The organism is Nonomuraea sp. NPDC050153 (assembly GCF_044460125.1).
GTDB lineage: Bacteria > Actinomycetota > Actinomycetes > Streptosporangiales > Streptosporangiaceae > Nonomuraea.
Genome location: NZ_JBITJQ010000003.1, coordinates 461,982 through 518,286 on the forward strand (window position 1 = coordinate 461,982; position 56,305 = coordinate 518,286).

The 56,305-nt window shown below is 70.9% G+C and carries 53 protein-coding genes, 1 tRNA gene and 1 pseudogene; 34 read left to right on the forward strand and 21 right to left on the reverse strand.

The genetic code is table 11. The annotated features are described in order from the left end of the window. Positions 1–132: 132 nt before the first annotated feature. The 9 genes from ACIBQ1_RS10655 to ACIBQ1_RS10695 all read left to right on the forward strand — a co-directional run bounded on the left by ACIBQ1_RS10655 (position 133) and on the right by ACIBQ1_RS10695 (position 8,914). On the forward strand, positions 133–750 hold the full coding sequence (locus tag ACIBQ1_RS10655) for a 50S ribosomal protein L25/general stress protein Ctc (RefSeq protein WP_397276309.1): 618 nt from the start codon (positions 133–135) through the stop codon (positions 748–750). Positions 751–814: 64 nt separating this feature from the next. Then, positions 815–1,399: an aminoacyl-tRNA hydrolase gene (pth, locus tag ACIBQ1_RS10660; protein WP_397276310.1), complete on the forward strand. Its 585-nt coding sequence runs from the start codon at positions 815–817 to the stop codon at positions 1,397–1,399. Positions 1,400–1,507: 108 nt separating this feature from the next. Then, positions 1,508–2,947, forward strand: a complete 1,440-nt coding sequence (locus ACIBQ1_RS10665) for a sugar transferase (RefSeq protein WP_397276312.1) — start codon at positions 1,508–1,510, stop codon at positions 2,945–2,947. Beyond that, complete coding sequence (locus tag ACIBQ1_RS10670; protein ID WP_397276313.1) at positions 2,947–3,786, forward strand: 3'(2'),5'-bisphosphate nucleotidase CysQ; 840 nt, start codon at positions 2,947–2,949, stop codon at positions 3,784–3,786. The genes ACIBQ1_RS10665 and ACIBQ1_RS10670 overlap by 1 nt, the downstream gene beginning before the upstream one ends. A 19-nt stretch (positions 3,787–3,805) precedes the next feature. After that, positions 3,806–4,720, forward strand: coding sequence for a sulfate adenylyltransferase subunit CysD (gene cysD, locus ACIBQ1_RS10675; RefSeq protein WP_397276315.1), 915 nt, complete (start codon positions 3,806–3,808; stop codon positions 4,718–4,720). 67 nt (positions 4,721–4,787) lie between these two features. Further along, the gene (gene cysN, locus ACIBQ1_RS10680) at positions 4,788–6,050 is read left to right on the forward strand and encodes a sulfate adenylyltransferase subunit CysN (protein ID WP_397276316.1); all 1,263 of its coding nucleotides are present in this window, start codon (positions 4,788–4,790) and stop codon (positions 6,048–6,050) included. 88 nt (positions 6,051–6,138) lie between these two features. Continuing rightward, positions 6,139–7,035 carry a sulfotransferase gene (locus tag ACIBQ1_RS10685; protein ID WP_397276318.1) on the forward strand — a complete coding sequence of 299 codons (897 nt, stop codon included), beginning with the start codon at positions 6,139–6,141 and terminating at the stop codon, positions 7,033–7,035. Beyond that, positions 7,032–7,937 carry a glycosyltransferase family 2 protein gene (locus ACIBQ1_RS10690; protein ID WP_397276320.1) on the forward strand — a complete coding sequence of 302 codons (906 nt, stop codon included), beginning with the start codon at positions 7,032–7,034 and terminating at the stop codon, positions 7,935–7,937. The genes ACIBQ1_RS10685 and ACIBQ1_RS10690 overlap by 4 nt, the downstream gene beginning before the upstream one ends. Then, positions 7,934–8,914 carry a WecB/TagA/CpsF family glycosyltransferase gene (locus ACIBQ1_RS10695; RefSeq protein WP_397276321.1) on the forward strand — a complete coding sequence of 327 codons (981 nt, stop codon included), beginning with the start codon at positions 7,934–7,936 and terminating at the stop codon, positions 8,912–8,914. Before ACIBQ1_RS10690 ends, ACIBQ1_RS10695 begins: the two co-directional genes overlap by 4 nt. On the opposite strand, the gene ACIBQ1_RS10700 is transcribed toward ACIBQ1_RS10695, so the two are convergent. The 6 genes from ACIBQ1_RS10700 to ACIBQ1_RS10725 are packed head-to-tail and all read right to left on the reverse strand — an operon-like array spanning position 8,904 to position 15,465. After that, entirely contained in the window at positions 8,904–9,857 is a 954-nt protein-coding gene (locus ACIBQ1_RS10700) for a sulfotransferase (protein WP_397276323.1), read from the reverse strand. The genes ACIBQ1_RS10695 and ACIBQ1_RS10700 overlap by 11 nt on opposite strands. Then, complete coding sequence (locus tag ACIBQ1_RS10705) at positions 9,854–11,110, reverse strand: lipopolysaccharide biosynthesis protein (RefSeq protein WP_397276325.1); 1,257 nt, start codon at positions 11,108–11,110, stop codon at positions 9,854–9,856. Before ACIBQ1_RS10705 ends, ACIBQ1_RS10700 begins: the two co-directional genes overlap by 4 nt. Beyond that, on the reverse strand, positions 11,107–11,952 hold the full coding sequence (locus ACIBQ1_RS10710) for a sulfotransferase domain-containing protein (RefSeq protein WP_397276752.1): 846 nt from the start codon (positions 11,950–11,952) through the stop codon (positions 11,107–11,109). The genes ACIBQ1_RS10705 and ACIBQ1_RS10710 overlap by 4 nt, the downstream gene beginning before the upstream one ends. A gap of 5 nt (positions 11,953–11,957) precedes the next feature. Continuing rightward, positions 11,958–12,857 (reverse strand): hypothetical protein, encoded by a 900-nt coding sequence (locus ACIBQ1_RS10715; RefSeq protein WP_397276326.1) that lies wholly within the window; start codon positions 12,855–12,857, stop codon positions 11,958–11,960. Continuing rightward, positions 12,854–14,197, reverse strand: coding sequence for a hypothetical protein (locus tag ACIBQ1_RS10720; RefSeq protein WP_397276328.1), 1,344 nt, complete (start codon positions 14,195–14,197; stop codon positions 12,854–12,856). Before ACIBQ1_RS10720 ends, ACIBQ1_RS10715 begins: the two co-directional genes overlap by 4 nt. Next, a complete protein-coding gene (locus ACIBQ1_RS10725) occupies positions 14,194–15,465 on the reverse strand; it encodes a Wzz/FepE/Etk N-terminal domain-containing protein (protein ID WP_397276330.1) in 1,272 nt (423 codons plus the stop codon). The genes ACIBQ1_RS10720 and ACIBQ1_RS10725 overlap by 4 nt, the downstream gene beginning before the upstream one ends. Positions 15,466–15,759: 294 nt before the next feature. Between ACIBQ1_RS10725 and ACIBQ1_RS10730 the strand changes: the two genes are divergently transcribed. Continuing rightward, on the forward strand, positions 15,760–16,797 hold the full coding sequence (locus ACIBQ1_RS10730; RefSeq protein WP_397276332.1) for a glycoside hydrolase family 26 protein: 1,038 nt from the start codon (positions 15,760–15,762) through the stop codon (positions 16,795–16,797). Here the strand turns inward: ACIBQ1_RS10730 and ACIBQ1_RS10735 are convergent. From ACIBQ1_RS10735 to ACIBQ1_RS10745, 3 genes are all read right to left on the reverse strand, one after another. Continuing rightward, on the reverse strand, positions 16,742–17,617 hold the full coding sequence (locus tag ACIBQ1_RS10735) for a sulfite exporter TauE/SafE family protein (protein ID WP_397276333.1): 876 nt from the start codon (positions 17,615–17,617) through the stop codon (positions 16,742–16,744). The genes ACIBQ1_RS10730 and ACIBQ1_RS10735 overlap by 56 nt on opposite strands. Next, complete coding sequence (gene cysC / locus ACIBQ1_RS10740; RefSeq protein ID WP_397276335.1) at positions 17,614–18,828, reverse strand: adenylyl-sulfate kinase; 1,215 nt, start codon at positions 18,826–18,828, stop codon at positions 17,614–17,616. The genes ACIBQ1_RS10735 and cysC overlap by 4 nt, the downstream gene beginning before the upstream one ends. A 70-nt stretch (positions 18,829–18,898) precedes the next feature. Beyond that, complete coding sequence (locus ACIBQ1_RS10745) at positions 18,899–19,618, reverse strand: class I SAM-dependent methyltransferase (RefSeq protein WP_397276337.1); 720 nt, start codon at positions 19,616–19,618, stop codon at positions 18,899–18,901. 170 nt (positions 19,619–19,788) lie between these two features. On the opposite strand from ACIBQ1_RS10745, the gene ACIBQ1_RS10750 reads away from it, so the two are divergent. From ACIBQ1_RS10750 to ACIBQ1_RS10840, 19 genes are all read left to right on the forward strand, one after another. After that, entirely contained in the window at positions 19,789–20,043 is a 255-nt protein-coding gene (locus tag ACIBQ1_RS10750; protein WP_397276338.1) for a signal peptidase I, read from the forward strand. A 132-nt stretch (positions 20,044–20,175) separates the two neighbouring features. Next, positions 20,176–23,664 (forward strand): transcription-repair coupling factor, encoded by a 3,489-nt coding sequence (gene mfd, locus ACIBQ1_RS10755; RefSeq protein WP_397276339.1) that lies wholly within the window; start codon positions 20,176–20,178, stop codon positions 23,662–23,664. Positions 23,665–23,693: 29 nt separating this feature from the next. Next, positions 23,694–24,293, forward strand: coding sequence for a SurA N-terminal domain-containing protein (locus tag ACIBQ1_RS10760; protein WP_397276341.1), 600 nt, complete (start codon positions 23,694–23,696; stop codon positions 24,291–24,293). Positions 24,294–24,296: 3 nt separating this feature from the next. Continuing rightward, positions 24,297–25,235 (forward strand): MazG family protein, encoded by a 939-nt coding sequence (locus ACIBQ1_RS10765; protein WP_397276343.1) that lies wholly within the window; start codon positions 24,297–24,299, stop codon positions 25,233–25,235. Positions 25,236–25,326: 91 nt separating this feature from the next. Further along, a complete protein-coding gene (gene eno, locus ACIBQ1_RS10770) occupies positions 25,327–26,604 on the forward strand; it encodes a phosphopyruvate hydratase (protein ID WP_355369395.1) in 1,278 nt (425 codons plus the stop codon). A 57-nt stretch (positions 26,605–26,661) separates the two neighbouring features. After that, complete coding sequence (locus ACIBQ1_RS10775) at positions 26,662–27,090, forward strand: septum formation initiator family protein (protein WP_397276344.1); 429 nt, start codon at positions 26,662–26,664, stop codon at positions 27,088–27,090. Between the two features lie 82 nt (positions 27,091–27,172). Next, positions 27,173–27,637, forward strand: coding sequence for a DUF501 domain-containing protein (locus tag ACIBQ1_RS10780; protein ID WP_397276753.1), 465 nt, complete (start codon positions 27,173–27,175; stop codon positions 27,635–27,637). Further along, entirely contained in the window at positions 27,628–28,575 is a 948-nt protein-coding gene (locus ACIBQ1_RS10785) for an exopolyphosphatase (protein ID WP_397276346.1), read from the forward strand. The genes ACIBQ1_RS10780 and ACIBQ1_RS10785 overlap by 10 nt, the downstream gene beginning before the upstream one ends. Positions 28,576–28,748: 173 nt before the next feature. Beyond that, the gene (locus ACIBQ1_RS10790) at positions 28,749–29,852 is read left to right on the forward strand and encodes a hypothetical protein (RefSeq protein ID WP_397276348.1); all 1,104 of its coding nucleotides are present in this window, start codon (positions 28,749–28,751) and stop codon (positions 29,850–29,852) included. Positions 29,853–29,965: 113 nt separating this feature from the next. Further along, the gene (locus ACIBQ1_RS10795) at positions 29,966–30,292 is read left to right on the forward strand and encodes a PadR family transcriptional regulator (RefSeq protein ID WP_355197401.1); all 327 of its coding nucleotides are present in this window, start codon (positions 29,966–29,968) and stop codon (positions 30,290–30,292) included. Continuing rightward, positions 30,289–31,164 carry a hypothetical protein gene (locus tag ACIBQ1_RS10800; RefSeq protein WP_397276350.1) on the forward strand — a complete coding sequence of 292 codons (876 nt, stop codon included), beginning with the start codon at positions 30,289–30,291 and terminating at the stop codon, positions 31,162–31,164. Before ACIBQ1_RS10795 ends, ACIBQ1_RS10800 begins: the two co-directional genes overlap by 4 nt. A gap of 18 nt (positions 31,165–31,182) precedes the next feature. Continuing rightward, complete coding sequence (locus ACIBQ1_RS10805; RefSeq protein WP_397276352.1) at positions 31,183–31,977, forward strand: uracil-DNA glycosylase; 795 nt, start codon at positions 31,183–31,185, stop codon at positions 31,975–31,977. A 95-nt stretch (positions 31,978–32,072) separates the two neighbouring features. Then, complete coding sequence (locus tag ACIBQ1_RS10810) at positions 32,073–33,389, forward strand: NAD(P)/FAD-dependent oxidoreductase (RefSeq protein WP_397276353.1); 1,317 nt, start codon at positions 32,073–32,075, stop codon at positions 33,387–33,389. Between the two features lie 80 nt (positions 33,390–33,469). Continuing rightward, positions 33,470–33,982, forward strand: coding sequence for a glycine cleavage system protein R (locus ACIBQ1_RS10815; RefSeq protein WP_397276354.1), 513 nt, complete (start codon positions 33,470–33,472; stop codon positions 33,980–33,982). Between the two features lie 26 nt (positions 33,983–34,008). After that, positions 34,009–34,554, forward strand: coding sequence for a peptide deformylase (locus ACIBQ1_RS10820; RefSeq protein WP_397276356.1), 546 nt, complete (start codon positions 34,009–34,011; stop codon positions 34,552–34,554). Positions 34,555–34,603: 49 nt separating this feature from the next. Beyond that, positions 34,604–34,676 (forward strand) — tRNA-Leu (locus tag ACIBQ1_RS10825). A 529-nt stretch (positions 34,677–35,205) separates the two neighbouring features. Next, entirely contained in the window at positions 35,206–35,997 is a 792-nt protein-coding gene (locus ACIBQ1_RS10830) for a Bax inhibitor-1/YccA family protein (RefSeq protein WP_397276358.1), read from the forward strand. A 168-nt stretch (positions 35,998–36,165) separates the two neighbouring features. Next, positions 36,166–36,399: a DUF4287 domain-containing protein gene (locus ACIBQ1_RS10835; protein ID WP_349448394.1), complete on the forward strand. Its 234-nt coding sequence runs from the start codon at positions 36,166–36,168 to the stop codon at positions 36,397–36,399. A gap of 53 nt (positions 36,400–36,452) precedes the next feature. Beyond that, complete coding sequence (locus ACIBQ1_RS10840; protein ID WP_397276359.1) at positions 36,453–36,860, forward strand: PPOX class F420-dependent oxidoreductase; 408 nt, start codon at positions 36,453–36,455, stop codon at positions 36,858–36,860. Between the two features lie 42 nt (positions 36,861–36,902). Here ACIBQ1_RS10840 and ACIBQ1_RS10845 read toward each other — a convergent pair whose 3' ends face one another. The 4 genes from ACIBQ1_RS10845 to ACIBQ1_RS10860 all read right to left on the reverse strand — a co-directional run bounded on the left by ACIBQ1_RS10845 (position 36,903) and on the right by ACIBQ1_RS10860 (position 41,402). After that, positions 36,903–37,463, reverse strand: coding sequence for a hypothetical protein (locus ACIBQ1_RS10845; RefSeq protein ID WP_397276360.1), 561 nt, complete (start codon positions 37,461–37,463; stop codon positions 36,903–36,905). 228 nt (positions 37,464–37,691) lie between these two features. Next, positions 37,692–38,909, reverse strand: coding sequence for an acetyl-CoA C-acetyltransferase (locus ACIBQ1_RS10850; protein ID WP_397276361.1), 1,218 nt, complete (start codon positions 38,907–38,909; stop codon positions 37,692–37,694). A gap of 45 nt (positions 38,910–38,954) precedes the next feature. Beyond that, a complete protein-coding gene (locus tag ACIBQ1_RS10855) occupies positions 38,955–40,313 on the reverse strand; it encodes a PQQ-binding-like beta-propeller repeat protein (protein ID WP_397276362.1) in 1,359 nt (452 codons plus the stop codon). Between the two features lie 87 nt (positions 40,314–40,400). After that, positions 40,401–41,402, reverse strand: coding sequence for an SGNH/GDSL hydrolase family protein (locus ACIBQ1_RS10860; RefSeq protein ID WP_397276363.1), 1,002 nt, complete (start codon positions 41,400–41,402; stop codon positions 40,401–40,403). Between the two features lie 146 nt (positions 41,403–41,548). On the opposite strand from ACIBQ1_RS10860, the gene ACIBQ1_RS10865 reads away from it, so the two are divergent. Continuing rightward, a complete protein-coding gene (locus tag ACIBQ1_RS10865; protein WP_397276364.1) occupies positions 41,549–42,919 on the forward strand; it encodes a cystathionine beta-synthase in 1,371 nt (456 codons plus the stop codon). On the opposite strand, the gene ACIBQ1_RS10870 is transcribed toward ACIBQ1_RS10865, so the two are convergent. Continuing rightward, on the reverse strand, positions 42,916–43,773 hold the full coding sequence (locus ACIBQ1_RS10870; protein WP_397276365.1) for an NAD(P)-dependent oxidoreductase: 858 nt from the start codon (positions 43,771–43,773) through the stop codon (positions 42,916–42,918). The genes ACIBQ1_RS10865 and ACIBQ1_RS10870 overlap by 4 nt on opposite strands. A gap of 64 nt (positions 43,774–43,837) precedes the next feature. Between ACIBQ1_RS10870 and ACIBQ1_RS10875 the strand changes: the two genes are divergently transcribed. Beyond that, positions 43,838–47,008 carry a BTAD domain-containing putative transcriptional regulator gene (locus ACIBQ1_RS10875; protein ID WP_397276367.1) on the forward strand — a complete coding sequence of 1,057 codons (3,171 nt, stop codon included), beginning with the start codon at positions 43,838–43,840 and terminating at the stop codon, positions 47,006–47,008. On the opposite strand, the pseudogene ACIBQ1_RS10880 reads toward ACIBQ1_RS10875, so the two are convergent. Then, a pseudogene (locus ACIBQ1_RS10880) lies at positions 46,931–48,037 on the reverse strand (sensor histidine kinase); the annotation flags it as partial. The gene ACIBQ1_RS10875 and the pseudogene ACIBQ1_RS10880 overlap by 78 nt on opposite strands. Positions 48,038–48,144: 107 nt before the next feature. Here ACIBQ1_RS10880 and ACIBQ1_RS10885 point away from each other — a divergent pair. Both ACIBQ1_RS10885 and ACIBQ1_RS10890 read left to right on the forward strand, forming a co-directional pair. Continuing rightward, positions 48,145–48,333: a hypothetical protein gene (locus ACIBQ1_RS10885; RefSeq protein WP_397276369.1), complete on the forward strand. Its 189-nt coding sequence runs from the start codon at positions 48,145–48,147 to the stop codon at positions 48,331–48,333. Between the two features lie 123 nt (positions 48,334–48,456). Continuing rightward, on the forward strand, positions 48,457–49,596 hold the full coding sequence (locus tag ACIBQ1_RS10890; protein WP_397276371.1) for a cystathionine gamma-synthase: 1,140 nt from the start codon (positions 48,457–48,459) through the stop codon (positions 49,594–49,596). Positions 49,597–49,614: 18 nt separating this feature from the next. Here ACIBQ1_RS10890 and ACIBQ1_RS10895 read toward each other — a convergent pair whose 3' ends face one another. Next, the gene (locus tag ACIBQ1_RS10895) at positions 49,615–50,046 is read right to left on the reverse strand and encodes a hypothetical protein (RefSeq protein ID WP_397276373.1); all 432 of its coding nucleotides are present in this window, start codon (positions 50,044–50,046) and stop codon (positions 49,615–49,617) included. Positions 50,047–50,056: 10 nt separating this feature from the next. After that, positions 50,057–50,182 carry a hypothetical protein gene (locus ACIBQ1_RS10900; protein ID WP_397276375.1) on the reverse strand — a complete coding sequence of 42 codons (126 nt, stop codon included), beginning with the start codon at positions 50,180–50,182 and terminating at the stop codon, positions 50,057–50,059. Positions 50,183–50,320: 138 nt separating this feature from the next. Here ACIBQ1_RS10900 and ACIBQ1_RS10905 point away from each other — a divergent pair, with 138 nt between their 5' ends. Continuing rightward, entirely contained in the window at positions 50,321–50,734 is a 414-nt protein-coding gene (locus tag ACIBQ1_RS10905) for a DUF6292 family protein (protein WP_397276377.1), read from the forward strand. Positions 50,735–51,350: 616 nt separating this feature from the next. On the opposite strand, the gene ACIBQ1_RS10910 is transcribed toward ACIBQ1_RS10905, so the two are convergent. From ACIBQ1_RS10910 to ACIBQ1_RS10925, 4 genes are all read right to left on the reverse strand, one after another. Continuing rightward, the gene (locus ACIBQ1_RS10910) at positions 51,351–51,824 is read right to left on the reverse strand and encodes a GNAT family N-acetyltransferase (RefSeq protein WP_397276378.1); all 474 of its coding nucleotides are present in this window, start codon (positions 51,822–51,824) and stop codon (positions 51,351–51,353) included. A 91-nt stretch (positions 51,825–51,915) separates the two neighbouring features. Beyond that, a complete protein-coding gene (locus tag ACIBQ1_RS10915) occupies positions 51,916–53,898 on the reverse strand; it encodes a VWA domain-containing protein (protein ID WP_397276754.1) in 1,983 nt (660 codons plus the stop codon). 30 nt (positions 53,899–53,928) lie between these two features. Next, positions 53,929–54,657, reverse strand: a complete 729-nt coding sequence (locus ACIBQ1_RS10920) for a hypothetical protein (RefSeq protein WP_397276380.1) — start codon at positions 54,655–54,657, stop codon at positions 53,929–53,931. A gap of 94 nt (positions 54,658–54,751) precedes the next feature. Then, positions 54,752–56,143, reverse strand: a complete 1,392-nt coding sequence (locus ACIBQ1_RS10925; protein ID WP_397276381.1) for a sigma 54-interacting transcriptional regulator — start codon at positions 56,141–56,143, stop codon at positions 54,752–54,754. Between the last annotated feature and the right edge of the window lie 162 nt (positions 56,144–56,305).

Below are 56,305 nucleotides of genomic sequence, written 5' to 3' on the forward strand. Positions count from 1 at the left end.
CCGTCACAGCTTTCGAGCGGAGCCCGGCAGGCAGCACTGTAGACTGGCACGGTTGCGCTCGTAACGCCTTCCGCTAGGGCGGATGAGGGGGAGCGCCGACACCCACCGACCCAAGCATCCCTAGGAGATGTCGTGTCCGAAGTACGTATCGCCGCCGAGCCGCGCACCACGTTCGGCAAGGGCGCCGCCCGCAAGATCCGCCGCGCCGACAAGGTGCCCGCCGTTCTCTACGGGCACGGCATCGACCCCAAGCACCTGACCCTGCCCGGCCACGAGGTGCTGCTCGCGCTCCGCACGCCCAACGTGCTGATCCACCTCAAGGGTGAGGGCGTCGACGAGCTGGCCCTGCCCAAGGGCGTGCAGCGCGACCCGATCAAGGGCTTCGTCGAGCACGTCGACCTGCTGCTGGTCAAGCGCGGCGAGAAGGTCACGGTCGAGATCCCCGTCACCACGGTCGGCGACGTCCACACCGACGGCCTGCTCGACCTGCAGCTCGTCGCCGTCGCCGTCGAGGCCGAGGCCACCCACATCCCGACCGGCGTCGAGGTCGACGTCGAGGGCCTGGAGGTCGGCAACTCCGTCACCGCCGGGCAGCTCGCGCTGCCGCGGGGCGCCACGCTGGCCGCCGACCCCGAGGTCGTCGTGCTCCAGGTGATCGCCAAGCCGGTCGAGGCGCCGGCCGCCGAGGGCGCGGCCGCCGAGGGCGCGGCCGCCGAGGGCGAGACCGCAGAGGCCCCCGCCGCCGAGTAACGGGTCCGATTCGTGAACGGGGCGGCCGGACTCGAGCCGTCCCGTTCCGCTGTTAGGGGTGCAGATGGATCGCTGGCTGATCGCCGGTCTGGGCAATCCTGGGCCCGAATACGCGGGTAACAGGCACAACGCGGGCTTCATGGTGCTCGATGAGCTCGCCGCCAGGGCAGGCGGGCGGTTCAAGGCGCACAAGAGCAGGGCGGAAGTGTGCGAGACCAGCACGGCCATCCTGGCCAAGCCCCTCACCTACATGAACCTCTCCGGCGGGCCCGTCAGGGCGCTCTCCGACTTCTACAAGATCGGCCCGGAGCGGCTGATCGTCGTCCACGACGAGCTCGACGTGCCGTACGGCGCGCTCAGGGCCAAGCTCGGCGGCGGCGACAACGGCCACAACGGCCTCAAGTCGATCACCAAGGTCCTCGCCACCCGCGACTACCTGCGGGTTCGCTTCGGCATCGGGCGCCCGCCCGGGCGCATGGACGCCGCCTCCTTCGTGCTGCGGGACTTCGCCACCATGGAGCGCAAGGACCTGCCCTTCCTGGTGGACCGGGCGGCAGACGTCGTCGAGTCGCTGATGGCGCGTGGCCTGGAAGCCACCCAGAACGACTTCCATCGGGCTGACCTGAACATTTCCGGCCCACCACGCTGATCGCCACATAGGTTCGTTCGCCGGTTCCCTGCCGTTCTCACCGCTACGATCAGTGACTGTCCGTTCAGGAATGGTCACCTGGAGGCGCGCGTGCGCGGTGAGGGTCACATGGCCATCGTCGGACCTGGCCATGTGGCCTCCTGGCGAGTCAGCCCGCGCACACCCGTCTGGGTCCGCTCCTATCGGTTCCGCGCGGTGCTGGGCGACCTCTGCGGGGCCTGGGTGGGGTCCGGGGTGGCCTTTTACGTGCGCTTCGGCGAGCTCACGCCGTACGTGCTGCCGTACCTGCTGGTCAGCCTGGCCCTGCCGGTGGTGTGGACGTTCGCGGTGGCGCTCAACCGCGCGTACGAGCCGCGCATGCTCGGCGTCGGCTCCGAGGAGTTCCGCCGGGTCGTGCAGTCGGGCCTCGCGCTGACCGCGGGCACCGCCATCGGCTCCTACGTGACCAAGACCGACGTCGCCAGGGGCTACGTCGTGCTCGCGCTGCCGCTGGTCACGCTGCTCACCCTGCTCCTCAGATACGCCCTGCGCCGCTCCCTGAACCGGCGCCGGGCAGCGGGGCAGTGCATGCGCAGGGTGGTCGCCGTCGGGCACGAGGCGTCCGTCGAGGAGCTGGTACGGCTGTTCAGGAAGGAGCGCCACCACGGCATGGACGTCGTGGCCGCCTGCCTGCCGGGCGGCACGCCGGGCGACTCCGTGGGCGAGGTGCCCGTGGCCGGCGACCTCAGCGACGTGCCGATCGTGGTCGACCAGTTCCGCGCCGACACCGTGGCCGTCCTGGCCTGTCCCGAGATGGACGGGCAGGCGCTGCGGCGGCTGGCCTGGCGGCTGGAACGCACCCACACCGAGCTGGTGGTCGCCCCGGCCCTGATGGACGTGGCGGGCCCGCGCACCATGATCAGACCGGCCGCCGGGCTGCCGCTCCTGCACGTGGAGCACCCCGAGCTGGGCGGGGCCAGGAAACTGGTCAAGAACATCTTCGACCGGCTGGTGGCCGTCGCGCTGCTGGTGCTGCTCGCGCCCCTGATGGTGGGGCTGGCGGTGGCCGTGCGCGCGTCGAGCCCCGGTCCCGCGCTGTTCAGGCAGACCAGGGTCGGCAGGGACGGGAAGCTGTTCACGATCCTGAAGTTCCGCACCATGCGGCGCGGCTCCGAGCAGCAGAAGATCACTCTGGTCAGCGACCGCGACAGCGTGCTCTTCAAGATCCGGAACGATCCCCGGGTCACGCCGCTCGGCACGCGGATGCGCCGCCACTCGCTGGACGAGCTGCCGCAGCTCATCAACGTCCTGCTCGGCCACATGTCGCTGGTCGGCCCCCGGCCGCCGCTGCCGGAGGAGGTGGCGCGCTACGGCGATGACGTGCGCAGACGGCTCCTCGTACGCCCCGGGCTGACGGGCCTGTGGCAGGTCAGTGGTAGATCTGACCTATCGTGGGAGGAATCCGTACGCCTCGACCTGCGTTACGTGGAGAACTGGTCCCTCATGCTCGACCTCCAGATCCTGTGGAAAACTTGGTCGGCCGTCGCCCGTGGGCAAGGAGCTTATTGATGACGATTCGCGACGACCACTCACTAGCGGCCGATCTGGCGACCGAGGCGGGTGAGCGGTTGCTGGGCATTCGCGAGCGCGTCGGGTTCGACGATTCCTCCGCCCTTCGCGCGGAGGGCGACCGGGCCTCCCACGTCTTCCTCATGGAGGCGCTGGCCAGGCTCCGCCCCAGCGACAGCGTGCTGTCGGAGGAGGCCACCCGCGAGGAGCGACTCGACCCGCGCCGGCTCAGTGCGTCCCGGGTGTGGATCGTGGACCCGCTCGATGGCACCCGGGAGTTCTCGGAGCGGCGAGCCGGCCTCGGAGGCGGCAGCTCGCGTAACCAAGACGGGGCCGAAGGGAGCGCGACCACAGGCGCACCGGAGGGCCGGTCCGACTGGGCCGTGCACGTGGCGCTGTGGGAGGGCGGCAGGCTGACCGCGGGCGCCGTGGCGCTGCCCGCCCAGGGCCGCACGCTGACCACCGCCGAGCCGCCCAAGCCGCCCTCCTTCGACGGGGGGCGCTTCCGCATCGCGGTGAGCCGCACGCGCCCGCCGGAGTTCGTGCAGAAGCTGGCCTACCTCCTCGGAGCCGACCTGGTCCCCATCGGGTCCGCCGGGGCGAAGATCTCGGCGGTGCTCACCGGCGAGGTCGAGGCGTACGTACACGCCGGTGGCCAGTACGAGTGGGACTCCGCCGCGCCGGTCGCGGTCGCCCAGGCCGCCGGGGTCCACGCGAGCCGGATCGACGGCTCCGAGCTGACCTACAACCAAGCCGACCCGTCACTACCCGATATCCTGGTTTCCCTACCTGAGCTAGCGACATCGCTGCTCAACGGGATTCGGGACCTGCACCGCTAAACCGCCGGAGGAAGCTCCCATGCTCCAGCGCGACTACACGACGTCGCAGCTTGACGTACTCGAAGCCGAGGCCATCCACATCATGCGCGAGGTGGCCGCCGAGTTCGAGCGTCCCTGTCTGCTCTTCTCCGGGGGCAAGGACTCGATCGTCATGCTCCGCATCGCGGAGAAGGCGTTCTGGCCCGCGGCCATCCCGTTCCCCCTCATGCACGTCGACACCGGCCACAACTTCGACGAGGTCATCGAGTTCCGCGACCGCCGCTCCGCCGAGCTGCACGCGCGGCTGATCGTGGCCAGCGTGCAGGACTCCATCGACGCCGGACGCGTGGTCGAGGAGACCGGGCGGCGCGCCTCGCGCAACCGCCTGCAGACCACCACGCTGCTCGACGGGATCGAGGAGCACGAGTTCGACGCGGTCTTCGGCGGCGCGCGCCGCGACGAGGAGAAGGCCCGCGCCAAGGAGCGCGTCTTCTCCTTCCGCGACGACTTCGGCCAGTGGGACCCGAAGAACCAGCGCCCCGAGCTGTGGAACCTCTACAACTCGCGCATCCGCAAGGGCGAGCACATCCGCGTCTTCCCGCTGTCGAACTGGACCGAGCTCGACGTCTGGGACTACATCAGGCGCGAGGGCATCGAGATCCCCTCCATCTACTTCGCCCACACCCGCAAGGTGTTCGAGCGCGACGGCATGCTGCTGCCCGACTCCGACGTCGTCCAGCGGGGTGAGGACGAGCCGCTGTTCGAGGCCGTGGTGCGCTACCGCACGGTGGGCGACATGACCTGCACGGGCGCCGTGCAGTCCACGGCCGCCACGGTCGAGGAGATCATCGAGGAGATCGCGGCCACCCGGATCACCGAGCGCGGGGCCACCAGGGCCGACGACCGCGCGTCCGAGGCCGCGATGGAGGATCGTAAGAGGGAGGGCTACTTCTAATGCTGACCGTCCGTAGCAGTTACGGTCCTTGGAGGATCGGCTGTGTCTATTTCAAGGGCTACTTCTAATGGACATCCTTCGCTTTGCCACAGCGGGAAGCGTCGACGACGGCAAGTCCACCCTCATCGGACGGTTGCTCTTCGACTCCAAGGCGATCTTCGAGGACCAGCTTGAGGCGGTCGAGCGCACCTCGCGCGACCGGGGCACCGAATACACCGATCTGTCGCTGCTGACCGACGGCCTGCGGGCCGAGCGGGAGCAGGGCATCACGATCGACGTGGCGTACCGGTACTTCGCGACGCCCAGGCGGAAGTTCATCATCGCCGACACACCCGGCCACATCCAGTACACCCGGAACATGGTCACCGGCGCCTCCACGGCCGACCTGGCGATCATCCTCATCGACGCGCGCAAGGGCGTGCTGGAGCAGTCTCGGCGGCACGCGTTCCTGACCTCGCTGCTGCGGGTGCCCCACCTGGTGCTGGCCGTCAACAAGATGGACCTGGTGGACTACTCGCAGGAGCGGTTCGAGGAGATCAAGGACGAGTTCACGGCGTTCGCGTCCAAGCTGAACGTCGCCGACCTCACCTTCATCCCGATCTCCGCGCTCAACGGCGACAACGTGGTCTCGCGCTCCGAGAACATGCCGTGGTACCTCGGCACGTCGCTGCTGCACCACCTGGAGAACGTCCACATCGCCTCCGACCGCAACCTGGTCGACGTGCGCTTCCCCGTCCAGTACGTGATCCGCCCGCAGCGGGCCACCGAGCAGGCCTTCCACGACTACCGCGGCTACGCGGGCCAGGTGGCGGGCGGCGTGCTGAAGCCCGGCGACGAGGTGGTGCACCTGCCGTCGGGGCTCACGACCCGCATCGCCTCGATCGACACCTTCGACGGTCCGGTCGAGGAGGCGTTCCCGCCCATGTCGGTGACGCTGCGCTTCGAGGACGACCTCGACGTCTCGCGCGGCGACATGATCGCCCGGCCGAACAACCAGCCGCAGGTGGCGCAGGAGCTGGAGGCGATGGTCTGCTGGATGGCCGACGGGCTCAAGCTGACGCCGCGTTCCAAGCTGACGATCAAGCACACCACCCGTACGGCCCGTGCCATGGTGCGCGACCTGCACTACCGGCTCGACGTCAACACCCTGCACCGTGACGAGGAGGCGACCTCGCTCGGCCTCAACGAGATCGGGCGGGTGTCGCTGCGGATCACGCAGCCGCTGTTCGTGGACGACTACGCGCGTAACAGGCTCACCGGCGGCTTCATCCTCGTGGACGAGGCCACCAACGGCACCGTCGGCGCCGGCATGGTCATCGACGCACGTTAGGTAGATCTTTCAGGGGTTCACCGAACCCCTGATTACTCTCCGCGATAGGGTCTTCGCGTTCCGTGTTCACGACGCGAAAGCCTCCTCCGTGACCGACCGCGAAAGCACCACCCGGGTCATCTACCTGGGAGGACTCGGGCGCAGTGGTACCACACTGCTCGAGCGGCTCCTGGGCGAGCTGCCCGGGGTGGTCGCGCTCGGTGAGGTCGTGCACCTCTGGGAGCGGGGCGTGCTCGCGGGAGAGCTCTGCGGGTGCGGGGTGGCCTTTCCCGACTGTCCCTTCTGGCGGCAGGTGGGGGAGCGGGCGTTCGGCGGATGGAGCCCGGCGCTGGCGGGCAAGATCCTGACGTTGCGGCGCCGGGTCGACCGCACCCGCCGGATCGCCCGGATCGCGCATGCCGACCTGGCCGAGTACGTGCGGGCCTACCGGCTCGTGTACGAGGCCGCGGGCGCGCCGGTCGTGATCGACTCCAGCAAGCACGCGTCGCTGGCCTGCTGCCTGGTCTCCGGCGGCGTGGACGTACGGATCGTCCACGTGGTCAGGGACCCGCGAGCCGTCGCCCACTCCTGGGCCAGGACGGTGCCGCGCCCCGAGGACGGGCGGCCCATGACCCGGTGGCGGCCCGCCCACACGGCCGTCCACTGGACGGCCCAGAACGCCGCCCTCGAACTCTTGCCGGGGCGCGGGGCCCGCGTCACCAGGGTCCGTTACGAGGACCTCCTCGCCGCGCCGGGGCCCACGCTCACCTCCCTCGCGCTCGGGCTCGGCCTCGCGGAGCCCGACCTGCCGTTCCTGGAGGGCCGCACGGCCTGGCTCGGGCCCTCCCACACCGCCTCCGGCAATCCGATGCGCTTCCACGTGGGGCGAATCGAGCTGCGCCGGGACGACTCGTGGGTGACGGGCCTGCGTGACGGCGACCGCCGGGTGGTGAACGCCCTCACGTGGCCGCTCAGGGCCCGCTACGGCTATCAGGGGACCGCATGACCCCCTCGGTGGGCCCCTCGGTGGGCCCCTCGGTGGGCGTGGTGATCCCGACGCGGGGCGACCGCCCGGCGCAGCTGCGCGAGGCCGTGGAGTCGGCGCTGGCCCAGCGCCACCCGGGGCGTCTGTCCGTGGTGGTGGTCGCCGACGGCGCCGCGCCTGGGGACATCGAGGTGCCGGGCCCCGTCCGGGTCCTGCCGAACACGCTGACCCCGGGCCTCCCCGGCGCCCGCAACACCGGCATCGCGGCCTGCGACACCGACCTCGTCGCGTTCTGCGACGACGACGACGTGTGGCTGCCCGGCAAGCTCGCCGCCCAGACGCGGGCGCTCGGCGAGCGCGGCGGCGAGTTCGCGAGCTGCGGCATCGAGGTGGAGTACGGGCACCGCCGCGTGCCCCGGCTCGCCGGGTGCGACACGGTGACGGCGGACGACCTGGTTCGCTCGCGCATGGTGATGGTGCACTCGTCGACGTTCCTGTTCGAGCGCGGCGCGCTGCGGGTGGACGAGAGCGCCCCCGGCGGCCAGAACGAGGACTGGGACCTGGCCCTGCGCGCCGCCGCCCGCCGGCCGATCACGCACGTGGACCGCCCGCTCGTCCGGGTGCGATGGGGCGGATCCCACTATGTCGCCCGATGGGCGGACCGCATTGCCGGGCTCGACTGGATGCTCGCCCGGCACCCCGAACTGGCCGTGGACCCGCGCGGCGCGGCACGGGTCTACGGCCAGCTGGCCTTCGGCCACGCGGCGCTCGGCCACCGCCGCGAGGCCGCCCGCTGGGCCCTGCGCGCCATGGGGACCCGCGTCGGGGAGCCACGCGCCCCGATCGCCCTGGCGGTGGCGGCCGGACTCATCTCCGCGCCGGCGGTTCTTTCCGCCCTTCACCGTAGGGGGCACGGCATTTGACTCGTTCCAGGACCACCACACCGCAGGTCCCGCTCCAACGCCTGCCCGAGGGCACGCGACCGGACACCACCCCGCCGCACGACCCGCCACCGCTCGACGCTTCCCCGGACACGCCGGCGAACGCCCCGTCCGGGCGGGCGCCGGCCCCTGAGGGACGTGCGGGGGAGCGGGGGGCGGCCGGCGCTGAGGAGGCGCGGGCGGCGGCGTCTCGCCGGGGGTGGGATCGGGTGTGGGTGGGTGGGATCGCGGTGGACGCGCTCACCGAGGACGAGGTGGTCCGGTGGGTGGAGGCCGAGCTGGAGGCCGGCAGGGGCGGGCGGATCGTCACCCCGAACGTCGACATCTGCCGCGCCGCCGCCACCGACCCCGCGCTCAGGGAGCTCGTGTGCACCGCCGAGCTGGTGGTGGCCGACGGGATGCCGCTGGTGTGGGCGGCCAGGCTGCTCGGCACCCCGGTGCCCGAGCGGGTCACGGGCGCGGACCTCATCTGGTCGCTCAGCAAGCTCGCCGCGCGCCGGGGCTGGCCCGTCTACCTGCTGGGCGGCCCGCCAGGCGTGGCGCGCAGGGCCGCGCAGGAGCTCACGAGCTGCCATCCCCGGCTGCAGGTGTGCGGGGTCCACGCGCCGCCGTACCACTTCGACACCACCCCCAAGGGGAGCGCGCGCGTCCGGAGGATGGTGGCCGCGGCCCGGCCGAGGGTGGTGTTCGTCGGGCTCGGGTTCCCCCGGCAGGACCGGCTCATCGCCGATCTGAGGGCGGAGATGCCGGAGGCGTGGTTCGTGGGGTGCGGGGCGGCGATCTCGTTCGCCGCCGGCACGGTCTCCAGGGCGCCGGAGTGGATGCGCAGGGCCGGGCTGGAGTGGGCGTTCCGGCTGGGCTGCGAGCCGGGGCGGCTGGCGCGCCGCTATCTGGTCGACGACCTGCCGTTCGCGCTGCGGCTGCTGGGGAGCTGCCTGGTCGGTCGCCTCACGAGGTGAGGGCGCGGACCCGGGCGGCGTCGTCCGGGCTGAGCCCTCGGGCGGCGTCGTCGAGCGCGCGGCGGGAGTCCATGGGGCGGTAGGCCGTGCGCGACAGGCCCGACCAGGCGAACCCCGTGCGCGACGGGCCCGACCAGGCGAACCCCGCGCGGGATGAACCCGGCCGGGTGCCCCCCGTGCCCGCGCCTGACGGTCCCGTGCAGGCCCGCGCGATGCGGTGCTCGGCCGCGGGTGTCCATGGCAGGTCCGCGTAGGCGTACAGGCTGCGGAAGCCGGTCAGCGGGTCGGCGGCCAGCGACTCGTACGAGGTGACGCGGACGCCGGGCGCGCGGTCCAGGATCGCGCGGGTCGCCCGCCACAGCGCGGCCGCCTTGGCGACGCGGTCCTGGGAGCCGACGAGCGCGCGCAGCTCCAGCAGCTCGGGGTGGTCGCGGACCAGGAACGGCTGTTCGAGCAGCTCGTGGAAGTAGACCGTCCACCCGAGCCGCTGCCAGCTCGCCACGAACGACACCGGGTCCCGCACCAGCGCGATCACCCGGCAGCCCAGGGCCGCGGCGAACCACCCCGCGCTCAGCACCGCGAACGGGTCGTCCAGCAGCGCCCGGCGGCCCGTCAGTCGGCCCAGGGCGAAGGCGGTGCCGTAGCGCAGCAGGCGGGCCAGGTCGTACGGGGAGCGGTTCGCGCGCAGCTCGGAGAGCCAGCGGTAGCGCAGGGCCACCGTGTCGCGGAAGGCGGGCAGCCAGTCGGCGGCGTTGTCGTCGCAGATGTACTGGAAGCGGTGGGTCACGGTGGCCCTGAGCACCCCCGGGCAGCGGCCGGGCGGGTGCTGCGGGTTGAGCGGCTCGTTGACGTAGACCAGGTCGCCGCCGGCCGCGAGCATCCTGCCGGTCCAGCTCGTGCCGCTCCTCGGCAACCCCGTCACCAGTACCGGCGCCTCCCTCACACGAGTCTCCCCGCACGAAGGGCGGACAGGGTGTGGCGGCCGAAGGGGTGGAGGCCGTAGCGGCGGTGCAGCTGCCACAGCGGGAGGAGGTTCTTGACGAGCATGCCGCCCGACCAGCCGATGACCGCCCCCAGCGCGCCGTGGACGGGGATCAGGGCCACGTCCAGGGCCACCGTGCAGATGATCGCCGCCAGCAGGTTGAACAGGCTCGCGCTCGTGTGCCCGGCGGCCGTCAGCACGACGTCCACCATCCCGCAGGCCGTCGCCACCATCATCGTGCCCGCCAGCACGAGCGCGACCGGGGCCGCGGACCCGTAGGTGGGGCCGAAGAGCCGCAGCAGCCACGGCGCCAGCGCCGCGTACGCCAGCCACACCGGCCAGGTCAGCAGCACCAGCCAGATCGTGGCGGTCTGGTACAGCTCGCCGGCCCGCTCCCGGTCGCCGTTCGCGAGCGCACCCACCAGCCGGGACTGCACGGCCTGTGCCAGCCCCTGGTTCGCGAGCTGCCCGACCACCTTGAACCGGGTGGCGGCCGTGTAGACGGCGGCCTGCGCGGGCCCGCCGAGCAGCGCGACGACCACGATGTCCAGCCGCTGGAACACCGCCTGGATCGCCCCCGCGACCGACCGGGGAGCCGTGTGCCGCCACAGGTCGCGAACCGTCCCGGGCAGGTACGGGGTCCGCGCCACGCGCCCCCGCAGGGCCGCCCAGGCGATGACCGCCACCAGCGCGTACGGCGCCCCCCACGCCACCGGCAGCCACGAGGCCGCCCCCGCCAGGGCGGCGCAGGTGACCAGCACGAGCTGAGAGACGGGCACCAGCAGGCCGTCCACGAGCACGGTGGGCCGCATGGACCCGAACCCCCGCGTGGCGGCCAGCAGCACGTCCCCCACCACCATGACGGGCAGGATCGCGGCGAGCGGGCCCAGCCGCGGATACAGCACGGCCCCCGCGAGGCAGGAGGCCACCAAGCAGGGCACCAGAGCCGCCCGGATATATCCGGATATGCCGACGTAGTCGTAGGTCTTCGCCCGCGCGATGAAGAACACCAGCCCGTTCCCCGCGTCCAGCTTCGCGATCCCCGCCGCCATGAGGGCCATCGCGGTGACCGTGAAGAACGCCCCGGCGTCGGCCGGGCTGAACGCCCTGGTCACGACCACCACGAGCACGAACTGCGCGACCGCGCTGGAGCCCGCCCCCAGCACCCCCGCGATCCCGCCGCGCCGCAGCCGCCGGTCCGCGACCCCGGTCATCGCCGCCACGAAGGATCACCGCCCAGCCACCGCACCAGCCGGGCGTCGTACGGCTCGAAGTGGTCCCGCAGCTCCCGCGCCAGCCCGCGCGGCGCCGGTCGCGGCAGGGCGCGCCCGTTGTGCCGCTCGAACAGCGGATAGCCCAGGTGCGGCACGCCCAGGAACTCCAGCACCCGGTCATAGGCGGTCTCCGGCTCGGCGAAGAACCGGTGGCTGTCGAGCACCAGGATCCGCCCGGGGCCGACCAGAGCCTCCAGCCGGTCGAGCTGGTCGGCGTAGCGCCCGCGCGCCAGGTACGCGTGGTGGCGGTGCGAGTGGTGCTGGGCGGAGGGCGAGTCGCGCAGCGCCTGCTCGGCCCCTGCCAGCCGCTCGGGCTCCAGCCCGATCGCGTGTTCCAGGAGCGACTCCGTCTCGTAACCCCTGGCCAGCTCGTGGGCGTGGGCCGAGCAGGCGCGCGCCACCGGATCGCGTACCAGCACGATCAGCCGCACTCCGGGCAGATCGGTCGCGATGCGCTCACTGGCCAGCGGATGGAACAGGTAATAGGGGGACGACTCGAACGCCAGCGCCCGCGAGCCGTACCGGTGTTCGACGAGGCCGGCGCTCATCCGCAGCGGGAAGTGCGCCTGGTACCAGTGCAGCCCCCGCGCGTAGCCGACGTCGAAGTAGTGGACGCCCTTGTGCAGCACCGGCTTGAGCAGCAGCGGATGCTGGGCCAGCGCCCGGTACAGCGAGGTGGTGCCGCACCGCTGCGCCCCCGCGATCAGGAACGACGGCAGCACCCGCGCCCCCGACGTGATCCTGCCCGTGGCGCGGGACAGCGACAGCACCGACCGTTTCATGGTCTTCACGTGAGCAGCTCCTCGTGGTCGACGACCGGGCTGAGCCAGGTCTCCGGCGGCCCGAGCGGCGCGTGCCCGTCGGCGGCGTGCCGGTCGGCCAGCGCGATGAGATAGCGCAGCGCGCTCTGCCTGGCCACCGCGTCCGACACCCCGAGGGGGGCGAGCTCGCGGGCGGCCCGCGCCACGCACGCCCGCGCCGCGACCGGCGGGGACATCCGGCGTAGGGCCCGCTGGAAGAAGTGGTGCACGATGTCGAAGCCGTAGGGCACGCTGAGCTCGTACCGCTCCCAGTCCCACACCAGCAGCCGCCCGTCGCGGGACGGGGACATGTTCCACGGCGCGAGATCCCCGTGCCAGGCCGCGCCCGGCCCGCCGGTGGCCGCGATCTCCCTGACCGCGTCGAGCAGCAGCCGCCTCGGCACCCGGCCGCGCCGTACCGGCAGCGGCGACAGCGCCAGCACCGACAGCTCCCGCCAGGAGCCGTGGTGCAGCACGGCGGGCGGGACCACCCGCTCCAGCGGCAGCCCGGCCAGCCTGCGCAGGGCCGCCGCCTCGGCGGTGATCAGCGCGCGTGCCCGCGCGCTGTCGCCGATCTTCACGAACGCCAGCAGCCGCCCGCCCGAGCGGGCCTCCAGGACGGGCTTGCGGTTGGCCCGCACGGCCGGCCGCACGTGCAGGACGGTCTCCACGGGACGCCCGAAGACCTCCCCCAGGTACGCGGCGATGGACCCCTCGCCCGGCACGGTGACCGAGGACCACGGGTGCCACCAGCGGCGCGGCACCATCCGCCGGGGCACGGCGGCGTGCGGCAGCACGGTGTACGCCCGGGGCGACCCCGACCCCGGATACAGCAGCCGCACGGTCTGATCGAGGTAGTCGAGCCGGATGGCGGCGTCCCTGCTCATGGCCGAGCCCCGCTCGGCGTGCTGTGAGGGATGTCCTCGCTTCGCTGCGGATCCATCACACACGTGATTTCCCCCCGACTGTTCCGCCACAACAGGGCGAACGAGATGAGATAGAGGCTGAGGGGGGTGACCAGGCCGTCGTAGATGAACATGTAGAGCAGCACCAGGCCCATCACCAGCACCCCGGCCAGCCCGATCGGGCTGCGGTCGGCCCGGTGGCGCCGGATCGCGCCCACGAAGAACGCCACGTAGAGCGCGGCCCCGGCGTAGCCCTGCGTGATGATCAGCAGCCAGAGCTGGCCGTCGCTGCCCAGCGGCGGGTGCCCGCAGCCCTCGCACCACTGCGTCCGGCCCGTGGTGATCGTGCGATGGTTGCCCATGGCGTTGCGCGTGTTGCCGTACCCGATGAGCGGAGAGTGGCCGGCGGCGGCGACGGTGGCCGTCACGGTGAAGGCCCTGATGTCGTTGGAGTGCGGCCGGTCCAGCCGCTGCGCGACCAGCGGCGCGAGCGGGCTCAGCGCGAACGCCACCGCCGCCGCCGCCACGGCCCCGCAGAGCGCCACCCTGGTCCGGCCCCCCACCCGGACGATCAGGTACGCGACGGCCAGGCCGAGCCCGATCCACAGGCCGCGGTTGAGCGAGTAGACGACGGGGATCGCGGCCAGGGCGATCACGGCGGCCACGAAGACCTTCTGCCGCCGCCCCCCGTACACCCACCACCCGACCACGAACCACACCAGCAGCACCGACGCGTTGCTGCCCCACGCGTTGGCCCACTCGAACGGCGCCTCCGGCCTGGGGGAGGCGAAGCCCAGCACCTTCTGCGTCTGGGCGGCGGTCGGGTGGATGAGGTTCTGGACGAACGGGTTCGAGCCCACCCAGTCGGGCAGCAGCAGCTCCACCGGCGAGGTGAACGCGAACGAGGGGGCGAACACGCCGAGCAGCCCGCCCGCGACCGTCGTGACGAACAGCACGCCGAGCATCCGCACCAGGCGCAGCTGCGGCAGCTCGCGCTCGGTGAGGTTGCCCAGGTAGAGCACCGTGATCAGGATGGCGGTGTAGAGCGCCAGCCGCATGGCGTAGCCGACGATCCGGCCGGGGCCGATCTCGCCGTACGTGCCAGGCGGCATCTCCGACAGCATGAGCCCGCTCACCAGGTAGCCGGCGAGCAGCAGCAGCCACAGCCCGAACCCGCGCGGCACCCTGATCGGCCGGCGCCGCCACAGCACCACCGCCATCGGCACCGCCACCACGATCACCGACAGCCCGCCGAATCCCAGCGCCCACCACACCGGATAGCCGACGAGCAGCGCCGCGATCGGCCACGCGGGCCCTATCACGTCGGCTGGCCGGGGCGCCGGGGGTGCATGTGCATGGGCGTGGTCTCGCCCAGCTCCAGCTCGCCCGTGGCGACGAGCTTGCCGAGCGGGGTGTGCGTGCGCGGCTCCAGCAGCGGCACGAACGACGGCAGCGCGTCGGTCGCCGTCACCACGCCGATGACGGGCACGTCGTGCCTGGCGAGCCGGCGCACGGCCGCCGCGACGTGGACCGAGGTGGCCCGGCCGAGCCCCACCAGCAGCAGCGCGGCGTCCGCCCTGGACAGGTCGCGGACGTCGGAGCCGTCGAGCACGGTCAGGGGCATGCTGACGGGCACCGGGTCGCCGGACTCCTCCAGGTCGGGTGGCAGGGTCCGGACCAGCAGCCGCTTGCCGGGGCACGCGGCGACCGCGGCGCAGGCCAGCTCGTGGGCCACGCCGGGCTCGCGCGGGCCCGACAGGTCGCCCAGCACGGGCAGGCCGGTCAGCCGCTCGACGTCGGCGGCCGAGCGCAGCCGCCGGTCGAGGCGGTCGCGGGTGTAGGCGGCGGCCGAGCCCGCGAGCAGCCCGGCCATGAGCCCGGTGCCGAGGTGGAGGGGCAGGCTGGGCGAGCTGGGCGCGGCCGGCGGGACGGCCTGGCTGATGATCGTGCCGGGGGTCACCGCGACCGTCCTGAGCGCGTCGTACCTCAGCGCGAGCCCGGCGGCCTGCCGGTTGAGCACGCTCTCCCGCTGGGCGGCGATCGTGTGCTCGGGAGTGCCCTTGGACAGCCCGGCGAGCTGCTTGATCACCGTGTCGAGCGTGGTGTTGACCTGCTTGAGCTTGCCCAGCACCACCTGCTGCTGCGCGGTCAGCGCGGTCAGCGCGCTCTCGCGGCGGTTGACCAGGTACGCCTGGGCGTACGCGCGGGACTGGGCGGCGGCGACGCCGGCGTCGGCGGCCGTCACCGAGATCCACAGCACCGCCGAGTTGGGCGGCACCGAGACCTCGACCGGCTCCGGGGTCTCGACCTGCAGCGTCCTGGCCGCCCGTGCCGCGACCACGGCGGACTGCGCGACCTGGGCCTCGGTGTCGAGGTTGAGCGCTTCGCGCTGGCGATTGGTCACCTGGTTGGCGGGCTCCTGTGGGCCGACGGGCACGACCAGCACCTGCGTGGTCGCGGTGTAGGCGGGCGGCGTGAGCCGCATGAGCGCGAGGCCGGCCGTGCCGCCGAACACGACGCAGCCCACCAGCACCAGCCATCGCCTGCGCAGCAGCGAGAGGTGCTCGTCCAGGTCCGTGCCGGAGCTCATGGGGAGGGTCTCCTGGAATTGCGTCGAGATGTGCGCCCACTATAGGGCGGACGATTATCAGCCAAGCCGATTACCCAAGATTTTCTGCAGAAAGGCACAAGGCAAAGACATTATAAAAGGAAATGTCCGGAAAATTCCTTGGGCGATACACCCCTCGCGAGCTGGTGAGACCCGGCACACTTGCTGAAGTTCCAGGAACGGCTCGGCAAGGATCGGGTTTGATAGGCGAGGGTCGTTCGACGAGGGGGTTGAAAGGCTTTGCAGCTACGGGGAATTTCTCATGACACCATCAACGTGGCGCTCGTTCTGGCCGTTGTCGCGGTGCTCGCCGCCTGCTCCACGGCGGAGGGTTCCAACGCGCGCGCGCCCGTAGCGATCAAGGAAGCCGCGGGCTCGCCCTCCTGCACGGCCACCTCCAGGCTCATCCCGTCGTGCGGCGCCTGGTGGGGCATCGCGCCGGAGGTCTTCACCGGCGCCCCGCTGGACCAGGCCCTGCACAGCGCCGAGGCGCGCATGGGCGCCGCCGCCGACGTGGTGCACGTCTACCACCGGGGCAGCGAGCTGTTCCCCACGCCCGCGGAGGTCAGGCTGGCCCGCGACCCGGCCAGGCCCCGGCTGCTCATGGTCAACTGGAAGCCCTCGTTCGACCACACCTGGGCCGAGATCGCCGACGGGGCGCTCGACGCCAGGATCGACCGGCTGGCCGGATACCTCAGGCGCACCTTCCCCGAGCGGTTCTTCCTCACCCTGCACCACGAGCCGGAGAACGACGTCGACGAGTCGTCGGGCTCGGGCATGCAGGCCACCGACTACGCGGCCATGTTCCGGCACGTCGTGCTCAGGCTGCGGGCCGAGGGGGTGAAGAACGCCGTCATGGTCATGACGTACATGGGGGCGCCGAACTGGGCGGCCGAGCCGTGGTTCGAGGACCTCTACCCGGGTGACGACGTGGTCGACTGGGTGGCCATGGACCCGTACGCCGACAGCCGGGTCGAGGACTTCGAGGGTCTGGTGAACAAGACCCGCAAGGAATATCCGGACTGGCCGGGGTTCTACCGGTGGATGCAGGCGCGCTTCCCCGGCAAGCCGGTCATGGTGGCCGAGTGGGGGGTGTTCGAGCGGAAGGACGACCGGACCTTCAAGCGCGCGTTCTTCGAGTCGGTGCGGCGGCAGATCAAGCGGTATCCGCAGATCAAGGCGCTGCTGTACTTCGACTCGCCGCAGGCGCCGCGCGGCGACACGAGCTTCGACGCCGGCTCGGGGGCCGACCGGGCGTTCAGCGAACTGGCTCGGGATCCTTACTTCCGCTCGACGCCCGTCCCCCGGCCGTGATTCGCCATCCCACGACCGTGACCACCGTGGCGGCCACGAGGGCCCAGACGGTGATGGTGTTGCTCACGTCCAGCAGTTTGAGCGCGGAGGCGAGCAGGACGATGGCCAGCAGCGCCCTGATGAAGCCGCCCGGGGCGCGGGAGGAGATCCGGGCGCCGAGGTAGACGCCCGGGATCGAGCCGATGAGCAGCGACAGCGTGAGGTCCAGCTGGAAGTCGCCGAACAGCAGGTGCCCGAGCGCGGCGGAGGTCACCAGCGGCACGGCCTGGACGAGGTCGGTGCCGACGAGCTGGTTGGCCTTGAGCGCCGGGTAGAGGGCGAGCAGGGCCACGATGATCAGCGATCCGGACCCGACCGACGAGATCCCTACGACCAATCCGCCTACCATACCGACCAGTAGGGTCGGAATTGGGCGCACGACGATCTCGTGGGCGCTCGACGTGCCTCCCCGCGAGCCGAGCCAGCTCTTGAGCGCCATGCCGGCGACGGCCAGCAGGAGCGCCACGCCGAGCGCGTACTTCACCGCGTCGGTGACCGCGAACGCGCGGGCCAGGAACACCCCGCAGAAGGCGGTCGGCACCGAGCCCGCGCACAGCCAGCCGACCAGGCGCAGGTTGACCGTGCCCCGGCGCAGGTGCACGACGCTGCCGACCGGCTTCATCACGGCCGAGGCGACCAGGTCGCTGGAGACCGCGGCCAGCGGCGGGACGTTGAAGAACAGCATCATCATCGGCGTCATGAGCGCCCCGCCGCCCATCCCGGTCAGCCCGACCACGATCGCGACGAGGAAGGACCCGAGGATCAGGGGGAAGTCGATCAACGGACCCAGCCTCCGGACCGCAGCGTCCCCAGAACCTGGGAGACGGCCGCGTCGATCGAGATGTGCGTGGTGTCGATCACCAGCTCGGCGTCGTCCGGCTCCTCATAGGGGTCGGAGACGCCGGTGAACTCGGGGATGAGGCCGGCGCGCGCCTTGGCGTACAGGCCCTTGCGGTCGCGCCGCTCGCACTCCTCCAGCGGCGTCGCGACATGCACGAGCAGGAAGTCGGCCCCGACCGACTCGACCATCTCGCGCACCTCCTCGCGGGTGGCCGCGTAGGGAGCGATGGGCGCGCAGATGGCCAGGCCGCCGTGGCGGGCGGTCTCGGCGGCGACGAAGCCGATGCGGCGGATGTTCAGGTCGCGGTCGGCCTTGGAGAACGTCAGGCCCTTGGACAGCAGGTGGCGTACGACGTCGCCGTCGAGGTAGGTGACCGTGCGGCTGCCGAGCTCCAGCAGCGCGTCGCGCAGGCCGCGGGCGATCGTGGACTTGCCGGAGCCGGACAGGCCGGTGAAGAAGACCACGAGGCCGCGGCGGTGCGGCGGGCCGGGGATGTGCACCGGGTCGGGGCCGGCCAGGTGCTCGGTGGCGCCGTAGGCGGTGGCGACGTGCTCGCGCAGCTCCAGGTCGATCTCGGGCTCCTCGCGGGGCGCCAGCGGCACGGAGACGACGATCGTGTCCTCCGGCAGCTTCTCCTTGGCGCGCAGCGCGGCGCGGACGATCGCGGGGCCCGGCTCGCCGTACGAGAGGGGGAGGAGCATGATCACCGCGTCGAGTTCCTTGGCGGTGGCGACGATCTCGGAGAGGTCGTCGAGGGGCCCCCGCATGGTCACGGCGAGCGCGGGACGCCCGGCGAGCTCCGCCCTGGCCTCGGCCGGAGTGCGCCGCAGGCGCGCGAACGGGCCGTGCTCGGGCGTGCCGAGGCCCTTGACCGGCCCCGAGGTCAGACCGTCGGGCTCCTGGGCGGCCACCGTGAGGGCGGCCAGCGGCAGGCCCTCGGGGTCGAGCAGCGTGACCTCGTCGCCGGGCGCGAGATCGGCGGACACGTGGAGCGTGACGGGCGCGGGCCACGGCGTGCCGTCGGCGAGCGTGCCGCGCTCGTGCACGGAGTGGAGGTCATCGTGGCCCAGGAACCCGCTCAGCGGCTCGAAGGCGCCCGAGAGCAGCAGCTCGAGGTCGGCCAGCTCGCGCGCATCGGGGGTCCACTCCACGGCTCCAACATCCCAACTATTCCGATTGAATTGGTAGGGATGGAGTCTACCGATTGATGCAAGTGTGCCGCTAGAGGACCCGGGCGAAGTGGTGTTGCGGTTTCCTGATGACCATGGTGATCTCGTCGTGGGTGGCAGGGTAGCGGCCGTTGGTCAGCTTGGCGGCCAGCGCGACCGCGGCGACGGTGATCTTGCGACGGCGGGCCGGGCCGCTGGTGGTCCGCCGGTCGTCGGTGATCATGAGGCCCCGGCTGAGGCAGAAGGCATGCATGCCGTCGCTCGACGCCAGCGGCTCGTACACGCTGGGCAGCGGGCCCGGGGTGCCGGGGGTGACGAGCAGGCGCCAGAACATGCGGCGCAGCAGCGACGGCATGATCCGGTCGAGCAGCCCGTAGGCGGACCTGCGGTCGCGCATCCGCAGCAGCACCAGGCCGCCCGGGCGCAGGGACTGCAGCAGCCGGTCGAAGACCAGCTCCGAGTGCTTGATGCGCTCCAGCAGGAAGGACAGCTGGATCACGTCGTACGATCTGGGCGGCAGCGGCACGCAGCGCAGGTCGCCCAGCGACCACGACACCAGGTCGGCCCGCTCCCCGAGCACCGCCCTGATCGCGGGGTGCTCCTCGTCGGCCCCGGTGGCCCTCATCTCGATCCGCTCCAGGTCGAGCGGCTCGTCGTGCGCGCACCCCGCGACCAGCACGTCGAGTCGTCTGCCGGGCACCCCGGACCAGTGCTCGCGGACCCGTTGACCGAAGAGGTCGCCCCGCTGGGCGACCGATCGCACCTCAGACATGTCACCTACAGTAATCACTCGTGCGGTTTCAGTAAGCCATTTCCTCGCTAGCATCCTTCCCCGTGAGCGGCGAGGTTTACATCGGAAATGCCGGCGTCGATGCGCCCATGGACCGGGGCTGGCTGCTGGGTCATTTCAAACCCCTCGGAGACCCAAGGCACAGTGACGACGTGGAGATCAAATGGGGGGTGCACCAGCCCGGCGAGGAGCGGGCGGAGTGGGTCAGGGGGGAGGCGCGCACGGCCCTGCTGGTGCTGATCAGCGGCCGGTTCCGGGTGGAGCTGCCGGGCCGCGGCGTCCTGCTGGCCGAGCCGGGTGACTACGTGGTCTGGGGTAAAGGCGTCGACCATTCGTGGCGCGCGGAGGAGGCCTCGACCGTGCTCACCGTCCGCTGGCCCTCCGTGCCTGGTTACCGGGCCCAGTAGCCGGGCGCAGTGGTCGGGCCTGGTAACCGGGGGCTGCCGAGTTACGCCTGCGAGTACCCTTGGAGAGAACCCCCGCGACCTGACTCGGCCGGGGGTAGTCGTGTTGCCGTCGTGGGGCTGTGGGCGTATCTGATGAGTCTTTCCGGGCTACTTGACCTTGTTCGCGCCGACCCGAAGCTGACCGCCGCTCTCGAAGAGGGCGGCGACGTCGCGTTGATCGCGCCGTCCGCGCTGCGGCCGTTCGGCGTGGCCGCGCTGGCCGCGCACGACCAGCGGGCCGTGCTGGCGATCACGGCGACGGGCCGCGAGGCCGAAGACCTCGCCGCCGCGCTGACCAGCCTCATCGAGCCCAGCTCGGTGGCCGTGTTCCCGGCGTGGGAGACGCTGCCGCACGAGCGGCTCTCGCCGCGCAGCGACACCGTGGGGCAGCGGCTGGCGGTGCTGCGGCGGCTGGCGCACCCGGTCAAGGGCGACAGCGCGGCCGGGCCGCTCAGCGTGATCGTGGCGCCCATCAGGGCGCTGCTGCAGCCGATCGTGAAGGGGCTCGGCGATCTGGAGCCCATCAGGCTGCGCGCGGGCGACGACGCCGACCTCGACGAGGTCGTCGACCGCCTGGTGACCAACGGCTACCACCGCGTCGACATGGTGGAGAAGCGCGGCGAGGTGGCCGTGCGCGGCGGGTTGCTCGACGTGTTCCCGCCGACCGAGGAGCACCCGCTGCGGCTGGAGTTCTGGGGCGACACGGTCGAGGAGATCCGCTGGTTCAAGGTGGCCGACCAGCGCTCGCTGGAGGCGGCCGAGGACGGGCTGTTCGCGCCGCCGTGCCGCGAGCTGCTGCTGACCGGCGAGGTCAGGGCGCGGGCGCGGGAGCTGGCCGAGGAGCACCCGGCGCTGGCCGAGGTGCTCGACCAGCTCGCCGAGGGCGCGCCGGTGGAGGGCATGGAGGCGTTCGCGCCCGTGCTGGCCGGGGAGATGGACCTGCTGCTCGACCACCTGCCGGTCAGGTCCGCGGTGTTCGTGTGCGACCCCGAGCGGATCAGGGGGCGGGCCGAGGAGCTCGTACGCACGTCGCAGGAGTTCCTGGAGGCCTCCTGGATCAACGCGGCGGCCGGCGGCGAGGCGCCGATCGACCTGGGCGCGGCGGCCTTCCGCACGCTGGAGGAGATCCGCGACCACGCCGACTCGCTGGGCCAGCCGTGGTGGACGATGGCGCCGTTCGGCGGCGGGGTCGAGCTCGACGCCCAGGACTCCGAGGCCTACCGGGGCGACACCGCCAAGGCGCTGGCCGACATCAAGGGCTGGCTGGCCGACGACAAGGCCGTCGTGCTGCTCAGCGAGGGCCACGGGCCGGCCGAGCGGATGGTCGAGCTGCTCAAGGGCGTCGACGTGCCCGCCAGGCTGCGGCAGTTCCTGGACAAGGCTCCCGAGCCCAAGGTCGTCCACGTCAGCACGGGCCTGATCGAGCACGGCTTCATCACGCCCAACCTGGCCGTGCTCACCCACCTCGACCTGGTCGGGCAGAAGGCGTCCACCAAGGACATGCGGCGGCTGCCGTCGCGCCGCCGCAACATGGTCGACCCGCTCCAGCTCAAGGTCGGCGACCACGTGGTGCACGAGCAGCACGGCGTGGGCCGCTACGTCGAGATGGTCCAGCGCACGGTCCAGGGCGCCACCCGCGAATACCTGGTCATCGAATACGCCAAGGGCGACCGCCTCTACGTGCCCACCGACCAGCTCGACGAGGTCACCCGCTACGTCGGCGGCGAGGCGCCCACGCTCAACCGCATGGGCGGCGCCGACTGGGCCAAGGCCAAGTCCCGGGCGAAGAAGGCGGTCAAGGAGATCGCGGGGGAGCTGATCAGGCTCTACTCCGCCCGCATGGCCTCGCCCGGCCACGCGTTCGGGGACGACACGCCGTGGCAGCGGGAGATGGAGGACGCCTTCCCGTACGCCGAGACCGGCGACCAGCTGGAGGCCATCGACGAGGTCAAGCGCGACATGGAGCGCGGCGTCCCGATGGACCGGCTGATCTGCGGCGACGTCGGCTACGGCAAGACCGAGATCGCGGTGCGGGCGGCGTTCAAGGCGGTGCAGGACGGCAAGCAGGTGGCCGTGCTGGTGCCGACGACGCTGCTGGTCCAGCAGCACATGTCCACCTTCACCGAGCGGTTCTCCAGCTTCCCCGTCACGCTCAAGCCGGTCTCCCGGTTCCAGACCGACGGCGAGGTCAAGGGCACGCTCGAAGGGCTCAGGTCGGGCGCCGTAGACGTGGTGATCGGCACGCACCGGCTGCTCAGCCCCGAGGTCCGGTTCAAGGACCTGGGGCTGATCATCATCGACGAGGAGCAGCGGTTCGGCGTCGAGCACAAAGAGGCGATGAAGCACCTGCGCACGCAGGTCGACGTGCTGGCCATGTCGGCCACGCCGATCCCGCGCACGCTGGAGATGGGCCTGACCGGCATCCGCGAGATGTCCACGATCCTCACGCCGCCGGAGGAGCGGCATCCGATCCTCACGTTCGTGGGGCCGTACGAGGAGAAGCAGATCGGGGCGGCGATCAGGCGCGAGCTGATGCGCGACGGCCAGATCTTCTTCGTGCACAACCGGGTGGCCTCGATCAACCGCGTGGCCGCGCGGCTGCGCGAGCTGGTGCCCGAGGCGCGCGTCGCGGTCGCGCACGGGCAGATGAACGAGCACCAGCTCGAAAAGATCATGGTGGGCTTCTGGGAGCGGGAGTACGACCTGCTGGTCTCCACCACGATCGTCGAGTCCGGGCTCGACGTGCCCAACGCCAACACGCTGATCGTGGACCGGGCCGACAACTACGGCCTGTCGCAGCTGCACCAGCTGCGCGGGCGCGTCGGGCGAGGCAGGGAGCGCGGTTACGCGTACTTCCTCTACCCGCCGGAGAAGCCGCTGACCGAGACCGCCCACGAGCGGCTCGCCACGATCTCGCAGCACACCGAGATGGGCGCGGGCATGTACGTCGCCATGAAGGACCTGGAGATCCGCGGCGCGGGCAACGTGCTCGGGGCCGAGCAGTCCGGGTTCATCGCGGGCGTCGGCTTCGACCTGTACGTGCGGTTGATGGCCGAGGCCGTGCAGGAGCAGAAGGCCAAGCTCGACGGCGGCGAGGCGCGGGAGGAGCAGCCGGACGTCAAGGTCGAGCTGCCGATCAACGCCCACATCCCGCACGACTACGTCACCTCCGAGCGGCTGCGGCTGGAGGCGTACAAGCGGATCTCGGCCATCGCCACCCCGGACGACATCGGCGGGGTGCGCGAGGAGCTGACCGACCGCTACGGCAAGCCGCCCGCGGAGGTGGAAAACCTGCTGGAGGTCGCCAGGTTCCGCATCAAGGCGCGCCAGGCCGGGCTCACGGACGTCACGCTGCAGGGCCAGAACATCAAGTTCGGCCCGGCCAGGCTGAGAGAGTCGCAGCAGGTCCGGCTCGACCGGCTCTACAAGAAGGCGATATACAAGCAGGCGGCCGAGACGCTGCTGGTGCCCGTGCCCAAGACCAAGCCGCTCGGCGGGCAGCCGCTCCGCGATCTCGACCTGCTCAAATGGTGCGGTGACCTGGTCGAGGCGATGTTCCTCGAGCCAGCGCGGGTAAGCTAGCGGCGGTTTTCGGTCGGAAAGGGACGCACGTGAAGTCGATACGAGTGGCTGTGGCCGCCGCCGCGGTGGGCATCGCGCTGACCGCCTGCTCTTCCCCCATGCAGGCCGGCGCCGCGGCCGTGGTGGGCAAAGAGCGCATCTCGACGAGTCAGCTCAACAAGGAGACGGACGCCTACCGCGCCGCGCTGAAGAGGAACAATCTGGACGAGACGGCGCTCGGCGTGCCGGTCACCCAGTACGTGCTTCAGCGCCTGGCCGACGTGAGCGCCGCCAGGCAGTTGCTCGCGCGCAACAACGTGCAGGTGACCGACAAGGAGATCGACGCCAAGCTCCAGGACCCCGGCCAGTACCAGTCGGCCGACATCAACCTGCTGGCCCTGGGCGTCGCGCCCAGCTACGCCCGCGAGTACGCGCGCACGGCGGTCGGGATGGGCAAGCTGCAGCAGCAGGCCGGTCAGGGCGGGCTGGACAAGCTCCGCCAGGACTTCGCCCAGATCAAGACGATCTTCAACCCCCGGTTCGGCGTGGTGAACGTCAACCCGACGCAGGAGAACCCGTCGCTGTTCGTGGACGCCGGCAGGTTCGGCAAGGCCACCCCGCAGCAGGCTCAGCAGCCGCAGCAGGGCTGACCCGTGCCGCTGACCGTCGTCACCACCTCGCCCAGGGTCCCGCCGGGCCTGCTGAGCCACCAGGCGTGGCAGGTGCTGCGCTCGGGTCCGGTGCTGACCGGCTCCGCCGCGCATCCGCAGCTGCCCTACCTGGCCGAGGCGGGGGTGACGGTCGAGGTCGTGGAGCCCGACCCACGCGGGCTGGCCGCGCGGGCGGTCGGTGAGAGCGTCGTGTGGCTCGCGTCGGCCTCCGAGAAGGAGGGCGAGGAGTTCATGCGCGCGGTGGGGCACGCCGCGATCGCGCTGGAGGAGCCGCCGCTCATCGAGGTGGTGCCGGGCTCGTACGACCTGCCGGGGGCGCGGGTGCTCGACCTGGTCGCCGTGATGGACCGGCTGCGCACCGAGTGCCCGTGGGACCGCAGGCAGACGCACGAGACGCTGGTGCCGTACCTGCTCGAAGAGGCGTACGAAGTGCTGGAGACCATCGAGCAGGGCGACTACCCGGCGCTCCGCGAGGAGCTGGGCGACCTGCTGCTCCAGGTGGTCTTCCACGCGCGGGTGGCCGAGGGCTTCGACATGGACGACGTGGCGGCTGGGATCGTCGAGAAGCTGGTGCGCCGCCATCCGCATGTCTTCGGCTCGGTACGCGTGGAGAGCGCCGACCAGGTCAGCGACAACTGGGACGCGATCAAGGCGGCGGAACGGGCCGCCAAGGGCCGCGAGTCGGTGCTCGACGGCGTGCCGATGGGGCAGCCGGCGCTGTCGCTGGCCGCCCAGCTCCTGCGCCGGGCCGAGCGCGCGGGGGCGCCCGACGCGCTCGCGGCGGCGGTCGGGCAGGGGGTGGCCCGGGAGCTGTTCGACCTGGTCCGCCGGGCGGGCGAGGCCGGCCTCGACGCCGAGGCCGAGCTGCGGTCCGCCGCCCGCGCGTACCGCGACCGCGTGCACGCCTGGGAATCCGCCTGACGCGTCCGCGGGGCGGTGACCGTGCGGTCCCGCGTCGAGAGGTACCGATAGGCTCTGATGGCATATCGCCTTTCACTTAGGAGCGCATCCCGTGGCTACCATCGAGGTCGTATACGCCCGCGAGATCCTCGACTCCCGAGGCAACCCCACGGTCGAGGTCGAGGTCGTGCTCGACGACGGCAGCAACGGCCGCGCGGCCGTGCCGAGCGGGGCGTCCACCGGCCAGTTCGAGGCGGTCGAGCTGCGTGACGGCGGCAAGCGTTACGGCGGCAAGGGCGTGGAGAAGGCCGTCCTCGCCGTGACCGACGAGATCTTCGAGGAGATCAACGGCATCGAGGCCGAGGACCAGCGCATCATCGACCAGATCATGATCGACCTGGACCGCACGCCCAACAAGGCCAAGCTTGGCGCCAACGCCATCCTGGGCGTCTCGCTGGCCGTCGCGAAGGCCGCTGCCGACAGCGCCGACCTGCCGCTCTTCCGCTACGTCGGCGGCCCCAACGCCCACGTGCTGCCCGTGCCGATGATGAACATCCTCAACGGCGGCGCCCACGCCGACACCAACGTCGACATCCAGGAGTTCATGATCGCCCCGATCGGGGCGGAGACGTTCCGCGAGGCCGTGCGCGTGGGCACGGAGGTCTACCACGCGCTCAAGGGCGTGCTCAAGGAGAAGGGCTACGCAACGGGCCTGGGCGACGAGGGCGGCTTCGCGCCCAACCTGCCGTCCAACCGCGACGCGCTCGACCTGATCCTGGTCGCCATCGAGCGGGCCGGCTACGTGCCCGGTGAGGACGTGGCGCTGGCGCTCGACGTGGCCGCCTCCGAGTTCCACAAGGACGGCGTCTACACGATCGACGGCAAGGGCTTGTCGGCGCAGGAGCTGATCGAGTTCTACGCGGACCTGGTCGCCAACTACCCGCTCGTCTCCATCGAGGACCCGCTCGACGAGGAGGACTGGGCCGGCTGGAAGGCCATCACCGAGGCGCTCGGCGACAAGGTGCAGCTCGTGGGCGACGACCTGTTCGTCACCAACCCCGAGCGGCTGGAGCGCGGCATCAAGGAGGGCACCGCCAACGCCCTGCTGGTCAAGGTCAACCAGATCGGCACGCTGTCGGAGACCCTCGACGCCGTGGACCTGGCCCACCGCAACGGCTACAAGTGCATGATGAGCCACCGTTCCGGCGAGACCGAGGACACGACGATCGCCGACCTGGCGGTCGCGGTCAACTGCGGCCAGATCAAGACCGGCGCCCCGGCCCGTTCGGACCGGGTGGCGAAGTACAACCAGCTGCTGCGCATCGAGGAACTCCTCGACGACGCCGCCCGCTACGCGGGTCGCGCCGCTTTCCCGCGCTTCCGGCGCTAGTTTCGAATACGGCGCGCGCGAGGCGGCTCGATCCGAGCCGCCTCGCGAAGTGAGGGGGTGCAGCAATTGGCGAAGAGGCCGCAGCTGACCGGGCGGGCCGCCATCCTGGCCGTCGTGGTGTGCGCGATCGCGATGAGCCTGGCCTACCCTGTCCGCGAGTACATCAGCCTGCGCCGCAGCATCGCCGAGCATCGGGCGGAGAAGGCCAGGGTCGAGGCGGAGAAGCAGACCCTGCTGGCGCGCGACCGGCAGAGCGACGATCCCAACTGGATCAAGAAGACGGCCAAGGAACGGCTGCATTACTGCGGGCCCGGCGAGAAGTGCTACGTGGTGATGGACCAGCGGCAGATCAAGGAGCAGACGGCCGTGCAGCAGCCGCCGGCACTGCCGCCGTGGTACCAGACGCTCTGGGAGTCGGTGGAGGCCGCCGACAAGGGCACCGGCCGCCGGGCCGTGACAGGGAAGGAAAGTGTTGGACAGTCCTGAGCGCAGGAGCTCGGCCCGAGAGAGCGAGGGACGAGCCGGCGAGGGCCGAAGCGGGCGCGACCATGAGCGCGACGTCGAGGCGGTGCGACTGCAGCTCGGGCGCCCGCCCAGGGGGCTGCGCGCGGTGGCGCACCGCTGCCCGTGCGGCAACCCCGACGTGGTGGAGACCGCGCCGCGGCTGCCCGACGGCTCGCCCTTCCCGACTCTCTACTACCTGACCTGCCCCAAGGCGGCCTCGGCCATCGGCACGCTCGAAGGCTCGGGGCTGATGCGGGAGATGCAGGCCCGGCTGGCGACCGACCCCGAGCTGGCCGCCGCCTACCGCGCCGCGCACGACGACTACGTCGCCAGGCGCGACGAGGCCGCCAAGGAGGAGGGCTTGGAGCCGCTCCCGCGCGACATGCAGAGCACGGGCGGCATGCCGCTGCGGGTCAAGTGCCTGCACGCGCTCGTCGCGCACGAGCTGGCGGCGCCCGGTGCCAACCCGTTCGGCAGGGAGGCGCTCGACGCCCTCCCCGACTGGTGGAGTGACGGACCATGCGTGTAGCCGCCGTCGACTGCGGCACCAATTCCGTACGCCTGCTCGTCGCCGATGTGGGCGACGATCTCATCGACGACGTCGACCGGCGGATGGAGATCGTCCGCCTCGGCCAGGGCGTCGACAGGACCGGCAGGCTGGCTCCTGACGCGCTGGAGCGCACGTTCAAGGCCATGCGGGTCTACCGGGAGCTGATCGACCGGCACGGCGCCGTCAGGACCCGTGTCGTGGCCACCAGCGCGACGCGGGACGCGGCCAACAGGCAGGAGTTCGTGGACGGGGTCCGCGAGATCTTCGGCGTGGAGCCGGAGGTCGTGTCAGGGGCCGAGGAGGCGGAGCTCTCGTTCGTGGGGGCGACCAAGGGGCTGGTCCGGCTGTCGCCGGAGACCGAGATGCCGCAGGGGCCGCTGCCTCCGTACCTGGTGGTGGACATCGGCGGCGGGTCGACCGAGTTCGTGGTCGGCTCGGAGCACGCCGAGGCGGCACTGTCGGTGGACATCGGCTGCGTGCGCCTGACCGAGCGGCACCTGAAGGACGCCGGCGACCCGCCGTCCGCGCCCGCGCTGGAGGCCGTGGTGGCCGACATCGAGGCGGCGCTCGACCGGGTCGTGGCGGAGGTGCCCGTGCGGCGGGCCCGTACGCTCGTGGGCCTGGCGGGTTCGGTGACGACGGTCGCGGGCATGGCGCTCGATCTGCCCGCTTACGACTCGGCCAGAATTCATCACTCGCGGATTTCGGCCGGGCAGGTTCATGAGGTGACCCGGCGGCTGCTGGCGATGACCCATGGTGAGCGGGCCGGGGTTCCGGTCATGCACCCGGGAAGAGTGGACGTGATTGGCGCCGGCGCGCTAATTCTTGACCGGATCGTTCGCCGTTTCGCGTTTTCGCAGGTCGTGGTGAGCGAGCACGACATCCTCGACGGGATCGCCTGGTCTATCGCCCGATAGCTGAAGAAATCCGGACATTTCCGGTCTATGCATCGTGTTGAGCGTGCAATCAGTATTGTGCTTAGGTAAAGGGGCATTACGGGGGCTTTGCCATATTGCTGTGCACGGAAGGTGCCGGCGTGGCGACCGTTCCCGAGCGCGTCTCTTCCCTCAAAGGAATGGAGCACTCTCACATGATGTCTGTTGGGTTAGCACGTAAGGCGGCGGCGTTCGGTGCGTCCGCCGCGGTGCTGGCCGCCCTGGCCGCGGGCCTGGTCGCCAGCCCCGCCCAGGCGGCGACGGCCGCCACCGCCAAGGCCGCTCCCAAGGTCGCGGTGTCCGCGCCCTCGGTGTCGGCGGGCGACTACGAGGGAGCCTGCCCGGTCAAGGTCAACTTCGCGACCAAGATCAAGGTTTCCGTCAAGGGCAAGACGGAGCTGGCCTACCGCTGGCTCCACGGCGACGGGTCCAAGAGCAAGGTCAAGGTGATCAGGCTCTCGGGCAAGGGCACCAAGTCGGTGACGGTGAGGCAGTCCATCACCTTCAAGGAGGACGTCAAGGGCTGGGAGGCCGTTCAGGTCCTCGGTCCGAAGAAGGTCACCTCCAAGAAGAGCTACTTCTCCGTCTCCTGCCAGGAGCCCAAGGAGGTGCGTTCGCACCTCGACGTGTCGGTGTCGGCCCGCGCATGGGCCAGCCCCGACTCGTACGTCGGTTCCTGCACCCCCGGCGACAAGATCGGCTTCGTCGGCCTGATCGAGGCCAACCGCCCGACGTGGGTCCGTTACCGCTGGATCCTCAACGGTGAGGTGGCCGACTACGGCTCGGTCAAGGTCCGCGACACGCGCAAGGTCGGCTTCGGCATCTCCCCGCGTCACAGCCAGCGCGGCTGGGCGCAGCTGGAGATCCTGAGCCCCGAGGGCGTCTCCTCCAACCGGGCCTACTACAAGGTCTGGTGCAAGGACGAGGCTCCGGCCTCGCGGGTCTCCGCCGCCACCTCGGTGGCGACGACCACCGACTGCAAGGTCGGCGCGACCGGCACCATCAGCTCGACCGGCGCTGCCCGGGTCTCCTGGACCTGGTCGGTGAACGGCAAGCCGGTGTCCAGCGGCGTCAGCTTCTTCGACCGGGACGGCGGCACGAAGAGCGTCGACTCGCTCTCCAGCACGCTGACCGGCGCCGACGTCAAGGGCGGCACGGTCTCGCTGTCGATCTCGGGGCCGAACAACAGTGACGTCGTCACCAAGTCCTACGCCCCCTGCGCGGCTCCGGCCCCGGCCGAGCCCCCGGCGGCTTCCTGAACGCCTTCCGCGTCAGCAGGGCCGAGTGACTGACTGAGAGCCGGGTGGCACCCTCGGGCGCCGCCCGGCTTTCTTGTTGGCACTATTCCGCTTTGCACAGTAGTGTGCATTGCGTGGATAGCAGTCAGCTCCTCAAAGGTGTGCTCGACCTGGCCGTGCTCGCCGTGCTCAACGAGCGCGACGGCTACGGCTACGACGTCGTGCGCCGGCTGCGGGAGGCGGGCCTGGAGGAGGTGGGCGACGCGTCGGTCTACGGCACGCTGCGCCGCCTGTTCAAGGCCGGGGCGCTGACGTCCTACGTGGTGGCCTCGGACGAAGGGCCGCACCGTAAGTACTACGGGCTCAACGAGGTCGGCCGGAGCATGTACGCCACGTCGGCCAAGACCTGGACCTCGTTCTCGGCAACCATGGCATCCCTGCTCAAGGAGGGACAAGCATGACACCCGGAGAGTACGCACAGGCCGTACGGGATGTCCTGGCCGACCATCCCGAGCGGGAGGAGTTACTCGAAGACCTGGACGACCACCTGGCCGAGATCGCGGCGGAGTCGGAGCTGCCGCTGGAGGACCGGCTGGGCCCGCCCGAGGTCTACGCCGAGGAGCTGGCGGCCGCGTACGGAGACCGCCCGCGCAGCCGGGGGAAGCGCCACGCCGACCCGCGGGCATGGGCCCGGGGCGCGCACACGCGGCTGATGGGCCAGGGGCCGTACCGGAGCTTCGTGGGCTTCCTGCCGGAGCTGCGCCCCGGATGGTGGGTGCTGCGCGGCTATCTGCTGGCCATGCTGCTGCTGGCGATGACCGGCGAGGGCGGCCTCGTCCCGTCGAACCCGCCGGGCTGGGCCCTGGTCGCGGTGAGCGTCTGGGTCTCGGTCTGGATCGGCAGACGGCGCAGTGGGCGGCTGGCCGCGGGGCTTGTCGGGGCGCTCAACCTGGTCGCGGCGCTGGTGTTGTTCGCCGGGCTGGCGGAGGCCGGGTCGCGCGACTCCGATGGGGTGCGCGTCGTCATGGCGAACCAGCAGCCGCCGACGTACGTGGCCGAGGCGTCGTCCAACGACGACGTCTACAACATCAAGCCGTACGCCAAGGACGGCACCCCGCTGACCGACGTCTACCTCTACGACCAGGACGGCAGGCCGCTGACCACCGACCCCGAGAACTTCGGTTACACGGTCGACCGGTCGTGCGGCGAGCCCATACTCAACCGCTACCCGTTGCCGCTGATCCAGCAGGACGAGGTGGTCGAGCCGGGCGACGTCGCCACGGCGAAGTCCGCGTGCCCGACCCCCATGCCCAGTCCGAAGCCCGCCAGATGATCGGGCACCATCGGTGTCATGAGCTTCGTACCTCCTGGCACCGGCTGGCCCGAAGACCCGGCGACCGCTGACACCCCGGTCGCGCTCGACCCCGCGGACGTGCGCCGCCTCGCCGCCACCAGCGACACCCTCGCGGAGCTCACGGCCGGACAGTCCGTCTGCCGTGCCTGTCCCCGCCTGGTGGAGTGGCGTGAGCAGGTCGCCGAGGCGAAGCGGCGCGCGTTCGCGGACCAGACGTACTGGGGCCGTCCGGTCCCCGGCTGGGGCGCCGAGCGCCCGCGGATCCTGCTGGTCGGCCTGGCCCCGGCCGCCCACGGGGGCAACCGCACCGGGCGGATCTTCACCGGCGACCGCAGCGGCGACTGGCTGTTCGCCTCGCTGCACCGCACGGGCCTGGCCGCGCAGGAGACCAGCACGCACGCGGGGGACGGCCAGAGGCTCATCGACGCGCGGGTGGTGGCCTCGGTGCGCTGCGCGCCGCCCGCGAACAAGCCGCTGCCCTCGGAGAAGGCCGCCTGCTTCCCGTGGATGGCCAGGGAGGTGGCGCTGGTCGCCCCGTACGTGCGGGTGATCGTGGCGCTCGGCGGGTACGCCTGGCAGGCCGTGTGGCCGGCACTCAAGGAGGCCGGATACGAGCTGCCGCGCGCCAGGCCGGCGTTCGGGCACGGTGCCGAGGTGGAGGTGCGGCACGCCGGCGTCCCCGTCACGCTGATCGGCTGCTACCACCCCAGCCAGCAGAACACGTTCACCGGCCGCGTGACCGCCCAGATGCTGGACGATGTCTTCACCAGGGCCAGGTCACTGGCTGTGTGACGCGTTGCACCACCCCCGGGTTGGATTCGTCGAACGGGCTTGACGTAAGCTTGTGAATGCTTTCACAAGCACTCCACGAGGGATGGGGCCTCAGGATGAACAAGCACATCTTGATCGTCGGCGGCGGATACGTCGGCCTGTACACAGCGCTCCGGCTGCAGCGCAAACTCCAGCGTGAGCTGCGCGACGGCGAGGCACGCATCACGATCATCGACCCCCAGTCCTACATGACCTACCAGCCCTTCTTGCCTGAGGCGGCGGCGGGTAACCTCTCACCCCGGCACGTGGTGGCGCCGCTCCGGCGGATCCTGCCCAAGGTGCGCATCCTCAACGGCAGGGTCACCAAGGTCGACCACTCCGAGCGCACCGTCACGTTCCAGCCGCCCGAGGGCGCGCCGCGCCAGGTGGCCTACGACGTGATCGTGATGGCCGCCGGATCGATCTCGCGTACGCTGCCGATCCCCGGCCTCACCGACATCGGCATCGGCTTCAAGGCGGTGGGCGAGGCCATCGCGCTGCGCAACCGCGTGCTGCACCTGCTCGACGTGGCCGAGTCGACCGACGACCCGGAGGTGCGGCGCAAGGCGCTCACGTTCGTCGTGGTCGGCGCCGGGTTCGCGGGCGTCGAGGCGCTCGCCGAGCTGGAGGACATGGCCAAGCACTCGACGCGCTACTACCGCAACATCGAGCCGTCGGACATCCGCTGGGTGCTCGTGGAGGCCTCGAACCGGGTGCTGCCCGAGGTCGGCCCCGAGATGGGCAAGTGGACCCTGGAGCAGCTGCGCGAGCGGGGCATCGACGTCAAGCTGGAGACCCGGCTGGAGTCCTGCACCGGCGGGCGCGTGATCCTCTCGGACGGCTCGGAGTTCGACGCGGAGACCCTCGTGTGGACGGCGGGCGTCAAGCCCAGCCCCATCGTCAAGGACAGCGAGCTGCCGCTCGACGAGCGCGGCCGGATCAAGTGCACCGCCATGCTCACCGTGGCCGGCACGACCGACGCCTTCGCGGCCGGCGACGCCGCGGGGGTGCCCGACGTCACGAACCCCGGCCAGTACTGCGCCCCGAACGCCCAGCACGCCGTCCGCCAGGCCAAGGTGCTGGCCGACAACATCGTCCGTCACCTGCGTGGTCAGGAACTGGTCGAATACCGGCACAAGTATGTCGGATCGGTCGCCGGTTTGGGCCTTCACCAGGGTGTCGCCAATGTCTATGGCGTCAAGCTTCGCGGATTCCCTGCGTGGTTCATGCACCGGACCTACCATCTGTCGCGGGTGCCGACGCTGAACCGCAAGGTCCGTGTCGTCGTCGATTGGACCCTGGCCCTGTTCTTCAAGCGCGAGACGATCTCGCTGGGTGAGATGGAGCACCCGCGCGAGGACTTCAGGGCCGCGGTCGCGACGACCCGTCGCTAGCCCAGGAACGGCAGGCGCCCCGGCGAAGCTCGCCGGGGCGTTTTCGGCACCCCTGGTCGCAAGCGGAAGGGGTGCCACGGGTGGGGCTCTCAGCGGTGACCGTGCTCGGCGTCGACCGGCCCGGCGTGATCGCCGCGGTCACCGGTTCGCTCGCCGACTGCGGAGCGAACATCCAGGACTCGACGATGACGTTGCTCGGCGGCCACGTGGCGATGATGCTGCTGGTGTCGGGCGATCTGGACTCCGCCGAGTTGCTGAAGCGCCTGTGCGCGCCCGATCTCGTGGTGACCGCCTCCGCCATCGAGGCCCGGCGGCACTTCTGCGAGGAAGGGGGCGGCCTCGGTTACGTGCTGACCGTGCACGGGCCCGACCGGCCCGGGATCATCTCGGCCATCAGCGCCGTGCTGGCCGCTGACAGAGGCAACATCACCGGGATGAGCACCAGGCTCAGCGGCCGTCTCTACGTGCTGATCGCGGACGTCGAGCTGCCGAAGGAGGTGGACGTGGCGGCGCTCATGCGCAGGCTGGCGGCCGTCGGCGCCAGTCTCGACTCGGAGATCACCTTCCGCCCGGTCGAACCGGACCTGTTGTGAACGGGTGGGGCGGCGCTCCTCCCGGGGTGCCCGGCGGCCGTGACGTGCCCGGCGGACGGCCGGGGACCCCGCGCGAGGTCCTCGGCGCCCCGCACCCGCTCCTGTCCCTCGCCGCCGAGCCGGTGGACCCCACCGCCCCCGAGATCGTGGCCGCCGCGGCCGACCTCCTGGCCACCCTCCGCCGCGAGCCCTCCACGACCGGGCTGGCCGCCCCTCAGATCGGCCTGAGTTGGCGCCTGATCGCCTTTGACGCCGGACTCCATCCCCGGAGTCGTTCGTGGGCCGGAGAGCTCGTCCTGGCCAATCCACGCCTCGCCAGGGCCTCCCACTGGGACCCCTGGCGCGAGGGCTGCACGTCCATCACGGGACTCACGGCAGATGTCCTGCGCGCCACCCGTATCACCGTACGTGGGCATTTGCCAGGCACGGGGGAGCCCGTCACCATCGAGGCGGACGCCTTCGAAGCCCGCTGCATTCAGCACCAACTCGACCATCTGGACGGTCTACTCTTCTTGGACAGAGTGCCTGGAGCCCTCTCACTTCACCGCAGACTTCACAGTTGTGACGCCTGATGCGAAGTTGTGCTCCTCGGAACCATGGTCTGTTTCGTATGATTGCGGCGCCCCCGTAGCCCAATGGCAGAGGCAAACCCCTTAAAAGGGTTGACGTGCGGGTTCGAATCCCGCCGGGGGCACTTGCCGTCTTCATCGCCTTTAGGTCCCTGACCTGGAGGTTTACCGCGATCGTCGGACGGGCCGACTGCGGCCGATATCGAGCCGTTACGGAGTTGCCGTGTCCGTAGGCGCTCCGGCCCTGGTCGGAGGGGCCTGCGGGCGTTGACACCGGACCGGTTGAGTCCGACCGGGAGCGTCCGAGTAAGCTCAGGTGGGCGTCGTTTACTTTTCTCCTTCGCCATATTGACAACGCGCTGTCTTTCTGCCCTTCGGGCTTCTCGCGAACGTTTCTTTCTGTGAATGCCCGACTACGCAATTACTGCCGGTCTTTTCTTGTGGACACACAGTAAAAGGCGCTCGTGGAGTCGTGGGCGCGAGGGTCCCGGCGGGGCCTAGATGATCTTGAAGAGCGGGCCGGATGACCTTGGGAACTCTCGGCCGGTCACGTTCGTTGGGAAGCTGCCGAAGTCCCGAATGAACATCGATCTAACACGTCAGTTGACCAAGGTGCCGCCGCGCCCCGTAGGCTCGGCGTCACAGGAGGCAGCGATGGAGAGCAAGAACCCCGTTTTCAGCAGGTCGCGGCAGCAGTCCGCGGGCTGGGCCGGGCCGACCCCGTCCCCCGGCCAGCTGCAGAACATGTACGACGCGCCGTCGTACGCGCAACCCACCCGGCCCGCGTACCGCACCATGACGCTAGACGACGTCGTCGTGCGCGGGTTTCTCACCCTCGGGGCTCTCGTCGCGGCCGCAGCCGCGGCCTGGGTCCTCAACGTCCCGCCCATGGTCGCCATCGGCGCCGCCGTCGTCGCCCTGATCCTCGGGCTGATCGCCTCGTTCACGCAGAGCACCAACCCGGCGCTCATCCTGGGGTACGCCGTCTTCGAGGGCGTGTTCCTCGGCAAGATCAGCTCCGTTTTCGAGGGCATGATCAGCGGCATCGTGCTGCAGGCGGTGCTCGGCACGGCGTTCGCGTTCGGAGCGGTGCTGACCGTCTACTCGTTGCGGATCATCCGGGTCACACCCAAGCTCGTGAAGTTCGGCCTCGCGGCCGGCATCGCGGCGCTCGGGCTGCTGCTCGTCAACCTGATCCTCGGGATCTTCGTCGACGGCGGCCTCGGCCTGCGCACCGACAGCCCGATCGGCTGGGTGTTCAGCATCGTCATGATCCTGATCGGCTGCTTCTTCCTGCTGCTCGACTTCGACTCGATCGAGCAGGGCGTGCGGCAGGGGGCGCCGGAGAAGTTCGCCTGGCAGTGCGCGTTCGGTCTGACGCTGAGCCTGGTCTGGATCTACCTCGAGGTGCTCCGGTTCGTCAGCTATTTCACCAGTAGCGACTGATCGTTAACCTCTGCGTCACCACCGAGGGCCTCGCCGTTCAGGCGGGGCCCTCTCTGTGTGCGACCGAAAATCTACGTGCCGTCACAAAATGATGCCTGGCTAGGGGCTTGCCATTCGGACGCTGGTGTTGCAGTGTCGAGCAAAGGACCGTTATCCGCGGAGGTGCCCATGTCCTTGAACCACTCACCGGAGACGCAGACCAAGCTCATCGCCAGAGTCCCGACCATAACGGGACGCGAACTCCCCGAGTGGTTCCAAGCCATCGACAACGGCCCGGCTTTCCTGAGGTGCGACGAGCGGGCCAACTGGCTCGCCGACGAGCACGGGCTATCCCACGGCTACGCCGCCGCGATCGTGCACGAACACGAGCGGCACCGCCGTAACCGCATGGGCTTCATCTAAGCCCATCCATCCCCGCGCCCGTGCCCTAAGCGCGGGCGCGTCATCATGAAGGCATGGACCTCGACAAGGCACTCGCCTTCCTCCGCACCCACCATCGCGCCATCCTGCTCACCAGACATCGCGATGGGCGCCCGCAGATGTCCCCGGTGACCGTCGGCGTCTCGGGCAGCCAGATCGTCGTCAGCACCCGGGAGACGGCTGCCAAGGTCCGCAACGCCCGCCGCGACCCGCACGTCTCGGTGTGCGCCTTCACGGACGGCTTCTACGGCGAATGGATCCAGGTGGACGGCACGGCCGAGATCCAGTCGCTCCCGGAGGCCATGGAGGGCCTGGTCTCGTACTATCGCGACATCTCCGGCGAGCACCCGGACTGGGACGACTACCGCGCCGCCATGATCCGCGACCAGCGCGTCCTCCTCCGGATCACCCCGCACCGCGCCGGCCCCGACATCCACGGCTGACCGCCGCCCCGGATGGGGGGCGGCGGCGCTCATGGACTGAGGTCAGGGCGTGACCCTGGCGCAGCTGACCTGAGCCTCGATGGTCAACTGGGCCCCGGACCGGTTGAAGGCCTGCACGATATATGCCGATCCGTCAGGGGTCTGCATGCTCCGGGAAGTAAAGGTCCCGGCGCCAGGGTGGATATTGTAGCCTCCTTCTATCACCTTTTTTCCCGCAGGGCAGTCAACGCGGAGATCGCAGACATCGTTGGGCCCGCAGGTGTCAGTGGCTAGCGGAAGTACCTCGTATCCCGAGAAATCCCCGCCTGATGGTGGCGCGTTTGTCTGTGCGCTTTGCGTGCAGTTAATAGTCTGATTGTTGTTTGTCTGGTTGTTGTGGCCTTTGACGGAGTTGACGTTGCTCGCGGTGGGGAGGCACACCACCGCGGGCGACGCGTTCAGGTTCGGGAGCAGGTTCGAGAGCACGCTCGCGTTCGGGACGACGTCGTCGATGATGTCGATGTTCGGGCGAGGATCGGCGAGCGCCGGCGTGCCGAAGCCGCCGATGGCGACAGCGCTCGATGAGATGACCAGAGCTGCGGCGAATGTTCCCATCTTGTTCATATGGGTCTCCTGCTTGAGGGTGTCGTGTTAGGCAGGATAAAAACTAGCTCCTGGTGATCAACGGGCACATGATCGACACGCTGCCGAGGTCAATGGATGAACTCTTCACGGGAAATACAAATGCTTTGAAATCGCGTCACCCGGAATATGCGGCGGACTCGTAGCGCTCAAAAGTCCCGACGACTTCGGGGCCGCGTCCCTTTGAGGGGCGGCCCCGAAGCCGAGCGGTCAGCTGAGACGTTCGAGGATCATGGCCATGCCCTGGCCGCCACCCACGCACATGGTCTCGAGGCCGATGCTCTTGTCGTGGTGCTGCAGGCTGTTGATCAGCGTGGACGTGATGCGTGCCCCGGTCATCCCGAACGGGTGCCCCACCGCGATCGCCCCGCCGTTGACGTTGAGCCGGTCCAGCGGGATCCCCAGATCCCGATAGGAGGGGATCACCTGGGCGGCGAACGCCTCGTTGATCTCCACGAGGTCGATGTCCTCGATCGCCATCCCCGCCCGCGCGAGCGCCTGCTTCGAGGCCTCCACCGGCCCCAGCCCCATGATCTCCGGGGACAGCCCGGTGACCCCGGTCGAGACGATGCGGGCCAGCGGCGTGATCCCCAGTTCGGCGGCCTTCACGTCGCTCATCACGACGACGGCCGCGGCCCCGTCGTTCAGCGGGCAGCAGTTGCCGGCGGTGACCGTCCCGTCGGGCCGGAAGACCGGCTTGAGGGTGGAGACCTTCTCGTACGTCGTCCCCGCCCGCGGCCCGTCGTCCTTCTCCACCACCGTCCCGTCCGGCAGCGTCACCGGCGTGATGTCCTTCGCCCAGAACCCGTCGGCCAGCGCCTTCTCCGCCAGGTTCTGCGAGCGCACCCCGAACTCGTCCTGCTCCTGGCGGGTGACGCCCTTGAGCTGGGCGAGGTTCTCGGCGGTCTGCCCCATCGCGAGATAGATGTCGGGAACGTCGCCGTCCTCGCGCGGGTCGTGCCACACCTTGCCGCCCTCGGTGAAGGACTGGGTACGCGCCAGAGCCTCCAGGAAGACGGGGTTGTGCGTGTCGGGCAGCGAGTCGGAGTTCCCCTTCGTGAACCGGGACACGGTCTCCACCCCGGCCGACACGAACACGTCTCCCTCGCCCGCCTTGATCGCGTGGAAGGCCATCCGCGTGGTCTGCAGCGACGACGAGCAGTAGCGCGTCACGGTCGTGCCGGGCACGTTGTCCAGCCCGAGCATCACCGACACCACCCGGGCCATGTTGAAGCCCTGCTCGCCCCCGGGCAGCCCGCACCCCAGCATGATGTCGTCGATGGACGAGGGATCGAGCTGGGGCACCTTGGCCAGCGCCGCCTTGATCATCTGCACGGTCAGGTCGTCGGGGCGGATCTCCTGGAGCGAGCCCTTGAAGGCCCGGCCGATCGGGGAACGCGCGGTCGCGACGATGACTGCCTCGGGCATGGCCCCTCCTTTGTCGGGTGCTTCCGATAGAACTATATTCCGGTCCTATCCGTACATGCCCGGCGCGGTGGAGGTTTGGTCGTTGATGGCATGTATGGCGCCCTTCTCGTCGCGCCACAGCCGCCACCCGTCCTGGCTGCCCGTGAACCAGGCGGGCGGTACGACGGCGCCCTTGACCCGCTTGCCGGTGGCCAGGTCGTACTCGCAGACCGAGGCCGTCGAGTAGAAGCCCGGCGCCTGCCCGCGCAGCGCCAGCGGCTTGGGGTCGGTGACGCAGAAGGACCAGCCGTGCTGCTCCTCCACCGGCGCCGGCTTGCCCGAGACCAGGTCGAACGCCGTGCCCTTGGCGTCGTGCTTGAGGAAGCCCAGCTTGTCCATCCGGTCGGGGAAGGCCAGCCACCAGCCGGACCCGGGCACGTCGGCCGCGGGGATCTGCCCGACCACCCGGCCGCTCTCCGAGTCCAGCCGGGCGAAGCCGCCGTAGGCCCCCTGGCGGTCGACGGGGCGCACGACGGGGGCGTAGCCGGGGCTGCCGCTCGGATAGACGCGTACGACCGAGGGCCGCATCCAGTTGATCGTCCCGTTGCCGATCTTGACGGAGAAGAGGCCGAAGGTGGAGACCTTCTTCGTCTGGGGGTTCGTGTAGGGGGCGACGTAGCCGACCAGATTGTCACCGGTCGCGCCGAACGCCCACCCACCCGACAGGTCGATCCCGGGCCCGAGCGCCTGCTCGATGGGTTGCTGCCACTGGAGCTTGCCGCTCTTGAGCTCGTACGACTCGATCATGGGGTTGGCGGCCAGCCTGAGCAGCAGCACCCGGCTCGGGTCCGACCACTCCACCTCGGAGATCCCCGGCAGCTTCCACAGGGTCTTCCCGCTGGACGGGTCGAGCACCACCATGCGGGCCTTGGTCAGGGCGGTGTGCTCCGACACGCAGACGTAGGGCCCGCAGCGCTGCGGCCCGAACGTCGAGTGCACCGGCCTGCTCCACTTCTGCGCCCCCGAGCGCGCGTCGCGGGCGATGAGCGTGGCGTTCCAGTGGCCGCTCTTGGCCGGGTCGAGCGCGACGACTACGCCCTGGCCCGGCGACGTCTCGACGATCGCCGGGGTCGAGACGCCCATGCCGGGCAGGCGGCCGGCCATCGTGGCCGGGTAGGCCCACAGCCGCTTGCCGTCCCGCAGGCCGACGGCGACGGTCTCCAGCGTGCCGTCGGGCTTCATGGCGGTGGTGGCGACGACCCCGGCCGCCACCGCCATCCGGCTGACGGCGTTGACCTGGGTGTTCTGCCAGGTCGGGAAGCTCGGGGCGGTGGCCGCGTCGCTGCCGGAGCAGGCGGTCGCGGTGAGGACTCCGGCGAGGGTTCCGGCGAGCGCGATCGACGGTTTCCAGAGAGGCCGCTGCACGGGCAATCCACTCCAAAGGGGACGAGGAGTGGCGACGCGGGCGCGCAGAGTAACCGACGTCGGCTCGGCGAGCCTGGACGGGGGACGTCAGGCGTCGTCGAGCGTCTCGCCGAGCCGGGACGTCAGACGGCGGGTGTCGTTGAACGTCTCGCCGAGCCGCCGGCGGAACAACGTCGCCCACTTCCCGTGCAGGCCCGTCGCCCGTCCGTCGACCCGGGTCGCGGTGACCTCGGTGCCGGGCTCCTCCGCGGCCGTAGCCGCCGCAAGGTAGATCGGTTGCAGTGCTTCGCCGGGACGCGGCTCAGGCCACAGCCCCAACGCAGCGCACACTGACGGTAGCACCGTGTAAGCGGCCTGCGCGTAACCTCGGGCAGATGGATGGAAACGATCCGGTCCGAACATTTCTGTCGGATTTGTAGCGAACTCGGGGCCCAGGAGGTCGGCGAACGCCACCGTACGGCCGCCCGCGTCCACCACCGCCACCGTCTGCGCCGCCGCGAGCTGGCGGCTCCACCGCCGCGCCACCCAGCGCAGCGGCTGCCCGATCGGCCGCACCGTGCCGAGGTCGGGGCAGGTGCCCACGACCACCTCCACGCCCGCGTCCCGCAACCGCCGCACGGCCTTGGCCAGATGGCGTACGGCGGTCGCGGGCGCCGTCTGCGTGATGATGTCGTTGGCCCCCACGAAGATCACCGCGATGTCGGGCTCCATGGCCAGGGCCTTGTCGACCTGGTCGCCCAGCTCGGACGAGGGCGCGCCCGACTTGCCGGCGACGAGCAGTTGCACCGGCCGTTCGGCGACCGAGGCCAGACCGTACGCGAGCAGCGCGCCGGGGGTCTGGCCGGGGTCGGTCAGGCCGAGCCCGACCGACGTGGAGTCGCCGAGCATGGCGATCTTGAGCGGCTCGCCGGGATAGTCGCCGTACGTGCCGTCGGAAGCAGGCCCGTCCAGGCCGTGCGGCTGCCCGATGGCCCTGCGCGCGAGCAGCCCTTCGGCGATCAGGAGTCCGTACGCCGTCGCGCCGAGGGCCGTCAGCCCACCGCCTCCGAGCGCAGCGGCCGTGGCGATCTTGCGTGCCGCGCGCGCCATACCAGCTGGCCAGACCACCGTACGTGCCCTCCTAGTCGAACTCAGCGGTAGCGTTTGCTTGAAAACTAGCCGAGCGCCGGCCACCCCCACTGGATCTCGGCCACAGGCAAGCTGACCAAGCTTCTGTAAAGAAGGTGAACACCTCGGTGCGCGTTTACGATTCCCTGGTTGATCTCATGGGGAACACTCCGCTCGTCCGGCTGCACAAGGTCAACGCGGGGCTGTCCGCACAGGTGCTGGCCAAGGTCGAGTACTTCAACCCGGGCGGCTCGGTCAAGGACCGCATCGCCGTCCGCATGATCGAGGCCGCGGAGGCGTCCGGCGAGCTGCGTCCGGGAGGCGTGATCGTCGAGCCGACCTCCGGCAACACGGGGGTGGGCCTGGCGATCGTGGCCCAGCAGAAGGGGTACCGGTGCCTGTTCGTGGTGCCGGACAAGGTGGCCCAGGACAAGATCGCGGTCCTGCGGGCGTACGGGGCCGAGGTCGTGGTCTGCCCGACCGCCGTCTCGCCCGACCACCCCGACTCGTACTACTCGGTCTCCGACCGGCTGGCCCGCGAGGTGCCGAACGCCTGGAAGCCCGACCAGTACTCAAACGTCAACAATCCCGACTCCCACTACCACTCGACGGGTCCGGAGATCTGGGAGCAGACCGAGGGCCGGATCACCCACTTCGTCGCGGGCATCGGCACCGGCGGCACGATCAGCGGCACCGGCCGCTATCTCAAGGAGGTCTCCGGCGGCCGCGTGAAGATCATCGGGGCCGACCCCGAGGGCTCGGTCTACTCCGGCGGCACCGGCCGGCCGTACCTCGTGGAGGGGGTGGGCGAGGACATCTGGCCCGCCACGTACGACACCAAGATCTGCGACGAGATCATCGCGGTGTCCGACAAGGACTCGTTCAACATGACCCGCAGGCTGGCCCGCGAGGAGGGGCTGCTGGTCGGCGGCTCGTGCGGGATGGCGGTCGTGGCGGCGCTGCGGGTGGCGGCCACGGCCGCGCCCGACGACGTGATCGTCGTGCTGCTGCCCGACGGCGGGCGCGGCTACCTGTCCAAGATCTTCAACGACGACTGGATGGCCGACTACGGCTTCCTGACCACGGCCTCCGAGGAGGGGCTGGTCGCCGACGTGCTGGCGCGGAAGGGGGCGGGGCTGCCGGAGTTCGTGCACGCGCATCCGCACGAGTCGGTGGGCACGGCCATCTCGATCATGCGGGAATACTCGGTGTCCCAGCTCCCGGTGATGAAGGAGGAGCCGCCGGTCATGGCGGCCGAGGTGGTCGGCTCCATCGTCGAACGCGACCTCCTCGAAGCGCTCTATCACGGCAGGCTCTCCTCCGACGACCCGATCAGCGATCACATGTCCGCGCCGCTACCCATGATCGGCAGCGGTGAACCCGTGGCTCGTGCGGTCGAAGCGCTGGAGAAGGCTGATGCGGCCGTTGTGCTGGAGGACGGCAAGCCCTCGGGCATGATCACCCGCCAGGACCTGCTCGCCTTCCTCGCTAATCACTAGGGCTTTCTGATCGACTCGATCACGGTGCCGAGCCCCTCGTGGCCCCGGCCCTCGGCGTCGGCGCGCTCGAACAGCGCCTTGAGCGCGCCCGGCACCGTGGTCTCCAGCCCCGCGTCGGCCAGCGCCTCCACGGCGTGGCCGATGCCGACGGCCTGCATGTGCAGGGAGTTCAGCTCGCCCGGATACTTCCCGGCCGCGAACTCCTCGGCCAGGATCTTGGCGTACCCCATGGGGCCCTCACCGCCGAGCTGGGTGAACAGGTCCCGGGCGAACGGCAGGAACTCCCCGGGCGCGGTCCCCGCCGTGTTCAGCAGCGCCATCGCGTGCATGAAGCTGGTCAGGCTCGACCAGAAGATCAGGAGCTGGGCCTGGTAGTACATCATCGCCAGCGCCTGGTCCGCCCCGACGTACGTGATCTCGCTCAGCGCCTCCAACGTCCCGGCGTGCCGGTCCAGGGCCTCCTTGGGGCCGCTGTAGAAGGTGTAGGCGCCCGGCATCCCGATCCCCGGCGGCGGCACCATGATGCCCGCCGTGACGAGCGTGCCGCCGCGCTCCTCGACCCAGCGGGCCGCCGCGCGCAGCGCCTCCGGGGTGTCGGAGCTGAGGTTGACCACCACCTTGCCGTCCAGCCTGGCGTCGCCGAGGCTGTCGTACATCGCCTGGTAGCTGATCTGGCTGACCACCAGCAGGTCGCCGTCCGCCGCGCTCGCCGCCTGCCTGGCGCCCCTGGCGACCAGCGGCGCGGTCCTGCTCGCCGTACGGTTCCACACCGCCACCTCGTGCCCGGCGGCCAGGAACGTCTCTGCCATCTTCGAGCCCATCGGGCCCAGTCCCACAACTGTCACTCGACTCATGCCCGACACCCTCGGGCACGCCGCTACGGAAATCCTTCGGCCCCGCCACGGGTTGGGTAATGACGTGGTGCGATTCGGGGTGCTGGGGGCGCTGGAGGTCTGGGCCGAGGACGGCTCGCCCGTCCTGGTGGGCGAGCTCAAGGTACGCGCGCTCCTGGCCGATCTGCTGGCGCACGGGGGCGGGCCGGTCTCGGTGGACCGGCTGATCGACGACCTCTGGGGCCCCGCGGCCGGCCGCAACCCGGTCGGCACCCTCCAGGCCCGCGTCTCCCAGCTGCGCCGCTCCCTCGGTGACCCCGCTCTGGTCGTGCACGGGCCCGCCGGGTACCGGCTGGCCTCCCACGACTGCGACGCCCGGCGCTTCCGCTCCCTCGTGGAGCGCCGATCCCCTGATCCCCGCCTGCGCGCGGCCGAGCTGGAGCAGGCGCTGGCGCTGTGGCGCGGGCCCGCGTACGCCGACTTCGCCGGCGCCGAGTTCGCGCTCCCGGAGGCGGCGCGCCTGGAGGAGACCCGCCTGGCGGCGCTGGAGGAGCAGGCGGAGGTACGCCTCGACCTGGGCGAACCCGTCGACCTGGGCGACCTGGTGGCCCGCCACCCGCTGCGCGAACGGCTGGTCGCCGCCCACATGAAGGCGCTCTACCGGGGCGGGCGGCAGAGCGAGGCCCTGGCCGCCTACGGGGAGCTGCGCAGGCGGCTGGGAGAGGAGCTGGGGCTCGACCCCTCACCCGTCCTGGCGGACCTCCACCAGGCGATCCTCCGCCAGGACCCCGGCCTGACGCCCGCGGCGCCCGGCTCCACGCTCGCGCCCGCCACCAACCTGCCCGCGCCCCTCACCGACCTGATCGGCCGGGAGGCGGAGCTGGCCGAGGTCCATGCGCTGCTGGCCGCCTCGCGCCTGGTGACGCTCACCGGGCCCGGCGGCGTCGGCAAGACCCGGCTCGCCCTGGCCGCCGCCGCGGACGGAGGAGCGGGCTTCCCCGACGGGGTGTGGCTGACCGAGCTCGCGGGGGCGGCCGAGGTCGCCGCGGCGGTCGCCGCCGTGCTCGGCGTGCGGGACGACGACGCCGTCCCGCTCGCGTCCAGGCTGGCCGGGGCGCTGGCGGGCAAGCGCGTGCTGCTCGTCCTCGACAACTGCGAGCACCTGGTGGAGCAGGCGGCCGAGCTGGTCTCCGCCCTCCTGCGCGCCGTCCCGGGCCTGCGCGTGCTCGCCACGAGCCAGGAGCCGCTGGGCGTGACGGGCGAGCGCGTACGCGTGGTGCCGCCCCTGCCCGAACCCGAGGCCGTACGGCTCTTCACGACCAGGGCGAACGTCCGCCCGAGCGAGACCGTGACCACCATCTGCCGGCGGCTCGACGGCATCCCGCTGGCGCTCGAACTGGCCGCCACCCGCGTGCGCGCCCTCGGGGTGCGGGAGCTGGCCGACCGGCTGGACGACCGGTTCAGGCTGCTCAGCGCGGGCATGCGGGACGCGCCCGCGCGGCAGCGCACGCTCCGGGCGATGATCGACTGGAGCTGGGAGCTGCTGGCCGAGCCCGAGCGCGTCGTGCTGCGCCGGCTGGCCGTGCACGCCGACGGGTGCACGCTGGAGGCGGCCGAGGAGGTGTGCGCCGAGCCCGGCGTGGACGTGCTCGACGCCGTGGCCAGGCTGGTGGACCGGTCGCTGGTGGTGCGGGTGGCGGGGCCGCGTTACCGGCTGCTGGAGTCCGTGACGGCGTACTGCGTGGAGCGGCTGCGGGAGGCGGGCGAGTACGACGCGATCAGGGAGCGCCACGCCCGCCACTACACCGCCCTGGCGGAACGGGCGGACCTCAAGGGGCCCGGCCAGCGGGAATGGCTCGCCCGGCTCGACGCCGAGAGCGCCAACCTCCGGCTCGCCCTCGCGGGGCCGGAGCCGCTGCGCCTGGTCAACGCCCTGGCCTGGTACTGGTTCCTGCGCGGCCGCCTGCGCGAGGCCCGCCGCTCCCTGTCGGCGGCCCTGTCCGCGGGACCGTCCGCGGTCCTGGGGACGCCCGCCTCCGGAGCGGAGGTGGCGCGGGCGTCGGCCTGGCTGGCCGGGATCGAGTCGCTGATCGGCGAGCCCGGCTCGCCGATCCGGCGGGCCGAGCTCGACCCGGCGGGCGCGGCGCTGGCCGACTGGTTCCCGAGCCATGCCGGGTGGGCCTACGGCGACCGGCGGGCGCACGAGGCGGCGGCGGAGCGAGCGCTGGCGGCCTACCGGGAGCTGGGCGATCGGTGGGGTGAGGCGGCGGCGCTCTGCCTGCGCGGGAAGCTCGCCGTCGGCCGGGGCGACCTGGCGGCCATGGAACGGGACGGCGAGCGGGGCCTGGCGGTCTTCAGGGAGCTCGGGGACGGGTGGGGGCAGATCGAGGCCATGGACGTGCTCGACCGGGCGGCGGAGATCCGCGGCGACTACGCCAGGGCCGCCCGGCTGCGGGAGGAAGGGCTGCGGCTGGCGGAGGAGCTGGGGTTCGAGGTGTCGTTCAAGGTGGCTTCCCTGGGCCGGATCGCGATGTTGTCCGGTGACTACGAGCGGGCCGACGATTACCACGAGCGCGCCAGGCGGCTGGCGGTCGAGCAGTCGTACAAGTCCGCGGAGGAGCACGCCGTGCTCGGCCTGGCCCTGAGCGCCCGGCGGCAGGGCAGGTACGAGGAGGCGGAGTCGTACCTGCTGCCCGTGCTCGACTGGCTGCGGCGGGTGCGGGGGACGCCCGGGATCGCGTTCATCATGGCGGAGCTGGGCTTCGCGGCCGAGCAGCGCGGAGCCGCGACGCTCGCGCTGGCCAGGCATCGCGAGGGGTACGAGGCCGCGCGCGCGACCGGCGATCCCCGGGCGGTCGCGCTGGCGCTGGAGGGCCTGGCCGGAGCCCTGTCGATCGGTCAGGATCGCCGGCCGGCGTCGATCGGTCAGGATCGCGAGCCTGAGTCGATCGGTCAGGATCGCGGGCCGGTGGAGGCGGCCAGGCTGCTCGGGGTGGCCACGGCCATGCGGCGGGCGGTGGGGGCGCCCCTGCCGGCGGGCGAGCGGCCGGACGTGGAGCGGATCAGCCGCAGGCTGCGTGCCGCGCTGGGCGGCGAGGCGTTCGAGCGGGCCCTAAACGAGGGGGAACTCGGCGACCACTTCCCAGCCGCCCTCGCGGGACGGGCCCGCGTAGAGCCTGCCGCCCAGGGCCTCCACCCGCTCGGCCATCCCGACCAGCCCGAACCCGCCGCCGAGGCGCGACACCTTCGGATCTGACCCCGACCCGAAGTTCCGCACCCGCAGCACCACCGCCCTCTCGAAGCGCCGCAGCCCGGCCTCGACCCAGGCGGTGTGCGAGGCGTGCTTGCGGATGTTGGTCAGCGCCTCCTGGAGCACCCGGTGCAGGGTGGTCATGACCTCGGGCGGCAGGGTGCGATCGTCCAGCCCCTGCCCGATCTCGAAGGCCACCTTCGGCCCGTCGGCGGAGAACCGCTCGGTCAGCAGCCGCAGGTCGGCCAGCGTGGTGCCGGGTTTGCGGCTCCCGTCCTCCTCGGCGCGCAGCACCGTGACCATGCGCCGCATCGAGGTCAGGGCCTCCGACCCGGCCGTGGCGATGGCGTCGAGCGCGGGCGCCACCGCCTCCGGCTTGGTCTCGGCGACCGTACGCGCGGCCTGGGCCTGGACCACGATGCCCGTGATGTAGTGGGCGACCAGGTCGTGCAGCTCTCTGGCCAGTTCGAGGCGTTCGGCCCGCCGTACCGAATGGACGGCCTCTGTGCGGCGTTCCTGCTGGAAGCGGAGGTAGCCGCCGACCCCGGCCGCCGTCGACCACCCCGCGAACAGCAGGAACGAGAACGCCAGCCCCGAGTTGTCGTACTCGCGCCCGATGGCCTCGGCCAGCAGCACGATCAGGCCCACGCACGCGAGCACCGCCGCCCGCCGCACCGGCTCCACGTGCCGCAGCACGCCGATGATCAGGATGAGCAGCGATCCCGTCTCCGCCATGCCGGGCACGCCCACCATCTCGGTGCCGCCGATGACGATCGACGTGCCGAACGACAGGGCCAGCATGATGCTGAACCCCTCGATCCGGTATCGGCGCCGCAGCAGCACGGCCGCGATGCCGGCCGCGCCGCAGAAGGGCACGATCCACTGCACGCCTCCGGTGACGCCGGCCAGCACGAGGTCGAGCAGCAGCATCGTGCCCAGCCAGCCGATCATCGCGATCTCGCTCAGCCGGCGGATCCAGTACACGATGCGCTTGCTCTCCACCACGGCCTTGAGCCTAGGCCGGAAGTCGGACATCTCGTATCAACCGTTCGGCCGAGACGGGTCGCCGGAGACCAGTCCTTCAGCGGAGGCGGAGGCCATGGGGTGTCGCCGATGCTGGATACGTCGGAAGGGGACAGGAAATGGTGGCCATCGGGTTCGTGCTGCTGGGTGTCGGGCTGCTGGTGGGGGTGCTGCTCGCGCTGGCCGACCCAGTGCTGCTCTCCCGTATCAACGGGGAGCCCGCGCAGGGCGGCAGCGGTCGGTTCATCGAGGCGGACGTCGTACGGCTCCGGCCGCGCGCGGAGGACCGCGAGCCCAAGGCGGCCTGAGGACCTGGCTCGCGCGGGCATGGAGCGCGAGCCACAGCGGGGGCCGTTGGGGGACGGCGCCCGCGGTCGGCCCGCGATCCGGAGGGGACGGATCGCGGGCCGACTTCCATTAACGTGGCTGGTATGAGCAACGGTTTTGAGACGCTGGCCATCCACGCAGGTCAGGAGCCCGACCCTACGACGGGCGCGGTGGTGCCGCCGATTTACGCGACGTCCACCTACAAGCAGGACGGCGTGGGGGGTCTGCGCTCCGGATATGAGTACAGCCGATCGGCCAACCCCACCAGGACCGCGCTCGAAGAGGCGATGGCGGCGGTGGAGGGCGGCACGCGCGGGCTGGCGTTCGCGTCGGGGCTGGCCGCCGAGGACACCCTGCTGCGCACCGTGTGCAAGCCGCAGGATCACGTCATCATCCCGAACGACGCGTACGGCGGGACGTACCGGCTGTTCGCCAAGGTCCAGCAGCGCTGGGACCTGCACTACGACCCGGTCCCGCTGCACGACCTCGACGCCGTCGCCGCGGCGATGACGCAGAAGACCAAGATCGTCTGGGTCGAGACGCCCACCAACCCGTTGCTCGGCATCGCCGACATCGCCGGGCTGGCGCAGCTGGCCCACGACAACGGGGCGCTGCTGGTGGTGGACAACACGTTCGCGTCACCGTACCTGCAGCAGCCGCTCCTGCTGGGAGCGGACGTCGTCGTGCACTCGACCACCAAGTACGTGGGCGGGCACTCCGACGTCGTCGGCGGGGCGCTGGTGACCGTCGACCGCGGGCTAGGGGAGGAGCTGACCTACCACCAGAACGCCATGGGCGCGGTGGCCGGGCCGTTCGACGCGTGGCTGACGCTGCGCGGGCTCAAGACCCTGGGCGTGCGCATGGACCGCCACTGCGACAACGCCGAACGCGTCGTCGACCTGCTGCTCGCGCACCCGCGGGTGACCCAGGTCCTCTACCCCGGCCTGCCCGATCACACGGGGCACGAGGTGGCGGCCAAGCAGATGCGGCGGTTCGGGGGCATGGTGTCGTTCCGCGTCGCCGGGGGCGAGGCGGAGGCCGTCGAGGTGTGCAACAGGGCGAAGCTCTTCACGCTGGGGGAGTCCCTGGGCGGGGTGGAGTCCCTGATCGAGCACCCGGGCAGGATGACGCACGCCTCGGTGGCCGGGTCGCCGCTGGAGGTGCCCGGCGATCTGGTGCGGCTGTCGGTCGGCATCGAGACCATCGACGACCTGCTCGCGGACCTCACGCAGGCGCTCGCGTAGGCGGATCCCTGGCTGTTCTCAGCCAGGGACCACCATCAGGAACAGGATCACCAGCCAGATCACGGACACGAGCCCGCTGATCGCGGCGATCCTCCCGATCTGCGCCTTCGCGTCGTCCTCGGTGCTCTCGCTGGAGAGCACCCTGAGGGCGGTGCGCAGGTCGCGGTCGATGATGACGAGCAGCACGGCGGCCACGATGAACAGCGTCATCGAGGCCGTCATGTACCACTTGCCGAGCAGCCCGCCGCCGATCACCGCGCCGAGCGCCAGCCCGAACACGAACACGCCCAGGGTGGCGAGGCTGTAGATCCTCGTCATGCGCTGGATGATCTGCAGCGCGGGCACGTTCTTGTTGCGGATGACGCGCGGCGCGGCCATCGTCGCGGCGGTGACCGGGCCGATGGTGAAGATCGCGAAGCCGATGTGCAGCCAGAGAAGCAGGGACGACATGCCGGAGAGACTAGTCCCCGGTGATCTCGCTGGGGGACTCGACACTCTCTTTGCTCTTCGTGGAGCACCGCATGATCATTTCCGTGGTCGCGATGGCGACGACCATCAGGACGATGAGCAGGACCGTGGCTATCATGGGCACCCCTCCTTCCCCGTGTCGGACGTGAATATCGTCCGTAATGACTAGACGGCTGCGCAACGGAATAAGTTCGGCCCGGGTATGGTTGGTCACCGTCATTTTTTCTAACTGTTAGGGCACAAGGGGGTGCCGTCCGTGGCCATCAGGCACGTCAAGCCGTACTCCGACGAGTGGCTGCAGCAGCCGGCCAGCTATCTGCGGCAGGTCATCGGCGTACTCGGACCTGAGGTGGCGGACTGGTGGGAAGGCCCCTGCGATCCGCGTGACGCGACGCTGAAGCTCGCGGACGGGGCCGCCCTGGTCTGGGACGAGGAGAGCGGCTGGCGGCTGGGGACGTTCGTCTCAGGCGCGCGCGGGGCCCACACCGAGCTGTCCGGCGTCCGCTACCTGGGCCACGGCCTCCTCCCCAAACCGGAACGCGTCCCCTCGGCCCTCAACGACGCGAGGGCGGGAGTCGGCGCCAGCTCGGCCTGGCGGCCCTGCTACCGATCCCACCGCAACTGCCACGACGGCTTCGACGTGGCCCTCGACTTCTACATCAACGCCTGACCTCACCGCATGGGCCTCCGCGGCGGACGCGCTTCGCGCGGACGCGGCTACGGGCTCGCCTTACGGGGGAGCCAAGCTCCCCCCGGGCCCCCGGCGGCCGGGGGGTTATTGTCGGGTTGCGGCGTCATCCTGGAAGGGTCACGCTCGATGTCGGCTATCTGGATGACGAAGGGGTCGGACTGCAGGCCAGCCAGTCCAGCCCGTACACCGTCGGGCCCGGGCGCCAGGCCGGCGGGCCGCTATGTCACGGGAGCCGACGGGCTGGAAGCGGAGCCCGCCCGGCGTCGGGACGAAGCCGCGGGACCTAGTGTCGGACCTTCCCCCGCCCCTGGCAGGTCCTGCACGTGACGTAAGGTTCCGGCACGTTCGGGTCATCGTGCAACACGACATGTCTGCCCTCACCGTCACAAATTCTGCACTTGAACTCGTTCCATCGCGGACGGCGGACCAACCAGACGATGACCAGCGCCACCAGACCAATGCCAATGAGCTCCATGTCTCAGGGTGACACGGCGACGCCCGCCTCAGTCAAGATCGCTGGGCTGCCGGAGACACCCAAGAGCCGAGAAACCTGGTCGGCTCAAACGTGCCGTCCCGAACGTCTGACCGGACGGCCTCAGAGGACGAAGCCGCCTGCGGCGTGGAGGGTCAGCATGATGTGCTGGTCCTCGCCGTGCCGGACCGTGCCGGAGCGCTGGAAGCCGACCTTCTCCAGGAGCCGGACCGAGCCGGTGTTGCCTTCGTACGGGTCGGCGTGGAGGGGGCGGGTCTGCTCCTGCTGGAGGAAGAGCGTCAGGGCTTGGGTGCCGATGCCGCGGCCCCAGAACTCGCGGCCGAACCAGTAGCCGACGAAGCGCCGCTCCTCCTCCCACCAGGCCACGATGTTTCCGGCCGGCTCGCCGTTGACGAGGACCGCCTGCACGAAGACGGTGGGGTCGGCCAGGATCCGGGTGGTCCAGTGGTGGAGGAAGCGCTCCCGGGGGCGAGGAGGGAACCTGGCCCGCCGGGACGCCTCCGGGTCGTGCTCCTGCGCCAGGAAGACCTCCAGGTCGGCCTCCACGACATCTCGCAACCGCACGTCACCGCTCATGCGCCCTCCTTCGTCGGTGGCATGAGCGACAATCGGTCGCTCGCTCATGCCGGGCGAGTCTGGCAGACGCCACCGACAGAAGCCGTCCGGCTCAGCGGGCGCGGCGGAGGCGGAGGAAGTCGCTGACCACGTACTCGCCCAGGCGCTCGGCGCTCGGTGAGAAGACGCGGCCGCCGTTCCTGCGGGCCACCTCGTCCACGAACTCCTTCAGCCGCTCGTCCGCCGCCAGCATGAAGACGTTGATCGTCGCCCGCCGCCGGGTCATCTTGTCGACCTCGGCCAGCGTGAGCTCCAGCGTCTCGTGCGACGGCGGCCACTCGAACGCCGACCTGCCGTTGCGCATGAGGTGGGCCGTGGGCTCGCCGTCCGTGACCACCAGCACCACCGGCTCGAAGTCGGGGTGGCGGTCGAGGTGGCGGCCGGCGATCAGGAGGGCGTGGTGCAGGTTGGTGCCCTGGACCATGTCCCAGTCGAGGCCCGCCAGCTCGTCGGGCTGCAGCACCCTGGCGTAGTTGGAGAAGCCGATGATCTGCACGGCGTCCTGCGGGAACTTGGACGCCACCAGGGCCTGGAGCGCCAGTGCCGTCTGCTTGGCGGCGGCCCAGGTGCCGCGCAGGGCCATCGAGTACGACAGGTCCACCAGGAGGCAGACGGCCGCGGCGGTGCGGCGCTCGGTCTCGGCCACCTCGAAGTCGTCCACCGAGAGGCGGACCCCGACGCGCCCGCCGGAACGGGCCGGCCCCGCGTCGCGAACGGCGACGCCGCCGCTGCGTACGCCGTTCACCAGGGTGCGGACCACGTCGATGGGCTGCTCGTCGCCGAAGCGCCAAGGCCGGGACGAACCCGTCAGCTCCCCGGCCGAGCCCGCGTCGTGCTGGTCGTGGTCGCCGCGGCGGCCGGAGTCGAGGGAGGAGAACACGCGGCGCAGCGCCGTCTCGCCCAGGCGGCGGACCGCCTTGGGGGTGAGCTCCAGCTTGCCCCGGCGGCGCAGGAGGTAGCCCTGCTCCTCCAGCTCGCGCTCGATGCGCTTGAGCGCCTCCAGGTCGTCGACGGCCGAGCGGCCGAGCGCGCGGCGTACGGCGGACTCGTCGATGTCGTCCAGCCTGGCGCCCGGGTAGTCCTGCCGCAGGGCGGTCTCCAGCTGGGTCAGGTCGGCCAGCTCCTCCAGGGCCGTGACGGCGTCGCCCATGCCCAGGGGCTCCTCGCCGGTGAGGCGTTCCGGGGCGTTCCAGGCCAGGTCGGGCCGGCGGGCGTAGAGGGCCTCGCCGAGCCGGCGCATCTCGTCGGAGAGCCCGGCCTGGTCGAGGGTCTGGTTGATCAGGTTGGCGAGCTCCTCGCGCTGGCGCGGCGTCATCGAGGCCAGCATGCGCTGCGTGGCGGCGGCGCGGCGGGCCAGGATGTCGACGAGCTCCTCCAGGTTGCGCGGCTTTTCGGGGAACAAATCGCCATATTTCCCCATAAAGGCGTCAAAATCGGCCTGGGTGTGCTGGCCGCGGGAGTCCTTGTCCAGCATGTCGTTCAGGTCCGCCATCATCTGGCGGACGCGTTCCATCGCCTCGGGGTCGGGGTTCGCGAGAGCGTCCCGCAGGCCCCTGAACTGGCTGTCCAGGACCTCGCGCCGCAGCAGGTCGCGCAGTTCCTCGAACGTCTGCCGCGCCGCCGACGAGCGCCACTCGTACGTGCTCAGCTCCTGGATCGCGCTGGCCGTGTCCTCGGGCAGCGCGTCGAGCCCGGCCTCCCGCAGCCGCGCGTCGTCGGACGGGTCGGGGAACAGCTCGGCCCGCTCCTGCCCGATGGCCTTGTCGAGCAGCGCCCGCGCCTTCTCCAGCGTGCCGTCGAGCCGCCCGCGCTCACGCAGGTCGCGCCGGCGCCGGCGCACCTCCCTGAGCATGTCGTCCAGCCCGCGGCGGTCCTGCGCGCCGGGCAGCCCGCGCTTGAGCAGGTCGCGCAGGGCGTGGACCGGGGTCGAACCGGACAGAATCGCGTCGCCCATCTCGTCGAGGGCCGCTCGCACGTCGTAGGGCGGGGCGAGGGGGTCGGGGCCGTCGTGGTACTCACCATAGCGAAAGGCCATCACGCACCCACGCTAACCCGATCCGCCCGATTACGCGTCCCCGAAGAGCTCCCACACCTCGTTGACGCCCCCGGTCTCGGGCGTGTAGTCGATCTTCACGAGCACGGGGTACTTCGCCGCCTTGAGCGCCTTGGTCAGGTCCGCCGCGCTGCACGACTTCTTGCCGAGCCCCTGCTTGTCGGCGTTGACCGGCTTGCCCGCCAGCCACCCGTCCCGGCAGCGCGCGGTGGTGCGGTAGAAGGTCGTGGCGTGCGTGTAGCCGAGCTTGACCGTCTTTCCGCCGGTGGTGAACAGGGCCGTGGTGTCGTTGACGCGCTTGAGGGTGCCGCGGGCGGTACGCGAGCCGGGCCATTCGGTGACCAGGAACTCGTTGATCTTGGCAGCGGCCGTGCCCCGGTACTCGACGCGGAGCGGCACGGGGCCGCGGGCCAGCGCGTCGGTCAGATCCTCCGGCTCGCAGGCCGTCCGGCCCAGCCCCTTGGCGTCGAGGGCCACCTGGCCCTCGGTCTCCTTCAGGTCGCACGCCACCGTGACCCGGCCGAAGGACGCGCCGGTGTAGTCGAGCCGCACCTCCTCGGCCCCCGCCGCCGGCTTGAGCCGGTAGCTCAGGAACTTGCCCTTCCGCACGAACGTGGCCGCCTTGGGGACGATCCGCAGGTGCCCCTTCCCGTCGGCCCAGGCGTACCCGTGCACGACCTTGGCGGCAGTGGCCTCAGCAGAGGCGGGCACAACAGAGGTGGGCACGGCGATGACACCCATGGCAAGGGCGGTGGCACAGGCAAGCAGGCGCATGGGCGGTCCCCCAGTCGGCGTGATCAGTTATCCACTATGACGCGGGAGACCGCCGATATGTTCATGTGCGGTAGACGGTCACCCCGTCAAGGTCTTCCTTGGACAGGCGCCGCATGAGGTAAAGACCCTCCAGTGCGAACTCCAGGGCCGCTGCCGCGTGCCCCGGCGACTCCTCGCCCGCGCCCATGCCCAGCCTGGACATGACCTTCGCCAGGCCCGTGACCGGGCCCATCCGGTGGAGCAGCTCGCCGGCGGGAACCAGCTCGCCCGACTCCACCTGGTTGCCCTCGGAGAACTTGTCGGTGATCGCGGACAGGTCCATGCCGCCCAGCCGGGTCCTGAACGTCTCCGCCGTGGCCCGGCGCAGCAGGTGGGCGAGGATCTCGGTCTCCCTGCCCTCCTCGCTCACCTCGAACTCCACCTTGCCCCGCAGGCTGTGGACCACCGAGGCCAGGTCGATCACGCGCGCGACGGCCTGCTCCTCGCCCGTCAGCGCCGCCCTGCGCACCGCCGAGGCCGAGGCGGTCTCGGCCGCGGCGATCGAGAAGCGCGCCGATACGCCGGAGCGGGCGTCCACGGCCGTGGACTCGCGCACGAGCCGGGTGAACCGGGCGATGACCTCGATCAGGTGTTCGGGGATGTCGGCCCCGATGTCCGGCACGGACTCCTGGCGGATGAGGGTCAGCTCGTCCTCGACGGTCAGCGGGTAGTGAGTGCGGATCTCGGCGCCGAAGCGGTCCTTCAGCGGGGTGATGATCCGGCCCCGGTTGGTGTAGTCCTCGGGGTTGGCGCTGGCGATGAGCAGGATGTCGAGAGGGAGCCGCAGGTTGTAGCCGCGCACCTGGATGTCGCGCTCCTCCAGCACGTTGAGCAGCGACACCTGGATGCGCTCGGCCAGGTCGGGCAGCTCGTTGACGGAGAAGACGCCGCGGTTGGTGCGGGGGACGAGGCCGTAGTGGACGGTCTCGGGATCGCCGAGGGTGCGCCCCTCGGCGATCTTGATCGGGTCGACGTCGCCGATCAGGTCGCCCACGGAGGTGTCGGGCGTGGCGAGCTTCTCGCCGTAACGCTCGTCGCGGTGCTTCCACGCGACCGGCAGATCGTCCCCCAGCTCCCGCGCGAGGGCCTGGCAGCGCGTGCAGGCCGGCGCGTACGGGTGGTCGTTGATCTCGCAACCTTCGACGACTGGGGTCCATTCGTCCAGCAGACCCGTGACGGTGCGGATGAGCCGGGTCTTGCCCTGGCCGCGCTCACCGAGGAGGACCAGGTCGTGCCCGGCGAGCAGGGCCCGCTCCAGGTGCGGCAGGACGGAGTCGTCGAAGCCCACGATGCCGGGGAATCGTGGCTCGCCCGCCCGCAGCTTGGCCAGCAGGTTTTCCCGGACTTCGGCTTTGACGGTGCGATGAACGTGGCCGCTCTCTCGCAACTCGCGGAGAATACGTGGCTGATGCACGGGATCGAGACTACGTCCCCCGCGAGCATTGCGGCAGAGAGTTTCGCGTCTGGCGCAGATTTCGGATCTCGACCATTGCGTGACGTTTCGTGCGCGTGCTTGTCCTTTTAGTGGGGAGAATCGGGCCTAGGGAACTTTGACATGTCGAGGGAGGCGAGACTC

Bases quoted from the DNA above. Each gene is read 5' to 3' on its own strand.
- pth (WP_397276310.1), top strand. From the start codon at position 815: ATGGATCGCTGGCTGATCGCCGGTCTGGGCAATCCTGGGCCCGAATAC.
- ACIBQ1_RS10665 (WP_397276312.1), top strand. From the start codon at position 1,508: ATGGCCATCGTCGGACCTGGCCATGTGGCCTCCTGGCGAGTCAGCCCG.
- ACIBQ1_RS10670 (WP_397276313.1), top strand. From the start codon at position 2,947: ATGACGATTCGCGACGACCACTCACTAGCGGCCGATCTGGCGACCGAG.
- cysD (WP_397276315.1), top strand. From the start codon at position 3,806: ATGCTCCAGCGCGACTACACGACGTCGCAGCTTGACGTACTCGAAGCC.
- cysN (WP_397276316.1), top strand. From the start codon at position 4,788: ATGGACATCCTTCGCTTTGCCACAGCGGGAAGCGTCGACGACGGCAAG.
- ACIBQ1_RS10690 (WP_397276320.1), top strand. From the start codon at position 7,032: ATGACCCCCTCGGTGGGCCCCTCGGTGGGCCCCTCGGTGGGCGTGGTG.
- ACIBQ1_RS10705 (WP_397276325.1), bottom strand. From the start codon at position 11,110: ATGACCGGGGTCGCGGACCGGCGGCTGCGGCGCGGCGGGATCGCGGGG.
- ACIBQ1_RS10710 (WP_397276752.1), bottom strand. From the start codon at position 11,952: ATGAAACGGTCGGTGCTGTCGCTGTCCCGCGCCACGGGCAGGATCACG.
- ACIBQ1_RS10715 (WP_397276326.1), bottom strand. From the start codon at position 12,857: ATGAGCAGGGACGCCGCCATCCGGCTCGACTACCTCGATCAGACCGTG.
- ACIBQ1_RS10725 (WP_397276330.1), bottom strand. From the start codon at position 15,465: ATGAGCTCCGGCACGGACCTGGACGAGCACCTCTCGCTGCTGCGCAGG.
- ACIBQ1_RS10745 (WP_397276337.1), bottom strand. From the start codon at position 19,618: ATGTCTGAGGTGCGATCGGTCGCCCAGCGGGGCGACCTCTTCGGTCAA.
- mfd (WP_397276339.1), top strand. From the start codon at position 20,176: ATGAGTCTTTCCGGGCTACTTGACCTTGTTCGCGCCGACCCGAAGCTG.
- ACIBQ1_RS10785 (WP_397276346.1), top strand. From the start codon at position 27,628: ATGCGTGTAGCCGCCGTCGACTGCGGCACCAATTCCGTACGCCTGCTC.
- ACIBQ1_RS10790 (WP_397276348.1), top strand. From the start codon at position 28,749: ATGATGTCTGTTGGGTTAGCACGTAAGGCGGCGGCGTTCGGTGCGTCC.
- ACIBQ1_RS10800 (WP_397276350.1), top strand. From the start codon at position 30,289: ATGACACCCGGAGAGTACGCACAGGCCGTACGGGATGTCCTGGCCGAC.
- ACIBQ1_RS10805 (WP_397276352.1), top strand. From the start codon at position 31,183: ATGAGCTTCGTACCTCCTGGCACCGGCTGGCCCGAAGACCCGGCGACC.
- ACIBQ1_RS10810 (WP_397276353.1), top strand. From the start codon at position 32,073: ATGAACAAGCACATCTTGATCGTCGGCGGCGGATACGTCGGCCTGTAC.
- ACIBQ1_RS10830 (WP_397276358.1), top strand. From the start codon at position 35,206: ATGGAGAGCAAGAACCCCGTTTTCAGCAGGTCGCGGCAGCAGTCCGCG.
- ACIBQ1_RS10835 (WP_349448394.1), top strand. From the start codon at position 36,166: ATGTCCTTGAACCACTCACCGGAGACGCAGACCAAGCTCATCGCCAGA.
- ACIBQ1_RS10840 (WP_397276359.1), top strand. From the start codon at position 36,453: ATGGACCTCGACAAGGCACTCGCCTTCCTCCGCACCCACCATCGCGCC.
- ACIBQ1_RS10845 (WP_397276360.1), bottom strand. From the start codon at position 37,463: ATGAACAAGATGGGAACATTCGCCGCAGCTCTGGTCATCTCATCGAGC.
- ACIBQ1_RS10850 (WP_397276361.1), bottom strand. From the start codon at position 38,909: ATGCCCGAGGCAGTCATCGTCGCGACCGCGCGTTCCCCGATCGGCCGG.
- ACIBQ1_RS10860 (WP_397276363.1), bottom strand. From the start codon at position 41,402: ATGGCGCGCGCGGCACGCAAGATCGCCACGGCCGCTGCGCTCGGAGGC.
- ACIBQ1_RS10870 (WP_397276365.1), bottom strand. From the start codon at position 43,773: ATGAGTCGAGTGACAGTTGTGGGACTGGGCCCGATGGGCTCGAAGATG.
- ACIBQ1_RS10885 (WP_397276369.1), top strand. From the start codon at position 48,145: ATGGTGGCCATCGGGTTCGTGCTGCTGGGTGTCGGGCTGCTGGTGGGG.
- ACIBQ1_RS10890 (WP_397276371.1), top strand. From the start codon at position 48,457: ATGAGCAACGGTTTTGAGACGCTGGCCATCCACGCAGGTCAGGAGCCC.
- ACIBQ1_RS10895 (WP_397276373.1), bottom strand. From the start codon at position 50,046: ATGTCGTCCCTGCTTCTCTGGCTGCACATCGGCTTCGCGATCTTCACC.
- ACIBQ1_RS10900 (WP_397276375.1), bottom strand. From the start codon at position 50,182: ATGATAGCCACGGTCCTGCTCATCGTCCTGATGGTCGTCGCCATCGCG.
- ACIBQ1_RS10910 (WP_397276378.1), bottom strand. From the start codon at position 51,824: ATGAGCGGTGACGTGCGGTTGCGAGATGTCGTGGAGGCCGACCTGGAG.
- ACIBQ1_RS10915 (WP_397276754.1), bottom strand. From the start codon at position 53,898: ATGGCCTTTCGCTATGGTGAGTACCACGACGGCCCCGACCCCCTCGCC.
- ACIBQ1_RS10920 (WP_397276380.1), bottom strand. From the start codon at position 54,657: ATGGGTGTCATCGCCGTGCCCACCTCTGTTGTGCCCGCCTCTGCTGAG.